Source organism: Thermomonas hydrothermalis (genome assembly GCF_900129205.1).
In the GTDB taxonomy this organism is placed as follows: domain Bacteria; phylum Pseudomonadota; class Gammaproteobacteria; order Xanthomonadales; family Xanthomonadaceae; genus Thermomonas; species Thermomonas hydrothermalis.
This window is the reverse complement of the sequence record NZ_FQUK01000004.1, coordinates 55,831-100,136: the sequence shown is the minus strand read 5'-3', so window position 1 is coordinate 100,136 and position 44,306 is coordinate 55,831. Positions and strand designations below refer to the sequence as shown.

37 protein-coding genes, 1 tRNA gene and 2 pseudogenes are annotated in these 44,306 nt (G+C 66.3%); 23 read left to right on the top strand and 17 right to left on the bottom strand.

What is annotated here, in order from left to right; all coding sequences use genetic code 11:
• The 5 genes and pseudogenes from BUA29_RS02085 to serS all read right to left on the bottom strand — a co-directional run.
• Positions 1-252 (bottom strand): transposase (locus tag BUA29_RS02085; RefSeq protein WP_143148770.1); only part of this gene is annotated, 252 nt, incomplete at its 3' end.
• Between the two features lie 64 nt (positions 253-316).
• Positions 317-841 (bottom strand): annotated as a pseudogene (locus tag BUA29_RS02080) (response regulator); the annotation flags it as partial.
• 102 nt (positions 842-943) lie between these two features.
• Positions 944-1,033, bottom strand: a tRNA-Ser gene (locus BUA29_RS02075).
• Positions 1,011-2,054: a LysR substrate-binding domain-containing protein gene (locus BUA29_RS02070; RefSeq protein WP_084602303.1), complete on the bottom strand. Its 1,044-nt coding sequence runs from the start codon at positions 2,052-2,054 to the stop codon at positions 1,011-1,013. The genes BUA29_RS02075 and BUA29_RS02070 overlap by 23 nt, the downstream gene beginning before the upstream one ends.
• Before the next feature lie 44 nt (positions 2,055-2,098).
• Positions 2,099-3,379, bottom strand: a complete 1,281-nt coding sequence (gene serS, locus BUA29_RS02065) for a serine--tRNA ligase (RefSeq protein WP_072754981.1) — start codon at positions 3,377-3,379, stop codon at positions 2,099-2,101.
• 85 nt (positions 3,380-3,464) lie between these two features.
• Here serS and BUA29_RS02060 point away from each other — a divergent pair, with 85 nt between their 5' ends.
• From BUA29_RS02060 to BUA29_RS02040, 5 genes are all read left to right on the top strand, one after another.
• Positions 3,465-4,088 (top strand): energy transducer TonB, encoded by a 624-nt coding sequence (locus BUA29_RS02060; protein WP_072754971.1) that lies wholly within the window; start codon positions 3,465-3,467, stop codon positions 4,086-4,088.
• Positions 4,089-4,095: 7 nt separating this feature from the next.
• Entirely contained in the window at positions 4,096-5,541 is a 1,446-nt protein-coding gene (sbcB, locus tag BUA29_RS02055) for an exodeoxyribonuclease I (protein ID WP_072754970.1), read from the top strand.
• Positions 5,542-5,694: 153 nt separating this feature from the next.
• Positions 5,695-6,567, top strand: a complete 873-nt coding sequence (locus BUA29_RS02050) for an alpha/beta hydrolase family protein (protein WP_072754969.1) — start codon at positions 5,695-5,697, stop codon at positions 6,565-6,567.
• Between the two features lie 22 nt (positions 6,568-6,589).
• Positions 6,590-7,744: a DUF4785 domain-containing protein gene (locus BUA29_RS02045; RefSeq protein ID WP_143148769.1), complete on the top strand. Its 1,155-nt coding sequence runs from the start codon at positions 6,590-6,592 to the stop codon at positions 7,742-7,744.
• A gap of 138 nt (positions 7,745-7,882) precedes the next feature.
• Positions 7,883-8,401, top strand: coding sequence for a DUF2939 domain-containing protein (locus BUA29_RS02040; RefSeq protein WP_072754967.1), 519 nt, complete (start codon positions 7,883-7,885; stop codon positions 8,399-8,401).
• 30 nt (positions 8,402-8,431) lie between these two features.
• Here the strand turns inward: BUA29_RS02040 and BUA29_RS02035 are convergent, their stop codons facing one another.
• The 4 genes from BUA29_RS02035 to BUA29_RS02020 form a co-directional block, all read right to left on the bottom strand.
• Positions 8,432-9,409: a 5'-nucleotidase gene (locus BUA29_RS02035; RefSeq protein WP_072754980.1), complete on the bottom strand. Its 978-nt coding sequence runs from the start codon at positions 9,407-9,409 to the stop codon at positions 8,432-8,434.
• 111 nt (positions 9,410-9,520) lie between these two features.
• Positions 9,521-10,291 (bottom strand): NAD kinase, encoded by a 771-nt coding sequence (locus BUA29_RS02030; RefSeq protein ID WP_072754966.1) that lies wholly within the window; start codon positions 10,289-10,291, stop codon positions 9,521-9,523.
• A gap of 205 nt (positions 10,292-10,496) precedes the next feature.
• Complete coding sequence (locus BUA29_RS02025; protein ID WP_072754965.1) at positions 10,497-15,437, bottom strand: NAD-glutamate dehydrogenase; 4,941 nt, start codon at positions 15,435-15,437, stop codon at positions 10,497-10,499.
• Positions 15,438-15,494: 57 nt separating this feature from the next.
• Positions 15,495-16,664 (bottom strand): acyl-CoA dehydrogenase family protein, encoded by a 1,170-nt coding sequence (locus BUA29_RS02020; RefSeq protein ID WP_425443760.1) that lies wholly within the window; start codon positions 16,662-16,664, stop codon positions 15,495-15,497.
• A 229-nt stretch (positions 16,665-16,893) separates the two neighbouring features.
• Here BUA29_RS02020 and BUA29_RS02010 point away from each other — a divergent pair.
• The 3 genes and pseudogenes from BUA29_RS02010 to metH form a co-directional block, all read left to right on the top strand.
• Positions 16,894-17,820: pseudogene (locus tag BUA29_RS02010) on the top strand (ArsR/SmtB family transcription factor); the annotation flags it as partial.
• A 2-nt stretch (positions 17,821-17,822) separates the two neighbouring features.
• Positions 17,823-18,962, top strand: coding sequence for a homocysteine S-methyltransferase family protein (locus BUA29_RS02005; protein ID WP_072754961.1), 1,140 nt, complete (start codon positions 17,823-17,825; stop codon positions 18,960-18,962).
• Positions 18,959-21,646: a methionine synthase gene (metH, locus tag BUA29_RS02000; protein ID WP_072754960.1), complete on the top strand. Its 2,688-nt coding sequence runs from the start codon at positions 18,959-18,961 to the stop codon at positions 21,644-21,646. Before BUA29_RS02005 ends, metH begins: the two co-directional genes overlap by 4 nt.
• A gap of 75 nt (positions 21,647-21,721) precedes the next feature.
• Here the strand turns inward: metH and BUA29_RS01995 are convergent, their stop codons facing one another.
• The 5 genes from BUA29_RS01995 to BUA29_RS01975 all read right to left on the bottom strand — a co-directional run bounded on the left by BUA29_RS01995 (position 21,722) and on the right by BUA29_RS01975 (position 25,784).
• On the bottom strand, positions 21,722-22,315 hold the full coding sequence (locus tag BUA29_RS01995) for a DUF2058 family protein (protein WP_072754959.1): 594 nt from the start codon (positions 22,313-22,315) through the stop codon (positions 21,722-21,724).
• Between the two features lie 17 nt (positions 22,316-22,332).
• On the bottom strand, positions 22,333-22,560 hold the full coding sequence (locus BUA29_RS01990; RefSeq protein ID WP_072754958.1) for a SlyX family protein: 228 nt from the start codon (positions 22,558-22,560) through the stop codon (positions 22,333-22,335).
• Positions 22,557-23,909 carry a UDP-glucose dehydrogenase family protein gene (locus BUA29_RS01985; RefSeq protein ID WP_072754957.1) on the bottom strand — a complete coding sequence of 451 codons (1,353 nt, stop codon included), beginning with the start codon at positions 23,907-23,909 and terminating at the stop codon, positions 22,557-22,559. Before BUA29_RS01985 ends, BUA29_RS01990 begins: the two co-directional genes overlap by 4 nt.
• Positions 23,910-24,020: 111 nt before the next feature.
• Entirely contained in the window at positions 24,021-24,794 is a 774-nt protein-coding gene (locus BUA29_RS01980) for an FKBP-type peptidyl-prolyl cis-trans isomerase N-terminal domain-containing protein (RefSeq protein WP_072754956.1), read from the bottom strand.
• Between the two features lie 75 nt (positions 24,795-24,869).
• Positions 24,870-25,784 carry an FKBP-type peptidyl-prolyl cis-trans isomerase gene (locus BUA29_RS01975; protein WP_072754955.1) on the bottom strand — a complete coding sequence of 305 codons (915 nt, stop codon included), beginning with the start codon at positions 25,782-25,784 and terminating at the stop codon, positions 24,870-24,872.
• Positions 25,785-26,107: 323 nt separating this feature from the next.
• Here BUA29_RS01975 and BUA29_RS01970 point away from each other — a divergent pair, with 323 nt between their 5' ends.
• The 6 genes from BUA29_RS01970 to BUA29_RS01945 all read left to right on the top strand — a co-directional run bounded on the left by BUA29_RS01970 (position 26,108) and on the right by BUA29_RS01945 (position 29,938).
• Complete coding sequence (locus BUA29_RS01970) at positions 26,108-26,314, top strand: hypothetical protein (protein ID WP_072754954.1); 207 nt, start codon at positions 26,108-26,110, stop codon at positions 26,312-26,314.
• Positions 26,315-26,317: 3 nt separating this feature from the next.
• Entirely contained in the window at positions 26,318-26,689 is a 372-nt protein-coding gene (locus BUA29_RS01965) for a GntR family transcriptional regulator (RefSeq protein WP_072754953.1), read from the top strand.
• 8 nt (positions 26,690-26,697) lie between these two features.
• The gene (locus tag BUA29_RS01960; protein WP_143148768.1) at positions 26,698-27,564 is read left to right on the top strand and encodes an ABC transporter ATP-binding protein; all 867 of its coding nucleotides are present in this window, start codon (positions 26,698-26,700) and stop codon (positions 27,562-27,564) included.
• The gene (locus BUA29_RS01955; RefSeq protein ID WP_245770476.1) at positions 27,561-28,619 is read left to right on the top strand and encodes a hypothetical protein; all 1,059 of its coding nucleotides are present in this window, start codon (positions 27,561-27,563) and stop codon (positions 28,617-28,619) included. The genes BUA29_RS01960 and BUA29_RS01955 overlap by 4 nt, the downstream gene beginning before the upstream one ends.
• Positions 28,620-28,644: 25 nt before the next feature.
• Positions 28,645-29,313 (top strand): YggN family protein, encoded by a 669-nt coding sequence (locus BUA29_RS01950; RefSeq protein WP_072754951.1) that lies wholly within the window; start codon positions 28,645-28,647, stop codon positions 29,311-29,313.
• A 130-nt stretch (positions 29,314-29,443) separates the two neighbouring features.
• A complete protein-coding gene (locus tag BUA29_RS01945; protein WP_072754950.1) occupies positions 29,444-29,938 on the top strand; it encodes an outer membrane lipoprotein in 495 nt (164 codons plus the stop codon).
• A 5-nt stretch (positions 29,939-29,943) separates the two neighbouring features.
• On the opposite strand, the gene BUA29_RS01940 is transcribed toward BUA29_RS01945, so the two are convergent.
• The gene (locus tag BUA29_RS01940) at positions 29,944-31,362 is read right to left on the bottom strand and encodes a class II fumarate hydratase (protein ID WP_072754949.1); all 1,419 of its coding nucleotides are present in this window, start codon (positions 31,360-31,362) and stop codon (positions 29,944-29,946) included.
• A 101-nt stretch (positions 31,363-31,463) separates the two neighbouring features.
• On the opposite strand from BUA29_RS01940, the gene purB reads away from it, so the two are divergent.
• The 9 genes from purB (at position 31,464) to BUA29_RS01895 (ending at position 42,494) form a co-directional block, all read left to right on the top strand.
• Positions 31,464-32,828 (top strand): adenylosuccinate lyase, encoded by a 1,365-nt coding sequence (gene purB, locus BUA29_RS01935; RefSeq protein ID WP_072754948.1) that lies wholly within the window; start codon positions 31,464-31,466, stop codon positions 32,826-32,828.
• Between the two features lie 3 nt (positions 32,829-32,831).
• The gene (locus BUA29_RS01930) at positions 32,832-34,031 is read left to right on the top strand and encodes a cupin domain-containing protein (RefSeq protein WP_072754947.1); all 1,200 of its coding nucleotides are present in this window, start codon (positions 32,832-32,834) and stop codon (positions 34,029-34,031) included.
• On the top strand, positions 34,031-34,549 hold the full coding sequence (locus BUA29_RS01925) for a DUF7931 domain-containing protein (protein ID WP_084602298.1): 519 nt from the start codon (positions 34,031-34,033) through the stop codon (positions 34,547-34,549). Before BUA29_RS01930 ends, BUA29_RS01925 begins: the two co-directional genes overlap by 1 nt.
• A 182-nt stretch (positions 34,550-34,731) precedes the next feature.
• Complete coding sequence (locus BUA29_RS01920) at positions 34,732-37,560, top strand: 2-oxoglutarate dehydrogenase E1 component (protein ID WP_072754946.1); 2,829 nt, start codon at positions 34,732-34,734, stop codon at positions 37,558-37,560.
• Between the two features lie 33 nt (positions 37,561-37,593).
• A complete protein-coding gene (gene sucB / locus BUA29_RS01915) occupies positions 37,594-38,787 on the top strand; it encodes a dihydrolipoyllysine-residue succinyltransferase (protein ID WP_072754945.1) in 1,194 nt (397 codons plus the stop codon).
• Positions 38,788-38,887: 100 nt separating this feature from the next.
• Positions 38,888-40,312, top strand: coding sequence for a dihydrolipoyl dehydrogenase (gene lpdA / locus BUA29_RS01910; RefSeq protein ID WP_072754944.1), 1,425 nt, complete (start codon positions 38,888-38,890; stop codon positions 40,310-40,312).
• Between the two features lie 131 nt (positions 40,313-40,443).
• Entirely contained in the window at positions 40,444-41,055 is a 612-nt protein-coding gene (locus BUA29_RS01905; protein WP_072754943.1) for an LOG family protein, read from the top strand.
• Positions 41,052-42,056: a YhdH/YhfP family quinone oxidoreductase gene (locus tag BUA29_RS01900; RefSeq protein WP_072754942.1), complete on the top strand. Its 1,005-nt coding sequence runs from the start codon at positions 41,052-41,054 to the stop codon at positions 42,054-42,056. The genes BUA29_RS01905 and BUA29_RS01900 overlap by 4 nt, the downstream gene beginning before the upstream one ends.
• Before the next feature lie 60 nt (positions 42,057-42,116).
• A complete protein-coding gene (locus tag BUA29_RS01895) occupies positions 42,117-42,494 on the top strand; it encodes a response regulator (RefSeq protein ID WP_072754941.1) in 378 nt (125 codons plus the stop codon).
• Positions 42,495-42,599: 105 nt separating this feature from the next.
• On the opposite strand, the gene BUA29_RS01890 is transcribed toward BUA29_RS01895, so the two are convergent.
• Complete coding sequence (locus tag BUA29_RS01890) at positions 42,600-43,508, bottom strand: DnaJ C-terminal domain-containing protein (RefSeq protein ID WP_072754940.1); 909 nt, start codon at positions 43,506-43,508, stop codon at positions 42,600-42,602.
• Between the two features lie 176 nt (positions 43,509-43,684).
• Positions 43,685-44,179, bottom strand: coding sequence for an Hsp20/alpha crystallin family protein (locus BUA29_RS01885; protein ID WP_084602297.1), 495 nt, complete (start codon positions 44,177-44,179; stop codon positions 43,685-43,687).
• Positions 44,180-44,306: the final 127 nt, after the last annotated feature.

Here is a 44,306-nt window from a genome sequence, read left to right as displayed (position 1 = left end):
CACCGGCGTGTCCACCAGCGCCTCTTCCATCGCCGGATCAGACAGCGCGTACCACTGCTGCAGGAAGTGGATGCGCAGCATCGTCGCCAAGGGGTAGGGCTGTCGGCCGGGACGGCCCATCTTCGGGTAGTGCGGCGCGATCAAGGCCAGCAGCGCCTGCCACGGCACCACCTGCTCCATCTCCGCCAGGAACACCTCACGCCGCGTGCGCTTGCGACCCATGCCTTCGGCATCACCGAACGATAGCTGCATCGAACTCACCCTTGAACCGATGACCCATTCTCGCTGAAAGTGGCGGAGTTGTTCAGACCTTCCTTAGGTTGAGCTGGCGCGCAATGGCTTCCTGGCGCAGCCCCTGATTGAGCAACAGCGCCACCTCCAGCTCGCGCGGGGTCAGCGCATCGAAGGGCGAGGCTTGCCCGCCTTGCAGGCCTGCCAATGCCAGGCCCTGGGCGATGCTGCTGGACAGATATTTGCGGCCGCGAGCGACATCCCGCACCGCCCGCAGCAGCTCGGCGGCATCGCAGGCCTTGCCGACGTAGCCAAACGCACCGGCTTCCAGCAGCCGGCGCGGCATCGGGCCATCCTCCAGGACCGAGACCACGATCACCCGGCTTCCGTAATCGCCGCGCACCACCCGCTCGGTCACTTCCAACCCGCTCAGGCCGGGCAGATGCAGGTCGCACAGCACGACGTCCGGTTTGAGCTTACGGATCATCGGCAGCGCCTGCTCGGCGCTGTCGGCCTCGCCGACCACCTCGATATCGGGTTCGGCGCTCAGGATCAGCCGAAACCCCGTGCGCACCAGCGCATGATCGTCAACGATGAACACGCGAATCATTGCAGCTCCCCCAGCGACAACACCCCTAACTTAGCCTGCCACTGCCAAGCTCCCAAGCGGAGGGTTCCGCATGTTCTGATCAGAAATCTCTGACCTGTACTCTGGCGGAAGCGGTGAGATTCGAACTCACGGTGGCATCGCTGCCACGGCGGTTTTCAAGACCGCTGCCTTAAACCACTCGGCCACGCTTCCGGGGTGCTGATTTTGACACGGCCAGGCCGTTTCCGGCAGCCACCGGCACCACCTCCGGTACACGGCGGCGCACGGCCAGCCGCTGCAGGCACTCCGGATCGCTGCACTCAAGTCGTGCCGATTCCAGCAGCGGCGGCAGGGCCTCTGCCAGGTAGTCGATGAACACCCGTACCGCCGGCAACATGCCGCGTCGTGAGGCAAACACCGCGTGGGCAATCCCCATTGGCAGGCGCCACTGCGGCAGCACCACTTCCAGCCGGCCTTCCCGCACCGCCTCGGCACAGATGGTCTCCGGCAGCAGCGTGATGCCCATGCCTGCCTCTGCCAGCGCCTGCATCATCGGAAAATCGAACCCGGTGATGCGCGGCTGCAGGTCCACCCGCCGCACCTCGCCGTCCGGCCCGTGCAGCTCCCAGCGCTGGCGGGCCTCGTCCTCGCTGACGCTCAAGGTGACGTGACTGGCCAGATCCTCGGGCACCTGCGGGCGACCGGTGCGATCCAGATAGTCGGGGCTTGCCACCAGCAGTTCCTGCACCTGCCCGAAACTGCGCATGACCAGGCTGCCATCTTCATCCAGCCGGCTACGCACGCGCAGGGCGACATCCACGCCCTCGTTGATGACATCGACCCGGCGATTGCTGACGATCAGTTGCAACCGCACCTTCGGGTAGCGCCGCAGGAACTCCGGCAGCAGCCTGGGCATCTGCTGCTGGGCCATCGAGACCGGCACACTGACCCGCACCACGCCGCGCGGCTCGGCACTGAGCCGGTCCACCACCTCGCGCGCCGCCTGCGCCTCGGCCAACATCGCCTGCGCGTGCCGGTGCACGTTCATGCCGATGTCGGTGACCGCGAAGCGGCGGGTGGAGCGCTGCAGCAGGCGCACGCCCAGCGCCGATTCCAGCGCGGTGATGCGCCGGCTCAGCCGCGACTTGGGGATTCCCAGCGCCCGCTCGGCGGCAGCAAACCCGCCGTGTTCGACCACTGCGGCGAAGTAGTACAGGTCATTGAGGTCGTGCATCGCCATTGACTCCTATCGCCTGCCCCCACCCGGGACACATCGGTTCAACCGATCCGGTCGAGCCCACCCATGTAGGGCCGCAAGACCTCCGGCACCTCGATGCTGCCATCCGGCTGCTGGTAGTTTTCCATCACTGCGATCAGGGCACGCCCCACCGCCACGCCAGACCCATTAAGGGTGTGCACCAGCTCCGGCTTGCCGGTGTCCGGGTTGCGCCAGCGCGCCTGCATGCGTCGGGCCTGGAAGTCGCCACAGTTGGAGCAGGAAGAAATCTCACGATAGGTCTGCTGCGAGGGCAGCCACACTTCCAGGTCGTAGGTCTTGCGGGCGGAAAAGCCCATGTCGCCGCTGCACAGCAACACCCGCCGATACGGCAGGCCGAGCTTTTCCAACACCACTTCAGCGCAGCGGGTCATCCGCTCGTGTTCGGCATCGGAGTCTTCGGGCCGGGTGATGCTGACCAGCTCAACCTTCTCGAACTGGTGCTGACGGATCATGCCGCGCGTATCACGACCGGCTGCCCCAGCCTCGGCGCGGAAGCACAGCGAGTGTGCAGTCATCCGTAGCGGCAGGCGCTCGGCGTCCACGATCTCATCGCGCACCACGTTGGTCAGTGGCACCTCGCTGGTGGGGATGAGATACCGGGTGTGCTCACCCAGGCGGGTGGAAAACAGATCTTCCTCGAACTTCGGCAGCTGGCCGGTCCCGCGCATCGACTCGGCATTCACCAGCAGCGGCACGTTGGTTTCCTGGTAGCCATGCTCGCCGGTATGCAGGTCCAGCATGAACTGCGCCAGCGCACGATGTAGCCGCGCCAGCGGGCCGCGCAGCACGGTGAAACGCGCCCCCGACAGCTTGGCCGCAGTTTCCGCATCCAGCCAGCCATGCCGTGCCCCCAGCTCGACGTGATCGCGGACTGGGAAGGCAAACTGGCGCGGGCTGCCCCAGCGGTGCTGCTCGACATTGGCGGATTCGTCGGGCCCCAGCGGCACGGACGGATCCGGCAGGTTGGGAATGCCCAGCGCGACCGCCTCGATCTCCTCGCGCAGCCGGTCCAGTGCGACTTCGGAGGCCTTGAGCTCCTCGCCAAAGGCCGCCACTTCGGCCATCACGGCCGACACATCCTCACCCTTGGCTTTGAGCATGCCGATCTGTTTGCTGCGGGTGTTGCGCAGGTTTTGCAGTTCTTGGGTTCGCACCTGCAGGCGTTTGCGCTCGGCCTCCAGCGCTTCCAGCCGGGTCACGTCCAGCACGAAGCCACGACTGACGCGCAGGCGTTCGGCAAGATCGGCGGTGTGATGGCGCAGCAGGGCAGGATCAAGCATGGCGTGACCGAAGGCAAACGGAATGGAATGCGCATTATCGCCCACCCCGACCAGCCAGGCATGCCGGCTGTGCCAGAATGCCGACATGCCTGCTCCCGACACTCCATCCAGACGCCTGCCCCGCCTGCCCGTCTTGCTGGCTGTGGCCTTTCTAATCGGCGTTCTGCTGTTCCTGCTGGTGTGGTGGAACTCACGCCAGACCTACGACTTCTACCGGGCCGCCCCTACCCCGGCCAGCCCCGGCACCAGCCCATCCGACACCTTGCCGGCGCCACAGCCGCCAGACCTGACCAGCGACCGCACCATCAGCGGCTTGCAAGTCATCCCTGGTGCCGCCAGCCCACCTGTGCCCAGCCCACCCCCGCCACCTGCGCCATCCGCTGCCAGTGCCGATCCGTCGTCCCCCCAGGCCACACCGGCGACCGAGCCGCAGGACAGCACACCCCCGGAACCCCTGTCCACCCCTGCACCCGTCTATCCGCCCGATGCCTTGCGTATGGGGGCTGGCGGCACCGTGCAGGTGCGGATCACGGTGGGCAGCGATGGCCAGGTCGTGCAGCGTGAACTTGCAGAAAGCAGCGGCAATCGTGCGCTCGACCGGGCTGCCCTGGAGGCCGTGCAGCGCTGGCGCTTCCGTCCGGCATTGCGCAATGGCCAGCCGGTCAGCACAGACGTCGTGATCCCGATCCGGTTTGCCCCGCAGGAATGACGGCACGATGACCCGCTCTTTCCTGTTTTACGACCTGGAAACCTTCGGCAAGGATCCGCGCCGCAGCCGGATTGCCCAGTTCGCCGCCATCCGGACCGATCTCGACCTCAATCCGGTCGAACCGCCGATCTGCTTTTTCGTGCGGCCGGCCGATGACCTGCTGCCTGCACCAGACGCCTGCCTGGTGACCGGGATCACCCCGCAGCGGGCGCTGCAAGAAGGCCTCTGCGAAGCGGAGGCCTTTGCCCGCATCCATGACGAAATGCGCCGCCCAGGCACCTGCAGCGTGGGCTACAACTCGCTGCGCTTCGATGACGAGTTCATCCGCTTTGGGCTGTACCGCAACTTTTACGACCCGTATGAGCGCGAATGGAAGGATGGCAATTCGCGCTGGGATCTGCTGGATGCCCTGCGCCTGATGCATGCGCTGCGGCCCAACGGCATCCGCTGGCGCACGCGTGAAGACGGGCAAGGCACCAGCTTCAAGCTGGAACATCTGGCCGAGGACAACGGCCTGCGCGAGGGCAGCGCCCATGAGGCGCTCAGCGACGTGCGTGCGCTGATCGGGCTGGCGCGGCTGTTCCGCCAGCATCAGCCCAAGCTCTGGGAGTACAGCCTGCGGCTGCGTGACAAACGCATGGTGGAGACACTGTTGACGGCGGCCGAGCCTGCGCCCCTGCTGCATATCTCGCAGCGCTACCCGGCCCAACGCCTGTGCGCCGCACCGGTCCTGCCGCTGGCCCGGCATCCGCAGATTTCCTCGCGCGTCATCGTGTTCGATCTGGACAGTGACCCCACGCCGCTGTTGACACTGGAATCAGAGGCACTGGCCGAGCGCGTGTTCGCACGTCGCGATGACCTGCCCGACGGTGTCGCCCGGATGCCACTCAAAGAAGTGCATTTCAACCGCTGCCCCGCCCTGGTGCAGTGGTCGCATCTGCGCCCGGAGGATTTCCAACGCCTGGGTATCGACGTGTCCCGCGTGGACACCCATCTCCAAAAGCTACGCGAGGCCGGCCCGGCGCTGGCGGAAAAAGTCCGCCGCCTGTATGCGCGACCGGTCGCAGCCGCAGTCAACGATCCGGACGCCGCGCTCTACGACGGCTTTCTGCCCGACGCCGACAAGCCCCTGCTGGCCGCAGTACGCGCCACGCCGCCGGAACGGCTGGGTGACACCCGTTTCCCGTTCCGCGACCCACGGCTTGCTGCATTGCTGCTGCGCTACCGCGCGCGCAACTGGCCGCACACGCTAAGCCCTGACGAGCGCGCCCAATGGGATGCCTACCGCCGTCAACGCCTGCTCGCCGACAGCGGGTTGTCGGAGCTTTCGCTGGATCAATACCAACAACGCCTGGTGCAGCTGCGCGCGGATCACGCCGCCAATCCGCAGGCCCTCACCGTGCTCAACGCGCTGACTGACTGGGGCCGCACACTCGCCGAACAACTCGCCTGATCATGCGCGTCCCGCCGTGTCGCAGCGCATACCGCACTGCGACATGACAAGGCCATACCAATACGTATGCTGCTCCTACCGCCCGCGCTGGGAAGGTGCGGACGGGGCCTGCCGCAGGGGCTGCTGCGGCCATGCAACCTGGGGAAAACCATCATGATCAGACATGCGCTGGCAGCGCTGACCGTGCTTGTCGCCCTGGCGTGGAGCACACCCGCACACGCCGCCGACGTCACCGGTGTCGCCTTCGTCCATGGCACCGGCAAGCAGACCGATGCCTACAACGACTACTGGCAACCGCCCATGGTCAACAACGTCCGGGCGGGGCTGGCCGACCCGGCCAACTACGTGGTGATCAACTGCGACTTCGACCAGTACATGTGGGACAGCCGCGCCGCCGGCTGCCTGGCCGACCAGCTCACCCGTTTCATCAGCGCCCGCGGCATCACCCGGCTGATCGTCATCACGCATTCCAACGGCGGCAACATCATCCGCTGGATCATGTCCAACCCGACCTGGGACAGCCGCTATCCCAACATCATCAGCAAGATCGTGCGGGTCAATGCCCTGGCGCCATCCTCTGCCGGTACGCCGTTGGCGGATGCGGTGATCAACGGCAACGTGTTCGAAACTTCACTGGGCTGGCTGCTGGGCTACAAGTCCGATGCCGTGCGCCAGCAGCAGGTCAGCTGGATGGCCTATTACAACGCCAACTATCTGTACGGCACCGGCGGCCGGCCCTCGCTGCCCAAGCCGTTCCGCAGCGTGGTCGGCACCGATGTGGAAACCGCGGTCTGGGATCCGGACAGCTATTGCGGCGGCTACAGCCTCAACGTCGGGCTGGAGATCACCCAGGCCTGGCTGGACAGCTGCTCCGACGGCTTTCTCAACTGCAGCAGCCAGTCTGCTGCAGGCAGCGTGTGGTTCTATGACAAATCGCGCATGGCCGGCAGCGAACCGCTCAGCCATAACCAGAGCCGACGCGCCTGCTTCGGCCTGGACACCATCCTGCGCAACGACATGAAGTGAGGCCACGACCATGCGTACCCCGATGATCCGACGCGCGGCCCTGGCCGCGATGACCTGCCTGCTGTGCGGCCTGGCGCAGGCCGCACAGCCGCTGCTGCCGGCCGGCGACCATGACCAGGTGCCCAGCCGGCTGGTGCGTCTGCCTGCGCCGGTCGGCGAGTTCGAACGCCAGCCCGTCACCTTTGCCTGGGCCCTGGACCCGGCGCTGAGCCTGAGCGAGACACCGCCTTACCAGGCCAGCAGCCGCGAATACTGGCTGACCGTGGCGGGCGATGCCCTGCAGCGCGGCGTGACCCTGCCGATGTCGGCACCCAATGCCCTGATCCGGGTCAGCCCAGCCAATGGCGCCACCGCACTGCGCGCCGAGGATTTCAAGCTGACCCTGCAAGGATGGCCGGTGGGCGTGGCCCGGGTCGCCGATACCCAGGCCCTGCGCCAGGCCGGGATGGACGTCAGTGCCGGCACCCAGGTGCTGCGGCTGGGTGCCGGCAGCGGCGCCGGCCGTGCCCAACTGCAGGCAGCCCGCGCCCAGGGCCGCTACGTCATCCACGTGTTCGAACCGGACAGCCCGGTGGTGCTGCACGCCCGCGCCGAACGCAGCCAGGCGCTGGCCGGCGACACCCTGCGCGTGCAGATCGGCGCCACCGGCGGCGCGCTGCGCGCCTCTGCCCTACTGGTGGCACCCGACGGGCGCAGCCAGCCAGTGAACGTGCGGCGCACCCCGGCAGGCACACAGGAAGCGGTGTTCACCCTGCCCACCCGACCCGCAGCGGCGCCGGGCCTGTGGGAGCTGCAGGTGTTCTCGGACATCGACGGGATTCCGCGCGACGCCCGCACCGCATTCGGTGTCGCACAGCCGACTGCACGACTGGCGGGCACCTTCGCCATCGATGGCAGCCGCCTGCGTGTCTCGCTACCGGTCCAGGTGGCCGCGCCCGGTCGCTACGAGGTGCGCGGCACGCTGTATGCCACCGCCCCGGACGGTAGCCTACGGCCCGTCTCGCAGGCGCATTCCGCGGCCTGGCTGACACCTGGCACCGGAGTTCTGGTCCTGCCGTTCCCACGCGAGCACCTACCCGCCGGGTACGGCGCCCCGTTCGAGCTGCACCAGCTGCAACTCAACGACCAGACCCGGATGGCCCCGCTGGAACTGCGCGACCGCGCGGCGCGGTTCTGATTTGACACCGCCATCCGTGACCGCAGGGAAGCTCCAATGGGTTCGGAGATTCCCCAAGGTATGCCACAGCGGCCGGGCTTGCCCGGCCGCTGTTGTTTCGGCAGGCTGACATCCCCTCGACCAACGTTCACTCCGCACATGGCACTGAAGAAAAAATGGATCGCGCTGCCACTGGGCGTTGTGGTCCTGCTGGTTCTGCTGTACGGCGCCGCTGGCCCGTATCTGGCCATCCGCGGCATTCGCCACCTGGTGGCCAGTGGCCAGACCGGCGAGTTGTGGCGGTTCGTCGATTTCGCAAGCCTGAAGGACAGTCTGCGGCCGCAGCTGGAGCAAAAAGTCGCCGCCGGCGTACTGGCACGCATCGGCAGCAACGAAAATCCGCTCACCATCGGCAAGGTCAGCGCGCTGATCGCCCAGCCCACTCTGGACCTGATGGCTTCGCCACGCGGCCTGGCGGTGCTCCTGCAAGGAAGCGCACTGACCCGCACCACGCCAGCCGGCACCCCCAACGACCCGCTCCGAGACGCACGCACGGCCTTCGTGTCGCCCTCTCGCTTCACCGCCACCGTGGCCAGCGCCGAGGGGAAGCCGGTCGTGTTCGAATTCCGCCGCGATGGCCTGAGCTGGAAACTGGCGGCGCTATACCTGCCCGACTAAAGCAGGTCTGAAACCGCCACCCAGGCGTTGTCAGCCCTCGCCTGATGCCGGCACGCCTGGCGCCTGGCGCTGCACGACCGGCTCATTGGCCACCCCGTGCGGCACATGGCCGGCAGCGACATGACGTCGCGCGGAATCGATGTTGTGCGGCGAATCGTCAAAGAAAATGTCGGCGCCGAAGGCTTCCAGAAACGGCCCCTTGTCACGCCCGCCCAGGAACAACGCTTCGTCCAGCCGCACCCCCCACTCGCGCAAGGTGCGAATCACCCGCTCGTGTGCCGGGGCCGAGCGGGCGGTGACCAGCGCCGTGCGGATCGGCGCATCCTGCCCCGGCGGGAATGCCGCCTGCAGATCGTGCAGTGCCGCCAAAAACCCGCGGAACGGCCCGCCTGACAGCGGTTCGTGCGCGCGCATCCGCTCGTGCTGGCCGAAGGCCTCGACACCCTGCTCGCGCGAAATGCGCTCGCTTTCGTCACCGAAGATCACGGCATCGCCATCGAAGGCGATCCGCAACTGATGCGGGTGGCGCGGTTCGCTGGCCCGCTCCGGCAGGATGGTGGCGGCCGCCACCCCGGCCTGCAGCGCCTGCCGTACCGAGTCCGGGTTGGCCGACAAAAACAGCTGGGCACCGAACGGCTTGATGTAGGGCCAGACCGGCGCGCCTGCGGTGAACGTGGCACGGCGGATGTCCAGGCCGTAGTGCTGGATGGAGTTGAACACGCGCAACCCGGTATCGGCAGAGTTGCGCGACAGCAGGATCACCTCCACCCGCGGTGCCGTCGCAGCGCCCTGGTTGAGCGCCAGCAGCTTGCGCACCAGCGGAAAGGCGATGCCAGGCGGCAGGATGTCGTTCTCATGTCGGCGCTGGTATTCGGCAAAAGCTTCGATCCCCTCGCGTTCGAATACCGCGTGGCTGTCTTCCATCAAAAACAGCGCCCGCGCGGTGATCGCCACCACCAGCGGCGGTGGCACCCGATCGTCAACGTGCGGCGTGGTTTGCGCTGTCATCACCATTCCTCTGCAAAATCATCCTCGTCGAGCGATGCACCGGAACATCGGGCTGGTCATTGCCATCGCCAGCGATCGAATCGAGGCACAGACCGGGAAAAGCCAAACGGGTCAGACCGAGAACTGCTCCAACAGGATGCGCTCTTCCAGATTGTGCTCGGGATCGAACAGCAGTGTCACCCGCCGCTCCCGCGATTCGCGCACCAGCACCTCGGTGACGTCGCGCACTTCGTGGGAATCGGCGGTGGCGCTGACCGGGCGCTTGAGCGGATCATGGACGCGGAACCGCACCTGCGCATCTGACTTCAACACGGCGCCACGCCAGCGGCGCGGCCGGAATGGCGCGATCGGGGTCAGCGCCACCACATTGGCGCCCAGAGGCAGGATCGGCCCATGCGCGGAAAAGTTGTAGGCGGTGCTGCCCGCCGGCGTCGCCAGCATCACCCCGTCGCAGATCAGCTCATCCAGCCGCACCTGACCATTCAGCTCGATGCCGATGTGCGCCGCCTGGCGGGTTTGTCGCAGCAGCGACACCTCGTTGTAGGCCAGCGAGCTGACGCTGGCGCCGGAATCGGTCAGCGCCTGCATCTCCAGCGGATGCAGCACGGCCGGCTCGGCCGCGGCGATGCGCGCCGGCAGGTCATCGTCTTCGCGGTACTGGTTCATCAGGAACCCGACCGTGCCCAGTTTCATCCCGTACACCGGTTTGCCCAGCGCGCCGTGGCGGTGCAGGGTCTGCAGCATGAAGCCATCGCCCCCCAGCGCCACGATCACGTCGGCCTCCTCCGGCGCATGGGTTCCATGACGGCGCTTGAGCTGCGCCAGGGCGGCCTGGGCATCCGGGGCCGGGCTTGCGAGCAGAGCGAGGCGTGGCGTGGTCATGGCGCGAGGATAGCAAGGGACGGTCAGCCCAACGCCACCCTGGCGCTGTCGGCCCACAGGGAATGCACACGTCCGGACTCAAGGCAACGCACAGGCGTGCGTGCATGAGGGTCGCGCAGACCAGCAAACAGACGGGGCGCCCGTGTGGGCGCCCCGCATTCGACCTGGCCGGACAGGCGCAGGATCACGATCACCGGCGTGCCGGTCACACCCGCTGAGCGAGCTGGGCCACGCGCTGCACCGCCACCGAAGCAGTCGGGTAATCCAGCGTTTTCTGCGCAGCCAGTTCGGTCAGCATCGCCAGGGTGAAGCGCAGGGTGGCATCGTCACGGGCCAGCCAAGCACCTACCTTGGCGTCTGCATCCTTGCCGGGCATCGACAGCACCTGCCGGGTCAACTGCCGCATCTGCGCGAACAGCTCGTCACGCAGCACGCCACGCGCCACTGCGTGCCAGCGGCCATCGACCTTGAGCGCCTCGATCTGCTCGCGCAACCAGGGCACGTGCAGTGCGTCGGCAAGGCGGAAATAGACCTTGGCGACCTCCACTGCCCGCAGCTTGCATTCGCGGGCCAGCTCGATGATGTCCGGGCTGGCATCCAGATACGGCAGCGCCGCCAGCTGGTCGGCCAGCTCGTCGGACAGCCCCTTCTCACGCCACAGCCGGCGGCTGGCTTCATACGCCGGACGCTGCGAATCCGGCAGGATGCCCTTGCCGGCACGGATGTCGCGGAACCCGTCGTGGTAACGCTCGACCGCCGTGGTGATGGCCGGCACCGCGCCGGGACGCGACAGCAGCCAGCGGGTAAAGCTGCGCTGCAGCTCCCAGATCACCTGCAGGGCGTCGATCTGCACGGATTCCGGCACCTTGCCGTCCAGCGCGTCGATCTGCGCCCACAGATCGCGGGCATCCAGGGTTTCGCGGGTGATGGTGTAGGCGCGGGCGATCTCGCCGATGCTGCGCCCGCTGTCCTCCTGCATCCGCAGCAGGAAGGTCGCCCCCATCCGGTTGATGGTGGAGTTGGTCACCGCGGTGGCGATGATTTCCCGCTTCAGCCGGTGCGACTGCATCGCTTTCGCGTATTTCTTCCGCAGCGGCGTGGGGAAATAGCGCTCCAGCTCCTTGGACAGGTACGGGTCTTCCGGCACGTCCGACTCCAACAGCTGCGGATACACCACCAGCTTGGCGTAGGACAACAGCACGGCCAGCTCGGGCCGGGTCAGCCCCTGCCCGCGCACACGACGCTCGGCGATCTCGGTATCGCTGGGCAGCGATTCGATTTTGCGGTCGAGCAGGCCCTGCGCTTCCAGGGTCCGGATGAAGTGCATCTTCGAACCAAGCCGGTTGACGCTCATCCGTTCCATCAGGGTCAGGGTCTGGTTCTGCCGGTAGTTGTCCTGCAACACCAGCTGGGCGACCTCGTCGGTCATCTCTGCCAGCAGCTTGTTGCGGGCCGCCAGGGTCAGACGCTTCTTCTGTACCTCGGCGTTGAGCAGGATCTTGATGTTGACCTCATGGTCGGAGGTGTCCACCCCGGCGGAGTTATCGATGAAGTCGGTATTGAGCAGCACGCCATGCAATGCCGCCTCGACCCGGCCAAGCTGGGTAAACCCGAGGTTGCCGCCCTCGCCCACCACCTTGCAGCGCAGCTCGCAGCCGTTCACCCGCAGGGCGTTGTTGGCGCGATCACCGACATCGGCATGGCTTTCGCTGCGCGCCTTGACGTAGGTGCCAATGCCGCCGTTCCACAGCAAATCCACCGGCGCCCGCAGCGCCGCGCTGATCAGCTCGGTGGGGGTCATCGACGTGACCTCGGGAGCAAGCCCCAGCGCTTCGCGGACCTGCGGCGTGATTTCGATCGACTTGAGCGAACGGGCATACACGCCGCCGCCAGGGCTGATCAGGGATTTGTCGTAATCATCCCAGGACGAGCGCGGGAGCTTGAACAGGCGCTGACGTTCCTTGAACGAAACCGCCGGGTCCGGGTTGGGGTCCAGGAAGATGTGGCGATGGTCGAACGCGCACACCAGTCGGATGTGCTCGGACAGCAGCATGCCGTTGCCGAACACGTCGCCGGACATGTCACCGATACCGACCACGGTGAAGTCTTCGTTCTGGCAATCGCGGCCGAGCGCGCGGAAATGGCGCTTGACCGACTCCCACGCACCGCGCGCGGTAATGCCCATGCCCTTGTGGTCGTAACCGGCCGAGCCACCCGAGGCAAAGGCATCATCCAGCCAGAACCCGTGCGCCTTGGAAATGGCATTGGCGATGTCGGAGAAGGTCGCGGTGCCCTTGTCGGCTGCCACCACCAGGTAGGGGTCGTCGCCGTCGTGGCGCACCACGCCCACAGGCGGAATCACCTTGCCGTCCGGCGAGAGGTTGTCGGTGATGTCCAGCAGGCCGTTGATGAAGCGCTGGTAGCAGGCCACGCCCTCGTTGAACCAGGCGTCCCGGTCCTGCGCCGGATCGGGGAGCTGCTTGCAGTAGAAGCCGCCCTTACTGCCTACCGGCACGATCACCGTGTTCTTCACCATCTGCGCCTTGACCAGGCCCAGCACTTCGGTGCGGAAGTCCTCGCGCCGGTCGGACCAGCGCAGGCCACCACGCGCCACCGGCCCGAAGCGCAGATGGATGCCCTCCACGCGCGGCCCATACACCCAGATCTCGCGATACGGGCGCGGCTTGGGCAGATCCGGCACCCGCGCCGAATCCAGCTTGAAGCTGATGTAGTCGGCCGGGCCGCCATCCTTGCGCCGACCGTCGGGATACTGGATGTAGAAGCTGGTGCGCAGGGTGGCCTCGATGACCCCCATGAAGCTGCGCACGATGCGGTCCTCGTCGAGGCTCGACACCCGATCCAGCAGGCTGATCAGGGCCTGATGCGCGGCCTGCTCCTGCTCGGCACGGCTGCCGGCGCGCGCATCCAGCAATGGCTGCAACGCCGCCAAGGTGGCCTCATTCCCGCCGGCCAGTTCGCGCAGTTGCGCCTGCAGGCGGGCCACCCCCTGCTCGATCTCGGCACGACTTTCCTTGCCAGTGGCCGGGTGGAACCGGGCCTCGAACAGTTCGACCAACAACCGGGCCAGCAGCGGATAGCGCGCCAGCGTGGCCTCCATATAGCTCTGCGAGAACGGCACCCCGATTTGCAGCAGATACTTGCAGTAGGCGCGCAGGACGGTCACCTGGCGCCAGTCGAGCTTGGCGAGCAGGATCAGCCGGTTGAAGCCATCGTTTTCGGCCGCGCCGCGCAGCACCTGTGCAAAGGCGTGCTCGAAGGCCTCGTGCACCGCGTCCACGTCCAGCGCTTCGAAGCCGACCTGCTCCTGCTGGCTGACGACTTCGAAGTCCTGGATGAACACGGATTCGTGTCCGATCTCGACCTCGAACAGCCGCTCGGACAGGACCTTCAGGCCCATGTTCTCCAGCACCGGCATGACATCCGAGAGCACCAGCGGCATTCCGTAATGGAACACCTTGAAGTGCAGCCGCTCATGCTGGCTGGCGGGGGTGCGATAGAGCTTCAGCCGCATGTCGCCCGGCTTGTGCAGACCGTCGATGTCATGCACATCTTCCGCGGCAACCTCCGGGCTGACCTCTTCGATGTAGCCGGCCGGCAGCGCGCTGCCGTAGCGCGCGGCCAGGCGTAATCCTGCCTCCTCGCCATACCGAGCCACCAGGTGTTCGCGCAGCTCGTCGCGCCAGTCGCGCACGATCTCTGCCAGCCCCGCCTCCAACGCCGGCAGATCCACCTGCAGCTCGCCGGCATCGGGGCGCAGGCGCACCACGATGTGCAACTGCGCCAGCGGGGAATCGCCAATCTGCACGTTGCTGTCCACCCGCTCGCCCTGCAAGGCCTGCATCAGCATGGCCTCGATGCGATGCCGCACCTGGGTGCTCATGCGATCACGCGGCACATAGACCAGCACCGAATAGAACCGGCCATACCGGTCACGGCGCAGGAACAGCTTGCTGCGCACCCGCTCCTGCAGGCCCAGGATGCCCATGCAGGTGCGGTAGAGTTCTTCTGCGCTTGACTGGAACAGTTCGTCGCGCGGCAGGGTTTCCAGGATATGGCGCAACGCCTTGCCGCTGTGGCTATGCGGATCGAGGCCGGAGGTCTCCATCACGTAGGCATAGCGTTGCCGCACCAGCGGCACATCCCAGGGCCGACGGCTGTAGGCACTGGAGGTATACAGACCGATGAAACGATGCTCGCCAACCGCACGCCCCTTGGCGTCGAAGTCGAGCACACCGATGTAGTCCATGTAGCCGGGACGATGCACGGTAGAGCGCGCATTGGTCTTGGTCAGGATCAACGCGTCGCCCACACCCGATTTTGACTGGCCGTGCGCTGCCAGTGACTTGAGCGGACGCGGCTGGCTGTCGCTCTTGCCGCGCAACAGCCCAAGGCCAGTGTCAGGCAGGGCCACCAGCACCTCCTGCCGGCCTTGTTTTTCGACCTGGTACTCGCGGTACCCGAAGAAAGTGAAGTGGTCGTCTGCCACCCAGCGCAGGAAGTCTTCAATCTCTTTTCTGTCTTCCGCATCGACTGGCAGACGGCGCCGCTGCAAATCGCCAGCGATCTCCAGCATGCGCTCGCGCATCGGCTGCCAGTCGCTGACGATCGCCCGTACATCCGCCAACACCTGCAGGATTTTCGCTTTCAGCGCGGCGATCTCGGCCTGCGACTGCCGGTCGATCTCCAGATGCATCACGGATTCCGGCTCGCCCTCGCCCACTGCCTGCAGCACACCCGCTTTGTCGCGCTGCACCCGAATCACCGGGTGACCCAGCACATGCACGCCGATGTTGGCCTCAGCCAAGGCCATGGTCACCGAATCGACCAGAAACGGCATGTCGTCGTTGACGATCTGCAACACCGTATGGCTCTGCTGATCAGGGTTGAACAGGCGCACGCTGGGCTTGCCGCGCTTGCGCTTGCGCATGAATTCCAGCGTCTCTAGTGCCAACGCCGCCCAGGCATCGGCGCTGCGGCTGGCAAACTCCTCGGCATCCATGCGGCGATAGAAGGCGGCGGCAAAGGCGCACGCCTCGGCGCGGCCACTCTTGCCCGCACGCTTGGCCACGGCATCGAGAATGGGGGTGAGGTCCACGCTGTCGGGTGTTTCGGCGTTGGTGTGCATTGCAATGACCTTGATGTTGAAACGGCCGCACAGGGCGCGGCCGTCGGGGATGTGGCGTTAACGCAAACCGGTTTCGTTGCGGGCGATGACCAGGCGCTGGATCTCGCTGGTGCCCTCGTAGATCTCGGTAATCTTGGCGTCGCGGAAATAGCGCTCGATCGGCATCTCTTTGGAGTAGCCCATGCCACCATGGATCTGCAACGCCTGGTGGGTGATCCACATGGCCGCTTCCGACGCGGTGAGCTTGGCAATCGACGCTTCAGTGGTGAAACGCTGGCCCTGGCCTTTCAGCCAGGCGGCGCGCAACGTCAACAGCAGCGCCGCATCCAGCTTGCACTTCATGTCGGCGATCTTGGCCTGGGTCATCTGGAAGGCGCCGATGGGCTGACCGAAGGCCTTGCGGTCCTTCACGTAAGCCAGCGTGGCCTCATAGGCAGCACGGGCGATGCCGATGGCCTGACTGGCGATGCCGATGCGGCCGGCATCCAGCACGCCCATGGCGATCTTGAAGCCCTGACCTTCTTCGCCCAGCACCTCGTCCGGGGACACGCGATAGTCGGTGAACTCGATCTCGCAGGTGGCCGAAGCACGGATGCCCAGCTTGGGCTCAGTCTTGCCGCGATGGAAACCTTCGCGCTGGGTATCGATCAGGAATGCGGTGATCCCGCGCGCCCCCTTCTCCGGGTCGCTCATGGCAAACAGCACGATGTAGCGCGCGACCGGGCCGGAGGTGATCCAGCTCTTCTTGCCATTGATCACGAAACTTCCATCGGCCTGCTTCACCGCACGGCACCGCATCGCGGTGGCATCGGAGCCCGATTGCGGCTCGGTCAGCGCAAACGCGCCAATCTCGCGTCCCTCGGCAATGGCGCGCACGTACTTCTGCTTCTGCGCCTCGGTGCCAAAGGTCAGGATGCCGTTGCAGAACAGCGAGTTGTTGACCGACATGATGGTGCTGTGGGCGGCGTCGGCGGCCGCCACTTCGATCATTGCCAGCACGTAGCTGATCGAATCCATGCCGGCACCGCCGTATTCCACTGGCACCTCGATGCCCATCAACCCGTTCTCGCCCAGTGCCCGGATGTTCTCGAGCGGGAACTCGCCAGTGCGGTCGTGGTATTCCGCGCTAGGCGCGATCTTCTCGCGCGCGATGCGCCGCGCCACGTCCTGCAGCATCAGTTGTTCTTCGGTGAATGCAAAGTCCACGGACGCCTCTTGCCTCAGCAGAAAATGCCGGCATTGTAGCCCCGCGGCGCCTTCAACCCATAACAATCCGGCCGCGAATGGCAGATCGCCGGCACGCTCCGGCGAACCGCCTGGCTTGCGCGGCTCGCTGCGAATTCCGCATCCCCGTCCGGTCGATCCGCAAGTCGCCCTTCACCGCCATCCAGACCCAGGTTGACCGCATTGCAACGCCGGGCGACAATCATCTTTGAATCGCGATGGAAAGATATATATGGATCTGGAAGCCTGGTCTGCGTGCCTGAAAGTCTTTGCCGACGCCACCCGCGTGCGCCTGTTGGCGCTGCTGGAAGTCGAGGAGCTGACTGTCGCCGAGCTGTCCGCCATCACCCAGCTCGCCCAGCCGCGTGTCTCGACCCACCTGGCCCGGCTGAAAGAGGCCGGTCTGGTGCGCGACCGCCGCGCTGGCGTCTCGGCCTATTACCGCTTCGACGAAGCCGCGATCGACCCGGCCCAGCGCCAGCTGTGGCAGTCAATCCGCGCCGGCAGCGAAGACCCGCTGCTGCGTCAGGATGCCGAACGGCTGCCGCAGGTGCTGGCCATGCGCGCCTCCGACCAAAACTGGGCCGACAGCGTGGCCGGCGACATGGAACGCCATTATTCCCCTGGCCGCACCTGGGAAGCCCTGGCCCGCACCGCACTCCCGCTGCTGTGGCCGGGCGACGTCCTGGACATCGCCTCCGGCGACGGCGTGCTGGCCGAACTGCTCAGCCCGCATGCCGACCGCTACGTCTGCCTCGATGCCAGCCCGCGGGTGGTGGCCGCCGCGCGCGAACGCCTGCGCCGTTTCGACAATGTCGAAGTGCTGGAAGGCGACATGCACGCCCTGCCATTCCCCGCTGCCAGCTTCGATCTGGTGGTGCTGATGCACGCCCTGACCTACGCCACCCGGCCAGCGCAGGCGGTGGCGGAAGCCGCGCGCGTGCTGCGTCCAGGCGGACGGCTGCTGCTGTCCAGTCTGGCCCGCCATGAGCACCGCAGCGTGGTCGAGGCCTACGGCCACGTCAATCTCGGCTTCACCCACCGCGAACTGCGCAAATTTGCCGAAAAAGCTGGGCTGACGGTGGCCAACTGCGACACCGTGACCCGTGAGCGGCGCCCGCCGCATTTCGAGGTGATCTCGCTGACCGGCGTCAAACCGGAATGACCGGCTCCCTGCCCATGCACGCGTCTGCGCCCACCCCCATCTCCCTCCCCTGGCGCCACCCCGACCGGGTCGCGCAGCTGCACGCGGCGCTGGCCCAGCGCATCCTGATCCTCGATGGCGCCATGGGCACCATGATCCAGCGCTATGGCCTGAGCGAAGCCGACTATCGCGGCGACCGCTTCGCCGAAGGGTTCGACCGCCTGCACCTTGCCGAGGCACACACCCATGGCGACGGCTGCACCTGCGCATCGCATGACCAACGCGGCAACAACGACCTGCTCAACCTCACCCAACCGGCCCTGATCACCGACATCCACCGCCAGTATCTGCAGGTCGGCGCCGACCTGATCGAAACCAACACCTTCAACTCCACCGCGATTGCGCTGACCGACTATGGCCTGTCGCACCTGGCACGCGAGCTTAATCAGGCCGGAGCCCGGCTCGCCCGTGCGGCCTGCGCCGCCGCTGAAGCCGAGGATCCAGTGCGCCCCCGTTTTGTCGTCGGCGTCCTCGGGCCGACCAACCGCACGGCCTCGCTGTCACCCGACGTCAACCGGCCCGGGCTGCGCACCATCACCTTCGATGAACTGGTGGCGGCCTACCGCGACTCGGCGCTGGGGTTGATCGAGGGGGGTGCCGACATCCTGATGATCGAAACGGTGTTTGACACCCTCAATGCCAAGGCCGCCGTGTTTGCCATCGACGATGTTTTCCAGACCCTGGGCGCACGGCTTCCGGTGATGATCTCCGGCACCATCACCGATGCCTCTGGCCGCACCCTGTCGGGCCAGACCGCAGAAGCGTTCTGGTATTCGCTCCGCCATGCCCAGCCGCTGGCGATCGGGCTGAACTGCGCGCTTGGCGCACGTGACCTGCGGCCACACATCGACGTGCTGGCGCAGATCGCCGAGACCCATGTCAGCACCCACCCCAATGCCGGCCTGCCCAATGCCTTCGGCGGCTATGATGAAACGCCGGACGACATGGCCACGGTGCTGCGCGAGTTCGCCGAAAGTGGCCTGCTGAACCTGGTCGGCGGCTGTTGCGGCACCACCCCGGCGCATATCGAGGCGATCGCCCGTGCCGTGCATGGCCTGCCACCGCGACACGTGCCCCAGCTAGAGCCGCTGACATGAAGCGCCTGCCCCGCCTGACCCGACTGGCAGGCCTGGAGCCGCTGGTCATCACGCCCGACTCCAACTTCATCAACATTGGTGAGCGCACCAATGTCACCGGCAGCGCACGCTTCAAGAAACTGATCCTGGAAGGCCGCCTGGACGAGGCGGTGGCGGTGGCGCGCCAGCAGGTGGACAGCGGCGCGCAGATCCTCGACGTCAACATGGACGAGGGCCTGCTGGACTCGCGCCAGGCGATGGTCGATTTCCTCAACCTGATCGCTGCCGAGCCTGACATCGCCCGCATCCCGGTGATGATCGACTCCTCGAAATGGGAGGTGATCGAAGCCGGGCTCAAATGTCTGCAAGGCAAAGGGATCGTCAACTCGATCTCGCTCAAGGAGGGCGAAGCCGAGTTCCTGCGCCAGGCGCAACTGGTACGCCGCTACGGTGCGGCAGTGGTGGTGATGGCGTTTGACGAAAACGGTCAGGCCGAGGATGCCCGGCGCAAGGTGGAGATCCTAAGCCGCGCCTACCGCCTGCTGGTCGAGACCGTGGGCATGCCGCCGGAAGACATCATCTTCGACCCCAACATCTTTGCCATTGCCACCGGCATCGAGGCGCACGACAACCTGGCGGTGGAGTTCATCGAAGCCACCCGCGAGCTGCGCCGGCGCTTTCCGTACAGCCATGTGTCCGGCGGCGTCTCTAACGTCAGCTTCAGCTTCCGCGGCAATGAAGCGGTTCGCCAGGCCATCCACTCGGTATTCCTCTACCACGCCATCCGGGCTGGCATGGACATGGGCATCGTCAATGCCGGTGCGCTGCCGATCTATGACGAACTCGACCCAATCCTGCGCGAACGGGTGGAGGACGTGGTGCTCAATCGCCGCCGCGACGCCACCGAGCGGTTGCTGGAGATCGCCGAACGCTATCGCGGACGCAAGGGGAGTGCCCCGGTCGAAGATCTTGGCTGGCGCCAGCTGCCTGTTGCCGACCGCCTGCGCCACGCGCTGGTGCACGGCATCGATGCCTTCATCGAAACCGACACCGAGGAGGCCCGGCAACAGTCGGCGCGCCCACTGGACGTGATCGAAGGCCCGCTGATGGATGGCATGAACGTGGTCGGCGACCTGTTCGGGGCCGGCAAGATGTTCCTGCCGCAAGTGGTCAAGTCGGCACGCGTCATGAAAAAAGCCGTGGCCTGGCTGCTGCCTTACATCGAGGCGGAAAAGCAGCGCAGTAGCGATGCCAGCAAACCCAACGGCAAGATCGTACTGGCCACGGTCAAAGGCGATGTCCACGACATCGGCAAGAACATCGTCGGCGTGGTGCTGGCCTGCAACAACTTCGAGGTGATCGACCTCGGCGTGATGGTGCCAGCGCAAACCATCCTCGATACCGCGCGCAGTACCGGCGCTGACATGATCGGCCTGTCCGGGCTGATCACACCTTCGCTGGAGGAAATGAGCCATGTTGCAAAAGAAATGCAGCGGCAGGGCTTCACCATCCCGCTACTGATCGGCGGCGCCACCACCTCACGTGCCCATACCGCCCTCAAAATCGCACCGCACTACCAGGCCCCCACGGTCTGGGTGAAAGACGCCTCGCGTGCGGTCGGGGTGGCGCAGACGCTGGTGTCCCCGGAGCAACGCCAGGCCCTGGCTGAGCGCCTGGCCCGCGACTACGAAGACGTCCGCAAACGCCACCACAACCGCGGCAGCGGGCACCGGCTGATCCCGCTGGAACTGGCGCGCACGCGCCGGTTCCGTCCGGACTGGCAGGGCTATACCCCACCCGCACCGCTGCACCCGGGCCTGCACGTGCTTGCCGACTACCCCCTCGCGGAGCTCGTCGATTACATCGACTGGACACCGTTCTTCCAGGCCTGGGAACTGGCTGGCCGGTTCCCGGCGATCCTCGACGACCCGGTGGTCGGCGCACAGGCGCGCGAGCTGTATCGCGATGCCCGGCAGATGCTCAAGCGTCTGATCGAGGAACGCTGGCTGACCGCCAATGCCGTGTTCGGGCTGTGGCCGGCCCAGAGCGACGGCGACGATGTGCGCGTCCAGACCGACGCCGGCGAACGCGTGCTGCACTTCTTGCGCCAGCAAGTGGACAAGCCGGTCGAGCGGCCCAATCTGTGCCTGGCCGATTTCATCGCCCCCCGCGATAGCGGCCGTCCGGACTGGATCGGCGCATTTGCGGTCACCGCGGGGCTGGGGATCGAGTCGCACGTGGCCCGTATGGAAGCCGCGCACGACGACTACGGCGCGATCCTGCTCAAGGCGCTGGCCGACCGTCTCGCCGAGGCCCTGGCCGAACGGCTGCATCAGCGCGTGCGTACCGAGTTCTGGGGCTATGCCGCCGACGAAAGGCTGGACAATGCCGCGCTGATCGCCGAGGCCTATCGCGGCATCCGCCCTGCCCCCGGCTACCCGGCCTGCCCGGAGCACAGCGAGAAGCAGACCCTGTTCGAACTGCTCGACGCCCCCGCCCACACCGGCATCCGGCTGACCGAGCATTTCGCCATGACCCCGGCGGCCAGCGTCTGCGGCTACTACTTCAGTCACCCCGACAGCCGCTATTTCGTGGTCGGCCAGCTGGGCCGCGATCAGGTGGCCGACTACGCCCGCCGCAAGGGCGTGGACCTGCAACAGGCAGAACGCTGGCTGGCCTCCGAGCTGGACTACGACCCCGCCTAAGGCACCGGCTCAACGGCGGTCAACGCAACACAAAAGTGGCATCGACGTCGCCCTGGACAGGTGCCGGGCCTTTGCTTACCAGACCAGATCGTCCGGCACCTGGTATTTGGGATCGGCGTAGGGGTCGTCGGATGCGGGCGCATCCGGATCCACTTTGAGCGCGATCGCCTCCGGGAAGATCGCTTCGGCCTCGGCCAGGGTGGCCGCGGTCACCAACAGGTACCGGCCATTGAGCTGGACCACGCCCAGCTCACCGGCATTGAGCGCCCGCAACTGTTCAGCCGTGACATACACGCGCTTGATCTTGCCGCCATATTCGAAATGACGCGGATGCTCGGCATCGGGCACGTTCAGCACCTTGTCCTGCAAAAACGCCTCCAGCCGCGCCCTCGCCTCCCGCCGACGCCGGGCTTCTTCCTGCCTGCGCTGTTCGGCTTCCAGCCGCTCGCGCTTTTCCTGCTCGGCGCGCAGGGCATAGGCCCGGGCCAGATCGATCTCCTCACGGCTTGGTCGGGCAGCACGCGGTGGCTTGCCGGCGGATGCCGGGGTCGCATCCCGGCCCTGGCGCGACGGTGCAGACGCAGATTTCTTGGGCTTGGCGGGGGCAGCGGGCTTGGCGGCCTCTTTGAACCCAAGACCAAGCAGCTGATCACGCAGGGAGTTGCTCATGACGGTGACACGCGATGTTAGTAATGCGGTGGCGGCGGCTCACTGGCCGGGTCGCCCACGACCGGGCTGTGGGCCAGGGTATAGCGCAGCTGGCGGACTTCTTCGACCAGGCGATGCAGACGCAGCGCATTGGCCGCTTCCTCGGCTCGCGCTGCCGCCAGCGCGTCGCTGAGCTCCTGCAAGGCGTGCTCCTGAAACGCCAGCCGCGTCTCCAGATCGATCAGGCGCTGTTCCAGATCGCTCATATCTCCACGCGTCGCAATGAACGCCCACGACCGATGCCGTAATAGGCGATACCGGCTGCTTCCACGTCCGCAGGCGCATACAGGTTACGACCATCGAAGATGACGGCATCAGCCAGCCGTGCGCGTAGCAGGGCGAAGTCCGGGCAGCGGAACTGCTTCCATTCGGTGACCACGGCCAGGGCGTCGGCACCCTCGATCGCACGCTCGGCCGAATCACACAGCACCAGATCGGCACGTTCGCCAAAGATCCGCCGCGCCTCACCCATCGCTTCCGGGTCATACGCCTGCACCCGTGCACCGGCCTGCCACAACTGGGCCAACAAGGTGCGGCTGGAGGCCTCGCGCATGTCATCGGTGTTGGGCTTGAACGCCAGGCCCCAGACCGCGATGGTCTTGCCGCGCAGGGCGTCGGCACTGCCGTAATGGCGCACCATCAACTCAAACAAATGCTGCTTCTGCGCCGCATTGACCGCCTCCACCGCGGCCAGCAGGCGCGGTTGCACGCCGTGCTGCTGGGCGGTCCGGGCCAATGCCTGCACATCCTTGGGGAAGCAGGAACCGCCATAGCCCGCACCCGGGTAAATGAAATGCCAGCCGATCCGCGGATCGGAGCCGATGCCCTGGCGCACCATCTCCACGTCTGCGCCCACCTGCTCGGCGATGTTGGCGATTTCGTTCATGAAGCTGATCTTGGTCGCCAGCATGGCGTTGGCGGCGTACTTGGTCAGCTCCGCCGAGCGCACGTCCATTGCCACGATGCGATCGTGATTGCGGTTGAACGGCGCGTACAGCCGACGCAGGGTCTGCAGCGCCTCCGGGCTGTCGGTGCCGATCACGATCCGATCCGGACGCATGCAGTCTTCCACCGCCGCCCCTTCTTTCAGGAACTCGGGGTTGGAGACCACCGTGAACGGCACATCCACACCGCGCGCCGCAAGCTCGGCGGCAATGGTCGCGCGAACCTGGTCGGCCGTGCCCACCGGCACGGTGGATTTGTCCACCACGATCGCCGGAGCCTGCAAATGCCGCCCGATGGTGCGCGCCACCGCCAGCACGTATTTCAGATCGGCGCTACCGTCCTCATCAGGCGGCGTGCCGACCGCGATGAACAGCACCTCACCATGCGCTATGCCGGCTTCGGCATCGGTCGTGAACCGTAGCCTTCCGGCGGCATGATTGGCCTGCACCATCGGGGTCAGGCCCGGCTCGTAGATCGGCACGACGCCCCGGTTGAGTGCCTCGATCTTGGCCGCATCGACATCGACGCAGACCACGTGGTGGCCGACCTCGGCCAGACAGGTTCCGGTGACCAAGCCCACATAGCCGGTCCCGAAAATGCAGACGCGCATGCATGTCCTCCTTCAAAAAAAACGCCACCATGGCGCCTCCGTTGCGCCACGGGACACCCCGACGCCAGCATCCCGGTGCGACACCGGGATGCCGGCTGGATGGATGGCGTGTTACTCCGCCTGGCGCGGCGGCTTGACGATGTCGTGCAGTTCGACTTCGAACACCAGCACCTGGTTGGGCCCGATCACCGGCGGCGCCTGCTCGCCATAGGCCAGCTTGGCCGGGATCCAGAACCGATACTTGCTGCCCACCGGCATCAACTGCAGCCCTTCCGCCCAGCCGGGGATCACGCCCTGCAGGGGCAGCACCGCCGGCTCACCACGCTTGTAGGAGCTATCAAACTCGGTGCCATCGAGCAGGCTGCCCTTGTAATCGACCTTGACCCCATCGTTGGCCGCAGGCTTGGGGCCCTTGCCCTGGGTGATGATCTGATACTGCAGACCTGAGGCTGTGGTCATGACGCCAGGCTTCTTGGCGTTCTCGGCCAGAAACTTCTCGCCTTTCTCCAGATTGGCCTTGGCCTCTTCCATCATCTTGGCGATCTGTTTGGCCTGCATCTTCTGACCAAAGGCCATCATGATCTGCTGCGCCTGCGCCTCGGTGATCAGCGCCTTGCCACCGCTCATCTGGGTCCGCAGCGCCTTGACCACGGTATCGGTATCGACCTCGTCCTTGATCTCCGACAACTGCTTGCCCATGGCCATGCCGATGGCATAGCTGACCTGCTGTTTCTCGGTGGGCAGGCCGGGATAGGCCGAGGTCTCGGCCGCCTTGTCGGCCGGGCCGGAACCACTCACCTCCACCGGTTTCTTCTCGGCGTTACAGGCGGAAACGGCCAGCAGCGTGGCCAGTGCAAGCAGGGCAGGACGCAGGGTGGGCTTCATGTGCGAAAAAACTCCAATCAAGACGGTGATAAAGACCGGCACAAGCGCCGGCGACAGATGGTGCAGGGGTTGGACTCACTCCACGCCCAACAGTTCCACTTCAAACACCAAAGTGGCATTCGGGGGAATCGCAGGAGGGGCCCCGCGCTCACCATACCCCAGCGCGGCAGGCACCCAGAACCGGTATTTTGCGCCAACCGGCATCATCGCCACGCCTTCGCTCCACCCCTTGATGACCTGATCCAGGCCAAACTCTGCGGGCTCGCCCCGGGCGTACGAGCTGTCGAAGACGGTGCCATCCAACAGCATCCCTACGTAGTGCACCCGGACCCGCTGGCCCGGCCGCGGGCGCACGCCATCGCCCTGGCGCAGGATCTGGTATTGCAACCCGCTGGGCGTGACGAACACCCCTTTGACGGTGCGGTTCTTGGTCAAAAACGCCTGTTCCTGCGCACGTGCATCGTCGCCCTGACGCTGCCGCGCCTCGGCGCGCTGCTGCTCCAGATACGCCGACAGCCAACGCCGCGCCTGCTCGATGCGTTCCTGAGCCAGCGCCGGCGTTGCCGCCGGGTCGGCCCCATCCTGTACGCCGCGCAGGAACATGGACATGTCGAACAGCCCGCGCGTCTCGCGCAGGGTCTGGCCAACGGTGCCACCCAGCAGCAGACCGACTTTGACCCGATCCACCTGGCCAACCGGCTTGCCGGCCTTGCGTGCCGCGATGTTGGCCACCAGCCCCTGCCAGACCGCCTTGGCGTCGGCCGGCGGCAAGAGCGGCGCACCACCGGCCATGGCATTTTCCACGGCGCGCTGGAACGCGGCCGGATCCATGTCGGGCAGGCCCGGCCCAATGCTGCGTCCGGCGTCCAGCCCCAGCATGTACCCCACCGCCTCGCGATCATCACCTGCGGGCGTCTCCTGCGCCTGCACGCCGCCGACCAGCAGCATCAACGCCAAACACACCGCTTTGGGCCACCAGGACACCCGCATCGCTCACTCCCGTCACGCCCGCATGATCTGCCAGTTGGCGGGCAACGCGCCATTGTGGGCTGCCATGACAACAGCGGCAATCCTCGATGGCCGATTCCGGTTCAAGAGAACTGCTTGGATCCCCTCGGAAGCTCCGCGGCCTCAAGATCACCTGGCTGTGCCAACCATCACGTAACCGATTGATTTGTCGAATGCCGTATCCGCAAGACGCACGCGCGCGCAGGCAGTGTCAGACCCGGAAAGGACATGCCTGGCCCCGCTTGACACGCAAGAAAATGGTGTTATAGTCATCTACAACACCACTCACCCAGGGCGAGCCCGACATGAACCGCAAGCTCCACAACACGCTGACGGCAGGTCTGGTCTGCAGCCTCGTGCTGCTGGCCGCCCTGATCGCCGCCACGCCGACGCCACCTCCCGACCAGCGCCAGTCGGCCTCCGCCCACGCGTCACTGACAGCGCGCGCCAGTCAGCGACCGCTGCAGTCGGTCCGGATGCCGTTCTTTTCCTTCTTCCTGCCGCGGAGCTGAGCCATGACTGAGATCGAATGGAGCGACGGCACGCCGATCTACCGCCAGCTCAAGGAGCGGATCATCGCCATGCTGCTCGACGGGGTTCTCAAGCCAGGCGACGCCCTGCCGTCGGTGCGCCAGGTCGCTGCCGAGTACCGGCTCAACCCGATCACCGTCTCGCGCGCCTATCAGGAGCTCGCCGACGACCAGATCGTCGAAAAACGCAGAGGCCTCGGGATGTACGTCACCGAAGGCGCCACCGCGCGCCTGTTGCACAGCGAGCGCGAGCGCTTCTTGCGCGAAGAGTGGCCGCAGATCTTGGCACGCATCCAGCGGCTTGGACTTGACATCGACACGCTGCTCGACCCGCAGCGCACATGGGGGAAATCGTGAATACATCGATGCAGCAGACACCGGTCGTTTCCGCACGCGGCCTGCGCAAGGTCTACAAGACCACCCGCGCACTGGACGATACCCGTTTTGAAATCGCACCCGGCCGTATCGTTGGCCTGATCGGCCCGAACGGCGCCGGCAAAACCACGGCGCTCAAGGCCATCCTCGGACTGATTCCGTTCGAAGGCGAGCTGACGGTGCTGGGCAAGGATCCGCGCACCCAGCGCGACGCGCTGATGAACGAGGTGTGCTTCATCGCCGATGTGGCGGTGCTGCCGCGCTGGATCACGGTGGCGCAGGCCATCGCGTTCGTCGAAGGCGTGCACCCGCGCTTTGATGCCGACAAATGCCGGCGCTTCCTGGAAGGCACCAAGCTGACGCCGGACATGAAGGTTCGGGAAATGTCCAAGGGCATGATCGTGCAGCTGCACCTGGCGCTGGTGATGGCCATCGACGCCCGCCTGCTGGTGCTGGACGAACCCACCCTGGGCCTGGACATTCTCTATCGCAAGCAGTTCTACCAGCGCCTGCTGGAGGATTACTTCGACGAGCACAAGACCATCCTGGTCACCACCCACCAGGTGGAGGAAATCGAACACATCCTCACCGATGTGATGTTCATCCGCAGCGGCAAGATCGTGCTCGACACCCCCATGGACACCCTGGGCGAGCGCTTTACCGAGGTCCTGGTCAACCCCGACCGTCTGGAAGCAGCCCGCGCACTCAACCCGATCGATGAACGCAGTCTGCCGTTCGGCAAGACGGTGATGCTGTTCGACGGCGCCGACCCGGCGCAGCTGGCCGGGTTGGGCGAAACCCGCACCCCGGGCCTGGCCGATCTGTTCGTCGCCCTGATGAAAGGAACCTACGCATGAACACCCACACCGATCTCGGCAGCGTGCCGGCAGAACGCCCCCGCCCCACCCCGCACCCCACCCATCGGCTGACCCTGCTGCTCAAGCGCGAGTTCTGGGAGCACAAGGGCGGCTTCCTCTGGGCGCCGGTCTGGGCCGGTGCCATCTCTCTGATCCTGACCCTGATGGGCATGATCCTCGGCGAAGTCGCACTGCGCCGAAATATCGGCGATGGCGTCGTCAAGGTCGATGGGCAGGTGATGATCAACGGCCTGGATCTTGGCCAGATCACGTCACGCATGGACGCGGCCGCCATCCGTCAACTGGCCGGCGGCATCGACTTAAGCCTGCTGATGGCCGCCCTCTGGCCGCTGATCGTGCTGGGCTTTGTGGTGTTCTTCTACGCCCTGGGCTGCCTGTACGACGAGCGTAAGGACCGCAGTGTGTTGTTCTGGAAGTCGCTGCCGGTTTCCGACCGCGAAACCGTCGCCGCCAAGGCCCTCAGCGCGCTGCTGGTGGCCCCGACCCTGGCGGTGGCCGCCGCCATCGCCACGCTGTTCGGCTTTTTGCTTCTGCTTAGCCTGTTCGTGCTGCTGCATCACGGCAATCCGGTTGCCCTGCTCTGGGGGCCCGGCAGCCCACTGAAAGTGGCCGCACTGCTGCTCGCCCAGATTCCCCTGTACGCCGCCTGGGCCCTGCCGAGTGTGGGCTGGCTGATGCTGTGCTCGGTCTGGGCGCGCAGCAAGCCATTCCTGTGGGCCACGCTGCTGCCGGTATTCTCCGGCATCGTGGTCAGCTGGTTTGGCCTGATGAACCTGTTCCAGCTGGATTCCGGCTGGTACTGGAAGCACATCGTCGCCCGTGGCCTGCTCAGCGCATTCCCCGGCAGCTGGAACCTGCACCCGGCCGTGCGCAACGGTGTTGATGTCAACACACCATCGGATCTGCTGGACGTACTCCATCCCGCGCATAGCTGGGCCCTGTTCGGCACCACCGAGCTGTGGATCGGCGCATTGGCCGGGCTTGCCATGCTTCTGCTGGCCATCCGCCTGCGGCGCTGGCGCGATGACAACTAATCCCCCCTGATCAGGAATCGCACCCATGATCCGCCTGCCTCACATCCTGCTTCTGACAGCCCTGCCGCTGGCCGCATGCAGCCAACCCACACCGCCACCCTCGGCCGCAGCGCCCACGAACGCCCCGCGCGGCCTGATCGCCGAACAGGTGGACAAGGCGCTGACCCAGGCCCGCAAAGAGCTGCGCGAACGCAACCTCAGCCTGAATAGCGAACTTCACATCGGCGACCACACAACCGCCCGCCATGCCGAGGCCAGATCCCTGCCAAAGGCCGAGATCACCCCGCAAGGCGACCTCCTGATCGAAGGCACCCCGGTGCCCATCACGCCGGCACAGCGCCAGCAGTTGCTGGACTATCGCACGCAGATGATCGCCTTGGCGGAGGCCGGTATGGAGATTGGGCTCCAGGGGGCGGAGATCGCCGGCGATGCGCTCAAAGGCGCGCTCGGCGCGGCACTGGGCGGCGAACAGGCACAACAGGCCTTCGAGCGCCGGATGGAAGCAAAGGGCCAGGCCCTGGAAACCCAGGCTCGGGCGCTATGCGCACGGCTGCCTGCATTGCAGGCGCGGCAGCAGGCGCTGGCGGCCGCACTGCCGGCCTTCCGTCCCTATGCCCGCATCACCCAGGCCGACATCGACGACTGCCTGAGCAAACAAAACGGCAAATCAGGGGCTGCCGTCCTCAGCGACTAACAATCCGGCACCTGGGCATGGCGGCGGGCATGAAAAAAACCGCCGCCAACCACGATTGGAGTGACATCCCCCCGGGGCGCATCCCGGCCCGGGCGGGGCTTCAATCGACATCCATGCCCGGAGCGTTTCCATGCGCAAGCGTTTTTGTCTTTCCTTACCCTGCAATGCCCTGCGCGCCTGTCTGCTGCTGACCCTGGCCGCTGCGGCCAGTGGCTGTGCCAGCGTGCAGCCTCCCAGCGTGTACGGCCCGATGGAGGTCATGCAGAAGATGATCGTCCACCACGGCGTCATCGTGGGGCTGCGGGAAGTGACCATGCAGAACCCCAGTACCGGCACCGGTCAGGTGCTGGGCGGCAGCCTCGGCGGGATCGCCGGCAGCGAGGTCGGCAACGGTCGCGGCCAGCTGGTCGGTGGTGTCGTCGGTGCCGGTCTCGGCCAGGCCCTGGGCGACAAAGCCGAACGCGCACTGGCCCGGCAGGTCGGCCTGGAGATCACCTGGCGCGAAGACGGCTCGGATCAGGAGTACGTCCTGGTGCAGGCCAAGGATCCGGAACACCCGCTGGCGGTGGGTGACCGGATCCGGGTGGTGGAAAGCGCCAGCAGCATCCGCGCGTTCAAGGAATAAGCGACTCAGCCACCGACGCCGGCGGCCTGAATCCCGCCGTGGGTGAGCGCGGCCGGGTCCAGCAGCCGGCGTAAGGTGTCGGCGTCCAGCCCGCTGTCTTCCAGCGCCACCTCCAGCACCGGCCGGCCTTCGGCGTAGGCGCGCTTGGCGATCTGTGCCGCCCGCTCGTATCCGATCACCGGATTGAGCGCAGTGACCAGGATGGGATTGCGCGCCAGCGCGGCGGCAACGCGGTCTTCACGCACACGCAGGCCGGCGATGGTCTGGTCGGCCAAGGCGCGCAGCGCGTTGGTCAGCAGGCCGATGGCCTCGTCGAGGTTGCAGGCGATCAGCGGCAGCATCACGTTGAGCTGGAAGTTGCCGCTCTGCCCGGCCACGGTCACCGCCTGATGCAGGCCGATGACCTGGGCACAGACCATGCACACCGCCTCTGGGATCACCGGATTGACCTTGCCCGGCATGATCGAGCTGCCCGGCTGCAGGGCCGGCAGCTCGATCTCGCCCAGCCCGGCCAGCGGACCGGAGTTCATCCAGCGCAGGTCGTTGGCGATTTTCATCAGCGCCACCGCCAGCGCATTGAGCTGGCCCGACAGCTCCACCAGGTCATCCTGCGCCGCCAGGCCTTCGAACAGGTTGTCCGCCTGGACGAACTTGATGCCGGTGGCGGCCACCAACGCCTTGGCCACACGCTTGCCGAACTTGGGATGGGCATTGATGCCGGTGCCGATGGCAGTACCGCCAATCGGAAGCCGGCGCACACGCTTCAGGCTGTCCTCGATCCGGGCCTGCGCCGAGTCCAGCTGCGCGGCCCAGGCGGACAACTCCTGCGCAAACGTGAGCGGCATGGCATCCATCAGGTGGGTGCGGCCGGTCTTGACCACGCTGTCCAATGTCTTGGCGCGTTTGCCGATGGTCTTGCGCAGATGCGTCAGTGCCGGCAGCAGGGATTGCCGCACCTCGAGTGCCGCCATCACTCGGATCGCCGTCGGCACCACGTCATTGCTGCTTTGACCCAGGTTGACGTGATCGTTGGGATGCACCGGCTGGCCACAGGCGGCGCTGGCCAGATGGGCGATCACCTCGTTGGCATTCATGTTGCTGGACGTGCCCGAGCCGGTCTGGTAGCGATCCACCGGGAACTGGTCGGCGTGGGCTCCACCGGCAATGGCCGTGGCAGCCGCCACGATGGCGTCGGCGCGGGGAGGATCCAGCAGCCCCAGGTGGCCATTGACCATGGCCGCCGCTGCTTTGACCAGCGCCAGCGCACGCACGAACGCCGCTGGCATCGGCCGTCCGGAAATGTGGAAGTTGTCGCGGGCACGCTGGGTCTGCGCGCCCCACAGCGCATCGGCAGGCACCTGCAACGCGCCCATGCTGTCGTGCTCGATCCGAAAACCGCTGGCGTTGGCCCTCTGCCTGGTCATGCTGCCGCTCCTGCCGTGCTTATCCAGACCGGGAGCATAGCCCGTGCACGGTAGAATGCGGGCTTTCCGCGCCCCGTCGCCCTGCCAACCGGTTCGCCCACATGTCCCACCCTCTCACCGCCCTGTCTCCTCTGGATGGCCGTTATGCCGGCAAGGTCGATGCGCTGCGCCCGATCTTCTCGGAATACGGGCTGATCCGCGCCCGTGTGACCGTGGAAGTCGAATGGCTGCTGGCGCTGGCCGCCGAGCCTGGCATCCCGGAACTTGCACCGTTCTCCGAAGCCGCCCGCACCCGCCTGCGCCAGCTGGCCGAGATGTTCAGCGTGGACGATGCGCAACGGGTCAAGGCCATCGAGGCCACCACCAACCATGACGTCAAGGCGGTCGAATACTTCATCAAGGAGCGCCTGAAAGACGATGCCGAGCTGGGCCCGGCGCTGGAGTTCGTGCACTTTGCCTGCACCAGCGAGGACATCAACAACCTGTCCTACGCGCTGATGCTGCGTCAGGCGCGGCAGGACGTGCTGCTGCCGACACTCGACGCACTCATCCAGACGCTGCGCGCAATGGCACATGAGCACGCCGCGCTGCCAATGCTCTCGCGCACCCACGGCCAGACCGCCTCGCCCACCACCGTCGGCAAGGAAATCGCCAACGTGGTGGCACGCCTGCACCGCCAGCGCACGGTGCTGGCCGGGCTGCCGATGCCCGGCAAGATCAACGGCGCGGTGGGCAACTACAACGCCCATGTCGCCGCGTATCCGGATCTCGACTGGCCAGAGTTCTCGCGCCGCTTCGTCGAATCGCTGGGGCTGGACTGGCAGCCCTACACCACCCAGATCGAACCACACGACGGCATCGCCGAGCTGTGCGACGCCTGCAAACGCCTCGATACCATCCTGATCGACTTCTGCCGCGACGTCTGGGGCTATATCTCGCTGGGCTACTTCAAGCAGGCCGTCAAGGCCGGCGAAGTGGGCAGCAGCACCATGCCGCACAAGGTCAACCCGATCGACTTCGAAAATGCCGAAGGCAACTTCGGCATCGCCAACGCCCTGTTCGAGCATTTCGCCGCCAAGCTGCCGATCAGCCGCTGGCAGCGCGACCTCACCGACTCCACCGTGCTGCGTGCGCTGGGCACCGCCTTCGGCCACATGCTGATCGGCCTCGATGCCCTGCAACGTGGCCTCGGCAAGCTGAGCGTCAACCCGGAGCAGCTGGCCGCCGACCTCGACGCCAGCTGGGAAGTGCTGGCCGAAGCCGTGCAGACCGTGATGCGCCGCCACGGTCTGCCCAACCCCTACGAACAGCTCAAAGCCCTGACCCGCGGCCAGGGCATCACGGCGGACTCGATGCGCGCCTTCATCGCCACATTGGAGCTCCCCGCTGCCGACAAGGCACGCCTGCTGGAGATGACCCCAGCCCGCTACACCGGCCTGGCCGAGCGGCTGGCGCGGGAGATCTGAGCGATGACCCACCACGGCGCCCCGCCGATCGAAATCGACGCTGCCAACGGGCCATCCCCGCTGGGCATGGCACCGGCGGACTTCCTGCGCGACTACTGGCAAAAGCGCCCGCTGCTGATCCGCAACGCCTTTCCCGGCTTCGTCTCGCCGATCACACCGGAAGACCTGGCCGGACTGGCCTGCGAGGACGGCGTACTGGCGCGCCTGATCGAACATGACCGCACCCACGACCGTTGGCGGGTGCGCCACGGGCCATTCGCCGAGGACGACTTCCCCGGCCTGCCCGATCACGACTGGACCCTGCTGGTACAGGACGTGGACAAATGGGACGCCGACATCCGCGCCCTGCTGACCCGGTTCGACTTCCTGCCGCGCTGGCGGATCGACGACATCATGATCAGCTTTGCCGCGACCGGCGGCTCGGTCGGCGCCCACACCGACCAGTACGATGTGTTCCTGCTGCAAGCCCAGGGCTTGCGCCGCTGGCAGATCGACGCCTCGCCTTCGCCAGCGCAGGATTTCCGTGACGACGTCGAACTCAAGCTGCTGCGTGCGTTCCACCCCACCCACGATTGGGTGCTCGGCCCGGGCGACATGCTCTATCTGCCTCCCGGCGTGCCCCATCACGGCGTGGCGGAAACCCCCTGTCTGACGTTCTCGGTGGGCATGCGCGCCCCCGCCGCCGGCGAGCTGCTGACCGATCTGGCCGACACTCTGACGGCCACAGCACCCGAGACGCTGCGCTACGCCGATCCGGACATCGAACTGCCGGCCGACCCGTTCGAAATCGACGCCGCCGCCCTGCACCGGGTGCGCACAGCCCTCGATGCACTGCGGCTGGACGACCCGGACCAGTTCGGTGACTGGTTTGGCGGCTTCATCACCACCTACCGCTGCGCGACCCTGCCGGAACCGCCGCCCACCACGCCCACGCCGGCGGATCTGGCCCGCTTCCTGGCCGCTGGCGGCCAGCTTCTGCGTCATCCCTGGACGCGGATAGCGTGGCGCTGCGACAGCCAGGGCCAGGGTCGGCTGTATGCCTCGGGCCAGGTGTATCGGCTAACACCGGACGCGGCCCGCCAACTGGCCGCCGCCGAGCGGATCGATGCGGCGCTGTACACCCGGCTGGACGCCCAGGGTCAGGCCACGGTGCAGGCACTGGTGGCTGCCGGCCACTACCTGGCGGAGACGGAGGATGCGTGATGAGCAGTGAAAATCCCGGCCCGGAGCCGTCCGACCGTCAGGCGCTACTGCGCATCGACGACCACCCGGCGGCCCTGGCCATCACCGCCCGGCTCATCGCCGACGCTCGCCGCAGCCTCTGCCTGCGTAGCCTGCGCCTGGAATCCTGGCTGCTGGACGCCCCGGACGTGCTGGCCGCCCTGCGTGGGCTGGCCACCTCCGGCCGCGACGTCCAGATCCGCCTGCTGATGCACGAACTGACCCCGCCACGGGATGCGCCGGAACGCCTGCTGACGTTGGCGCAACGGCTGCCCAGCGTGTTCTGGTTCCGTCTGATCGACGACCCGGCCTATCACGAAGATCGCAGCGCCCTGATCCTCAACGATGTGGGCGGCTATTTCCTGCGCCCGCAAGGCGACACGGTGGAAGGCAGCGCCTGTCTGCAGGATCGCGCCCGCGCCCGCCAGCTGGCCCACGCCTTCGAGGATGCCTGGGAGCGTGCTCGCCCGGTGACCGAGTACCGCGCGCTCGGCCTGTGAGCCGAGTGCGCCCGCCGTGCAACCCGCTCCCGGATGGACCGGCCCGGAGCGCCCTGAACCCGCCCTGTCGGCCGGTCCTTCCAAATCCCCATTGACAGCCGCATCGCTATAATTCCGGTTCTGCGCATTCAGTTTTTGCGCGCCCCGCTCTGCCCTCCCTCCCTTCCAGTTGCCCGCCCATCGTGGACAGTCTCCTCAAGCAGTTCGCCCAAACTTCCCAGCTCGGTGCCAACGGTGCCTACCTCGAAGACCTCTACGAGCAGTACCTGGTCGCACCGGATAGTGTCGATCCCCAGTGGCGGCAGTATTTCGACGGCCTGAAAGGCCGCGAAGCCGGTGACATCCCGCATTCGGCAGTGATCGCCCAGATCGCCGAAGCCAGCCGCCAGGCCCGCCAAGCCATGCCTTGCACCGGCACCAGCGATGAGCGCGAGCGCCAGGTCGGCCGCCTGATCACCGCCTACCGCTCGCGCGGCCATCTGGCCGCCAAACTGGATCCGCTGGGGCTGACCCCGCCGCTGGATCCGCCCGATCTCACCCTGGCATTCCATCAACTCTCCGAGCGCGACCTGGATCACGAGTTCAGCACCGGCGGCGTAGCCGGACGGGCGCGCATGAAGCTGCGCGAGCTGCTGGCCGTGCTGAAAGCCACCTACACCGGCAGCATCGGCGCCGAGTTCATGCACATCACCGACGCCGATCAGCGCCGCTGGATGTATGAGCGCCTGGAGGCCGCAGCCGGCAATTACGGGCTGACCAAAGAGGACAAGCGCCGCATCCTCGAACGGCTGACCGCCGCCGAGGGGCTGGAGCGCTACCTGCACACCAAATACGTCGGCCAGAAGCGTTTCTCGCTGGAAGGCGGCGAATCGCTGATCCCGCTGCTGGACGTCACCATCCGCCGCGCCGGCACCCAAGGCGTCAAGGACATCGTGATGGGCATGGCCCACCGCGGCCGTCTCAACGTGCTGGTCAACACCCTGGGCAAGCCGCCGCGCAAACTGTTCGACGAGTTCGAGGGCAAGTTCGAGCACACCCGGAGCGAAGGCCACGCCCATACCGGCGACGTCAAGTACCACATGGGCTTCTCCAGCGACGTGGCCACCCCCGGCGGCCCGGTGCATCTGGCGCTGGCGTTCAACCCGTCGCACCTGGAAATCGTCGACCCGGTGGTGGCCGGCAGTGCACGCTCGCGCCAGCACCGTCGCAACGATCACGAGCGCAAGCAGGTGATGCCGATCCTGATCCACGGCGACGCCGCCTTTGCGGGTCAGGGCGTGGTGATGGAACTGTTCCAGATGTCGCAGGCACGCGGCTTCCGCGTCGGCGGCACGGTCCACATCGTGGTCAACAATCAGGTGGGCTTCACCACCAGCGCCACCGAGGACGCACGCTCCACGTTGTATTGCACCGACGTGGCCAAGATGGTCGGTGCCCCGGTGCTGCACGTGAACGGTGACGACCCCGAAGCAGTGGCCTTCTGCGCCGCGCTGGCGCTGGATTTCCGCCAGACCTTCGGCAAGGACGTGGTGATCGATCTGGTCTGCTACCGCCGCCACGGCCACAACGAAGCCGACGAGCCGGCCGCCACCCAGCCGTTGATGTACAAGAAGATCCGGTCGATGAAGACCACCCGCGAGCTGTACGCGGAGCGGCTGATCGCGGAAGGCACCGTGACTGCGGACGAGGCAAAGGCTCTGGTCGATGCCATCCGCGCCAAGCTGGACGCTGGCGAGGTCACCACCGAACTCGCCCCCCGTGCGGCCGACGCCTTGACGGTGGACTGGACACCCTTCCTCGCCGGCAAGCTGTCCGACCCGGTGGATACCCGAGTGGCCCGTACCACTCTGGACACGCTGGCCCACCGGATCAACACCATCCCGGACACGGTCAAGCTGCATCCGCGCGTGGCCAAGATTTACGAAGACCGCCGCAAGATGGCCGCTGGCGAGCTCCCAGGTGACTGGGGCTTTGCCGAAAACCTGGCCTATGCCACCCTGCTGGACGAAGGCTACCGCCTGCGTCTGGTCGGCCAGGACTGCGGCCGCGGCACCTTCTTCCACCGCCACGCGATCCTGCACGACCAGAACACCGACGCCTACTACCTGCCGCTGCGTGAGCTGGTGAAAAACCCCGAGGACGTCACCATCGTCGACTCGCTGCTCAGCGAGGAAGCCGTGCTGGCATTCGAATACGGCTATGCCACCGCCGACCCGATGACCCTGGACATCTGGGAAGCCCAGTTTGGTGACTTCGCCAACGGCGCTCAGGTCGTGATCGACCAGTTCATCGCCGCCGGCGAAGCCAAGTGGGATCGCCTGTGCGGGCTGGTGCTGTACCTGCCGCACGGCTACGAAGGCCAGGGCCCGGAACACAGCTCGGCGCGGCTGGAGCGATTCCTGCAACTGTGCGCGCTGGACAACATGGTGGTGTGCGCCCCGACCACGCCGGCGCAGGATTTCCACATGATCCGCCGGCAGATGAAGATGCGCACCCGCAAGCCGCTGGTGGTGATGACGCCCAAGTCGCTGCTGCGCCACAAGCTGGCCGTGTCCACGCTGGACGAGCTGGCCCATGGCAGCTTCCAGCGGCTGATTCCGGACACCACCGCCACCGCCAAGAAGGTGCGCCGGGTGGTGGTATGCGCCGGCAAGGTCTATTACGACCTGCTGGAAGAGGCGCAAAAGCAGGGCATCGATGACGTGGCTCTGGTTCGCGTGGAACAGCTCTACCCGTTCCCGCGGCCCGAACTGGCCGCCGAACTCAAGCGCTTTGCTGCCACCCGCGAAGTGGTCTGGTGTCAGGAGGAGCCGCAGAACCAGGGCGCCTGGTATCAGATCCAGCACCATCTGCGTGCCTGCCTGCAACCGAAACAGACGCTGTCCTACGCGGGCCGCGCACGCTCGCCCTCGCCGGCGGTCGGGCACCTGGCCGAGCACATGGAAGAGCTGCACAAGCTGCTGGCGGACGCCCTGACCAACCCAATCCCCAGCGACACCGACGCCGAATAACCTCCCGTTTCCGCATTGCCACAGGACGCCCTCATGGCCATCGAAGTCAAAGTCCCCGTTCTTCCCGAATCCGTCTCTGACGCCACCATCGCCACCTGGCACAAAAAAGCCGGCGATGCGGTCAAGCGCGACGAGAACCTGCTCGACCTGGAAACCGACAAGGTGGTGCTGGAAGTTCCGGCGCCGGTCGATGGCGTGCTGAAGGAAATCCGCTTCAAGGAAGGTGACACCGTCACCAGCCAGCAGGTGATTGCGCTGATCGAGGAAGGTGCCGTCGCGGCTGCTCCGGCACCGGCCGCCGCCGCACCCGCCAAGCCCGAAGCCGCCAAAGCCGACGCGCCCAAGAGCGAACCGGCCAAGCCGGCACCGGCGGCTGCCGATGCCCTGCCGCCGGGGGCGCGCTTTGCCGCGGTCACCAGCGGCGTGAACCCCGCCGACGTGGCCGGCACCGGCCGCCGCGGCATGGTCACCAAGGAAGACATCGTCAACTACGCCAGCGCCCGCAGCGCCGGCGTGGCCGGCGGCGCCCGCCCCGAGGAGCGCGTGCCGATGACCCGCATGCGCGCCCGCATCGCCGAGCGGCTGATGCAGTCCAAGAACTCCATCGCCATGCTGACCTCGTTCAACGAGGTCAACCTGTCCAAGGTCATGCAGATGCGCAAGGAGCTGGGCGAGCAGTTCGAAAAAGCCAACGGCATCAAGCTGGGCTTCATGAGCTTCTTCGCCAAGGCCGCCGCCAATGCCCTGCAGCGCCATCCGATCATCAACGCCTCGGTGGATGGCAACGACATCATCTACCACGGCTACGCCGACATCAGCATCGCCGTGGCCACCGACAAGGGGCTGGTGACCCCGGTGCTGCGCAACGTCGAACGGATGAGCTTTGCCGACATCGAAAAAGGCATCGCCACGTTCGCCAAGCAGGCCCGTGAGGGCGGCCTCAAGCTCGAGGATCTGCAGGGTGGCACCTTCACCATCACCAACGGCGGCACCTTCGGTTCGCTGATGTCCACCCCGATCGTCAACCCGCCGCAGTCGGCGATCCTGGGCATGCATGCCATCAAGGAGCGGCCGATCGCGGAAAACGGCCAGGTGGTGATCGCCCCGATGATGTATATCGCCCTCAGCTACGACCACCGCATCATCGACGGCAAGGACGCGGTGCTGTTCCTGGTCGATATCAAGAATCAGCTCGAGAACCCCCACCGCATGCTGCTGGGCATGTAAGCGCAGGTTGCAGGCGGCGCTTTTGGCCTGACCAACGCCGCCAGCCTCCCCGCCGCCGCCCGCGCGTGCTCGCCTCGCCCCATCCTAGGAATGCATCGCAATGACTGAACACTACGACGTCATCGTCATCGGCGCCGGCCCGGCCGGCTATCACGCCGCCATCCGCGCCGCCCAGCTTGGCATGAAGACGGCCTGCATCGATGCCGCCCTCGGCAAGGATGGCAAGCCAGCACTGGGGGGCACCTGTCTGCGCGTGGGCTGCATCCCGTCCAAGGCGCTGCTGGATTCTTCGCGCCAGTTCTGGAACATGGGCCACATCTTCGACCAGCACGGCATCAGCTTCGGCAAGGCCGAAATCGACGTGAAGAAGATGATCGCCCGCAAGGATGCCATCGTGAAGCAGTTCACCGGTGGCATCGCGGCGCTGTTCAAAGCCAACAAGATCACCCCGTACTACGGCTATGGCCAGCTGCACCCGGGCCGGGTGGTCAAAGTCCGGCAGCATGACGGCAGCGAAGTGACGCTGACGGCGACCAACGTCATTCTGGCGGCTGGCTCGGAGTCGATCGAACTGCCATTTGCCCGGTTTGGCGAACACATCGTGGACAACGTCGGCGCGCTCGACTTTGACGCCGTCCCCAAGCGCCTGGGTGTGATCGGCGCCGGTGTGATCGGCCTCGAGCTGGGCAGCGTGTGGAACCGTCTTGGGGCACAGGTGACGATCCTGGAAGGCCTGCCGACCTTCCTCGCCGCTGCCGACGCCGAAGTCAGCAAGGTCGCAGCCCGTGAGTTCAAGAAGCAGGGGCTGGACATCCGTCTGGGCTGCAAGGTCTCCAACACCGAAGTCAAGGAAGACGGCGTGCACGTCCACTACACCGACGACAAGGGCGCCGAACAGACGCTGGTGGTGGACAAGCTGCTGGTGGCCGTGGGTCGCCGTCCGGCCACCCGTGGCCTGCTGGCCGAAGGCACCGGCGTGCAACTCAACGAGCGCGGCCAGATCGTGGTCGATGCGCACTGCCACACCGGCGTCGACGGCGTGTGGGCGGTGGGCGACTGCGTGCGCGGCCCGATGCTGGCGCACAAGGGCTTCGAGGAAGGCATCGCGGTGGCAGAGCTCATCGCCGGCCTGCCCGGCCACGTCAACTTCGAGACTATTCCCTGGGTGATCTACACCGAGCCGGAAATCGCCTGGGTCGGCAAGACCGAAGAACAACTCAAGGCCGAAGGCATCCCGTACAAAGCCGGCAGCTTCCCGTTCGCGGCGGTCGGCCGTGCGGTGGCGATGGCCGAGCCGGCGGGCTTCGTGAAGGTGCTGGCGCACGCCGAGACCGACACCATCCTGGGCATGCACCTGGTCGGCGCCAACGTCTCCGAGCTGGTGCACGAGGGCGTGTTGGCGATGGAGTTCAAGGGCAGCGCCGACGACCTGGCGCGCATCTGCCATGCCCACCCGTCGCTGAGCGAGGCCGTGCACGATGCCGCGATGGCGGTGCACAAGCGAGCGATCCACAAGGCCAACTGATCTCGCTGATAACTGGAGCGCGCAAAAATCACGGTGCACCGCGATGCGCCCTCCAGTTGACCACGTGCAACGCAAACACCACGGCGCACTTCGGTGCGCCGTTTTCATTGTGGCCGGGCGATAATCTGCGCATGAAAACACTCTGCGTCTATTGCGGCTCCAACGCCGGCCGCCACCCCGCCTACGCCAGCCTCGCCCGCGCCCTGGGCAAACGCCTCGCCGACGACGGCATCACGCTGGTGTACGGTGGCGGCAATGTCGGGCTGATGGGTATCGTGGCGGATGCCGTGCTCGAGCACGGCGGCGAGGTGATCGGCGTCATCCCGCAACAGCTGGTGGACTGGGAAGTCGCCCATACCGGCCTCACCCGCCTGGAGGTGGTCGACTCCATGCACACCCGCAAAGCGCGGATGTTCGAACTGGCCGACGGCTTCGTCGCCCTGCCCGGCGGTTTCGGCACGCTCGATGAAATGTTTGAGATGCTGACCTGGCGCCAGCTGGGGCTTGCCAAGAAACCTTGCGCCTTCCTTGACAGCAATGGCTTCTGGCAGCCGTTGATGACAATGCTCGACACCATGGTGCGCGAGCGCTTTTTGCATCCCGAGCAACGCGCCGACATGTGGCAGGGCAGCGACATCGACGCCATGCTGGCCTGGATGCGCAGCTACGTGCCGGCGCAGGCCGACAAATGGTTGGACGAAAAACGCCGCTCGCAGCTACGCCTGACTCCGGAGGACGTATGAGCCTTCCCACCCGTTTCCGCGCCTTCCGCATTCATAACGACGAAAACGGCTATCACGCCGGCATCGAAACCCTGGCGCTGGACGACTTAAGCCCCGGCGACGTGGTGATCAAGACCGCGTACTCCTCGGTCAACTACAAGGACGCCCTGGCCGGCACCGGCAAGGGCAAGATCCTGCGCCAGTTCCCGCTGGTCGGCGGCATCGACGTCGCCGGTCATGTGGTCGCCTCCACCGACCCACGTTTCAAGGAGGGTGACCCGGTGCTGGTGACCGGTTGCGGGCTGTCGGAAACCCGTGATGGTGGCTATGCGGACTACGCACGCCTGGACGCACGCTGGGTGATTCCGCTGCCCGCGGGCCTGACCCTGCGCGAGGCGATGATCCTGGGCACCGCCGGCTTCACTGCCGCGTTGGGCCTGCTGCGCATGATCGAGAACCGGCAGACACCGGCACTGGGTCCGCTGGCGGTGACCGGTGCCACCGGCGGCGTGGGCTCACTGGCCATCGCCATTTTCCGCAAGGCCGGTTTCGAAGTGCATGCCATCAGCGGCAAGCCGGAACAAGCCGACTATCTGCGCGCACTCGGCGCCCACGCCGTGCTGGGCCGCGAGGCCCTGGCCCCGAACCGCCCGCTGGAATCGGCGCGCTTCGGCGGCGGCCTGGACAATGTCGGCGGCGCCATGCTGGCCAGCCTGCTGGCCCAGACCGCACCCTACGGCAATGTTGCCAGCTGCGGGCTGGCGGCCTCGCCCGAACTGCACGCCACGGTCATGCCGTTCATCATCCGCGGCGTCTCGCTGCTGGGCGTGGCCTCGGCTGGCACTGCACGCGAGATTCGCGACGAGGTCTGGCGTCGGCTGGCGCACGACTGGAAACCGGACACCCTGGACGCGATCTGCACCCACGAAGCCACCCTGGACACGCTGCCCGAGGTGTTCGCCCGGATGCTGGCCGGCGGCTCACTCGGCCGCACCCTGGTGCGCATCGACAGCGGGCACTGACCAGGTTGCAGGCAGACGACCTGCCGCTACAATCGAACCCATCCCCAGGGGATTTTCCGCATGGCTCGCATTCTGATCGTTGACGACTCGCCCTCGCAGTTGATGAGCATCCGTCGCATCGTCGAAAAGCTCGGTCACGAGGCGTTGACCGCCGAAGACGGTGCGGCCGGTGTGGAAGCCGCCAAGCGCGAGCTGCCGGATTTGATCCTGATGGACGTGGTGATGCCCAACCTCAACGGGTTTCAGGCCACCCGCTCGATCACCCGGGATCCGGCCACCAAACACATCCCGGTGATCCTGGTCACCACCAAGGACCAGGACACCGACCGCGTCTGGGGCCTGCGGCAGGGCGCCAAGGCCTACATCACCAAGCCGTTCAGCGAATCCGAACTGGCCTGCATGATCGCCCAGTATCTGGACGGCGGTTCCCCGGCCTGAGCCTAAGCGCGCGTCGCCAACGACGCCCCCACCCGCAGACGCCGCAAAGCCAGCACGGCAGCGGCGTCTGCTGATGCCAAGAATCGCTGATCGAGGTCTAAACGATCAGCTGCGCCGCCAATCCTCACCAAACGCATCGCGCAGGGCCGCATAGGCCTTGCGCTGGGCGGCGGTATGGGCCTTGGGCGCGAGGATTTCCAGCTCGATGATCTGATCGCCCGCCGGCAGATCACCAGTGGCTGGCAACCCACGCCCACGCAGGCGCAGCTTGCGACCCGCTTCGGAATCAGGCGGGATCTTCACCTCGACCGGCCCGCCCAGCGTGGGGACATTGAGGGTCGCCCCCAACGCCGCCTCCCAGGGTGCCACCGGCAGGGTGTAGAGAATGTTGCGGCCATCGACCTCGAACTGCGGATCAGCGGCATATTCGACTTCCAGCAGCAGATCCCCGCCGTTGCGGCCCTGCCGGGCCAGCCGGATCACCTGCCTTGGGCGAATGCCCTTGGGGATGCGCACATCCAGGGTCTTGCCGTTGACGGTGATACGCACGCTGCTGCCTTCATAGACCGCCTTGAGCGGCACCGCCAGCTTGGCACGGGTATCGCCACGGGCGGCGCCCGGCGCCCCGCCGCGACCCGGGCGGGCGCCCGCCGCACGGCCGAACAGGGACTCGAAGAAGTCCGAGAACCCGCCCCCGGCGCCCCCGCCCGCAAAAATCTCCTCGAAATCGAAGTCCGGCTGCCCGCCCCCCCGGTAGAAGCCACCCGGCGGCGGCCGGATCTCGTCCCCGGGCCGGTACCCGCCCGCACGCAGCTGGTCGTAGGCCGCGCGTTTTTGCGGATCGCGCAGCACCTCATACGCCTCATTGACCGCCTTGAACTTCTCCTCGGCGTCCTTTTCCTTGCTGACGTCGGGGTGATACTTGCGCGCCAGACGCCGGTAGGCCGTCTTGATCTCAGCCTCGCCTGCGGTCGGTTCCACCCCGAGGGTGGCGTAATAGTCCTTGAATTCCATGCCTGTCGGTTTCCGGGTCGAAGGGGAAGAGTACGACACATCGGTGTCTGCCGGTCAGGCAGAAGCGACACGACCGGCAGGGCGGGGCCTTAAGGATTCTCCAACAAAGACGGCCCGCAGTGCGGGCCGTCTTTGCAGGCGAACCGGGACACCCCCGCCAGATGCCTGCACCTGCGTCAGGAGACGCGGGTTTCACGCTTGCCGACCGGGATGCGGCGCGGCGTGGTTTCAGGCCGCTTGGGAATGCTGATTTCCAGCACACCGTTGTGGCCCTGCGCCGTGATGCCATCCGGATCGGCGCTGTCGGGCAGCGCGAAGCGGCGATGGAACATGCCGTAGCGGCGTTCGATCCGGCTGTAGCGCTCGGCGTGCTCCTGCACTTCGCTCTTGCGCTCGCCCTTGATCGACAAGATGCCCTTGTCCATCATGATTTCGACATCGTCCGGATCGACACCGGGCAGATCGGCCAGAATCACGAAGCGGTTGTCTTCCTCGCGGATATCCACCCGCGGCGTCCACTCACTGGTCACCACCGAGGAGCCATCGGCCAGGTCACCGAGTTGGAAGAACCGTTCGAACAGCTGGCGCACGTCGTCCGGGAACGGAAGCTGGCTGGTACGACGCGGCGCTTGCGTGAGCCTGGGATCCTGAGTATGAGTGATCGTGTTCATAGCGTCCTCCTCCTGCGAGTTGCGGCGTACCGCTGCCGCGACCCGGTAAATGGGATCATGGGCAACGTCGCTCAAGAGGCGTGCCGTCGGGCCGCTGAACGGCAGTCAGGATTTTTTCAGCCACACA

Excerpts from the sequence above, each read along its gene's own strand:
- BUA29_RS01890 (WP_072754940.1), bottom strand. The coding sequence starts at position 43,508 with ATGGAATTCAAGGACTATTACGCCACCCTCGGGGTGGAACCGACCGCA.
- BUA29_RS02005 (WP_072754961.1), top strand. The coding sequence starts at position 17,823 with ATGACCGGCTCCCTGCCCATGCACGCGTCTGCGCCCACCCCCATCTCC.
- BUA29_RS01995 (WP_072754959.1), bottom strand. The coding sequence starts at position 22,315 with ATGAGCAACTCCCTGCGTGATCAGCTGCTTGGTCTTGGGTTCAAAGAG.
- sucB (WP_072754945.1), top strand. The coding sequence starts at position 37,594 with ATGGCCATCGAAGTCAAAGTCCCCGTTCTTCCCGAATCCGTCTCTGAC.
- BUA29_RS02030 (WP_072754966.1), bottom strand. The coding sequence starts at position 10,291 with ATGACCACGCCACGCCTCGCTCTGCTCGCAAGCCCGGCCCCGGATGCC.
- BUA29_RS02060 (WP_072754971.1), top strand. The coding sequence starts at position 3,465 with ATGCCTGCTCCCGACACTCCATCCAGACGCCTGCCCCGCCTGCCCGTC.
- BUA29_RS01970 (WP_072754954.1), top strand. The coding sequence starts at position 26,108 with ATGAACCGCAAGCTCCACAACACGCTGACGGCAGGTCTGGTCTGCAGC.
- BUA29_RS01925 (WP_084602298.1), top strand. The coding sequence starts at position 34,031 with ATGAGCAGTGAAAATCCCGGCCCGGAGCCGTCCGACCGTCAGGCGCTA.
- BUA29_RS02050 (WP_072754969.1), top strand. The coding sequence starts at position 5,695 with ATGATCAGACATGCGCTGGCAGCGCTGACCGTGCTTGTCGCCCTGGCG.
- purB (WP_072754948.1), top strand. The coding sequence starts at position 31,464 with ATGTCCCACCCTCTCACCGCCCTGTCTCCTCTGGATGGCCGTTATGCC.
- BUA29_RS01940 (WP_072754949.1), bottom strand. The coding sequence starts at position 31,362 with ATGACCAGGCAGAGGGCCAACGCCAGCGGTTTTCGGATCGAGCACGAC.
- BUA29_RS01945 (WP_072754950.1), top strand. The coding sequence starts at position 29,444 with ATGCGCAAGCGTTTTTGTCTTTCCTTACCCTGCAATGCCCTGCGCGCC.
- metH (WP_072754960.1), top strand. The coding sequence starts at position 18,959 with ATGAAGCGCCTGCCCCGCCTGACCCGACTGGCAGGCCTGGAGCCGCTG.
- BUA29_RS01965 (WP_072754953.1), top strand. The coding sequence starts at position 26,318 with ATGACTGAGATCGAATGGAGCGACGGCACGCCGATCTACCGCCAGCTC.
- BUA29_RS01960 (WP_143148768.1), top strand. The coding sequence starts at position 26,698 with ATGCAGCAGACACCGGTCGTTTCCGCACGCGGCCTGCGCAAGGTCTAC.
- BUA29_RS02040 (WP_072754967.1), top strand. The coding sequence starts at position 7,883 with ATGGCACTGAAGAAAAAATGGATCGCGCTGCCACTGGGCGTTGTGGTC.
- BUA29_RS01900 (WP_072754942.1), top strand. The coding sequence starts at position 41,052 with ATGAGCCTTCCCACCCGTTTCCGCGCCTTCCGCATTCATAACGACGAA.
- BUA29_RS02035 (WP_072754980.1), bottom strand. The coding sequence starts at position 9,409 with ATGACAGCGCAAACCACGCCGCACGTTGACGATCGGGTGCCACCGCCG.
- BUA29_RS01975 (WP_072754955.1), bottom strand. The coding sequence starts at position 25,784 with ATGCGGGTGTCCTGGTGGCCCAAAGCGGTGTGTTTGGCGTTGATGCTG.
- BUA29_RS02045 (WP_143148769.1), top strand. The coding sequence starts at position 6,590 with ATGATCCGACGCGCGGCCCTGGCCGCGATGACCTGCCTGCTGTGCGGC.
- BUA29_RS01905 (WP_072754943.1), top strand. The coding sequence starts at position 40,444 with ATGAAAACACTCTGCGTCTATTGCGGCTCCAACGCCGGCCGCCACCCC.
- BUA29_RS02070 (WP_084602303.1), bottom strand. The coding sequence starts at position 2,054 with ATGCACGACCTCAATGACCTGTACTACTTCGCCGCAGTGGTCGAACAC.
- BUA29_RS01955 (WP_245770476.1), top strand. The coding sequence starts at position 27,561 with ATGAACACCCACACCGATCTCGGCAGCGTGCCGGCAGAACGCCCCCGC.
- BUA29_RS02025 (WP_072754965.1), bottom strand. The coding sequence starts at position 15,437 with ATGCACACCAACGCCGAAACACCCGACAGCGTGGACCTCACCCCCATT.
- BUA29_RS01950 (WP_072754951.1), top strand. The coding sequence starts at position 28,645 with ATGATCCGCCTGCCTCACATCCTGCTTCTGACAGCCCTGCCGCTGGCC.
- BUA29_RS01985 (WP_072754957.1), bottom strand. The coding sequence starts at position 23,909 with ATGCGCGTCTGCATTTTCGGGACCGGCTATGTGGGCTTGGTCACCGGA.
- serS (WP_072754981.1), bottom strand. The coding sequence starts at position 3,379 with ATGCTTGATCCTGCCCTGCTGCGCCATCACACCGCCGATCTTGCCGAA.
- BUA29_RS01930 (WP_072754947.1), top strand. The coding sequence starts at position 32,832 with ATGACCCACCACGGCGCCCCGCCGATCGAAATCGACGCTGCCAACGGG.
- sbcB (WP_072754970.1), top strand. The coding sequence starts at position 4,096 with ATGACCCGCTCTTTCCTGTTTTACGACCTGGAAACCTTCGGCAAGGAT.
- BUA29_RS01980 (WP_072754956.1), bottom strand. The coding sequence starts at position 24,794 with ATGAAGCCCACCCTGCGTCCTGCCCTGCTTGCACTGGCCACGCTGCTG.
- BUA29_RS01885 (WP_084602297.1), bottom strand. The coding sequence starts at position 44,179 with ATGAACACGATCACTCATACTCAGGATCCCAGGCTCACGCAAGCGCCG.
- BUA29_RS01990 (WP_072754958.1), bottom strand. The coding sequence starts at position 22,560 with ATGAGCGATCTGGAACAGCGCCTGATCGATCTGGAGACGCGGCTGGCG.
- lpdA (WP_072754944.1), top strand. The coding sequence starts at position 38,888 with ATGACTGAACACTACGACGTCATCGTCATCGGCGCCGGCCCGGCCGGC.
- BUA29_RS01895 (WP_072754941.1), top strand. The coding sequence starts at position 42,117 with ATGGCTCGCATTCTGATCGTTGACGACTCGCCCTCGCAGTTGATGAGC.